Source organism: Campylobacter sp., assembly GCF_052170435.1.
Taxonomy (GTDB): domain Bacteria; phylum Campylobacterota; class Campylobacteria; order Campylobacterales; family Campylobacteraceae; genus Campylobacter_A.
On record NZ_JBQNAN010000012.1, the window covers coordinates 1 to 55,731 of the forward strand.

The 55,731-nt window shown below is 44.6% G+C and carries 64 protein-coding genes (1 of these 64 only partly in view); 37 read left to right on the forward strand and 27 right to left on the reverse strand.

Features of this window, described 5'->3' with window-relative positions:
* The 3 genes from ACTTJF_RS06070 to ACTTJF_RS06080 form a co-directional block, all read left to right on the forward strand.
* Nucleotides 1-1,381 (forward strand): site-specific DNA-methyltransferase (locus ACTTJF_RS06070; RefSeq protein WP_442551201.1); only part of this gene is annotated, 1,381 nt, incomplete at its 5' end.
* Entirely contained in the window at nt 1,378-3,600 is a 2,223-nt protein-coding gene (locus ACTTJF_RS06075) for a DEAD/DEAH box helicase family protein (protein WP_442551202.1), read from the forward strand. The genes ACTTJF_RS06070 and ACTTJF_RS06075, both read left to right, overlap by 4 nt.
* A 137-nt stretch (nt 3,601-3,737) precedes the next feature.
* Complete coding sequence (locus ACTTJF_RS06080) at nt 3,738-3,911, forward strand: hypothetical protein (protein WP_442551203.1); 174 nt, start codon at nt 3,738-3,740, stop codon at nt 3,909-3,911.
* A gap of 44 nt (nt 3,912-3,955) precedes the next feature.
* On the opposite strand, the gene ttdB is transcribed toward ACTTJF_RS06080, so the two are convergent.
* The 3 genes from ttdB to ACTTJF_RS06095 are packed head-to-tail and all read right to left on the reverse strand — an operon-like array spanning nt 3,956 to nt 5,914.
* Nucleotides 3,956-4,567 (reverse strand): L(+)-tartrate dehydratase subunit beta, encoded by a 612-nt coding sequence (ttdB, locus tag ACTTJF_RS06085; protein WP_442551204.1) that lies wholly within the window; start codon nt 4,565-4,567, stop codon nt 3,956-3,958.
* Entirely contained in the window at nt 4,564-5,463 is a 900-nt protein-coding gene (ttdA, locus tag ACTTJF_RS06090; protein ID WP_442551205.1) for a L(+)-tartrate dehydratase subunit alpha, read from the reverse strand. The genes ttdB and ttdA overlap by 4 nt, the downstream gene beginning before the upstream one ends.
* Nucleotides 5,456-5,914: a DUF2809 domain-containing protein gene (locus ACTTJF_RS06095; protein WP_442551206.1), complete on the reverse strand. Its 459-nt coding sequence runs from the start codon at nt 5,912-5,914 to the stop codon at nt 5,456-5,458. The genes ttdA and ACTTJF_RS06095 overlap by 8 nt, the downstream gene beginning before the upstream one ends.
* A gap of 265 nt (nt 5,915-6,179) precedes the next feature.
* Here ACTTJF_RS06095 and ACTTJF_RS06100 point away from each other — a divergent pair, with 265 nt between their 5' ends.
* Genes ACTTJF_RS06100 through ACTTJF_RS06115 form a run of 4 tightly spaced genes read left to right on the forward strand, consistent with a single transcriptional unit; the run spans nt 6,180 to nt 8,969 of the window.
* Nucleotides 6,180-7,238 carry a hypothetical protein gene (locus ACTTJF_RS06100; RefSeq protein WP_442551207.1) on the forward strand — a complete coding sequence of 353 codons (1,059 nt, stop codon included), beginning with the start codon at nt 6,180-6,182 and terminating at the stop codon, nt 7,236-7,238.
* On the forward strand, nt 7,216-7,584 hold the full coding sequence (locus ACTTJF_RS06105; RefSeq protein ID WP_297958915.1) for an ASCH domain-containing protein: 369 nt from the start codon (nt 7,216-7,218) through the stop codon (nt 7,582-7,584). Before ACTTJF_RS06100 ends, ACTTJF_RS06105 begins: the two co-directional genes overlap by 23 nt.
* 10 nt (nt 7,585-7,594) lie before the next feature.
* On the forward strand, nt 7,595-8,509 hold the full coding sequence (locus ACTTJF_RS06110; protein WP_442551208.1) for a hypothetical protein: 915 nt from the start codon (nt 7,595-7,597) through the stop codon (nt 8,507-8,509).
* Nucleotides 8,496-8,969: a hypothetical protein gene (locus tag ACTTJF_RS06115; RefSeq protein ID WP_442551209.1), complete on the forward strand. Its 474-nt coding sequence runs from the start codon at nt 8,496-8,498 to the stop codon at nt 8,967-8,969. Before ACTTJF_RS06110 ends, ACTTJF_RS06115 begins: the two co-directional genes overlap by 14 nt.
* 84 nt (nt 8,970-9,053) lie before the next feature.
* On the opposite strand, the gene ACTTJF_RS06120 is transcribed toward ACTTJF_RS06115, so the two are convergent.
* From ACTTJF_RS06120 to larA, 5 genes are all read right to left on the reverse strand, one after another.
* A complete protein-coding gene (locus ACTTJF_RS06120) occupies nt 9,054-9,287 on the reverse strand; it encodes a hypothetical protein (RefSeq protein ID WP_442551210.1) in 234 nt (77 codons plus the stop codon).
* Between the two features lie 93 nt (nt 9,288-9,380).
* Nucleotides 9,381-10,127: a nickel pincer cofactor biosynthesis protein LarB gene (larB, locus tag ACTTJF_RS06125; protein ID WP_442551246.1), complete on the reverse strand. Its 747-nt coding sequence runs from the start codon at nt 10,125-10,127 to the stop codon at nt 9,381-9,383.
* On the reverse strand, nt 10,114-10,896 hold the full coding sequence (larE, locus tag ACTTJF_RS06130) for an ATP-dependent sacrificial sulfur transferase LarE (protein ID WP_442551211.1): 783 nt from the start codon (nt 10,894-10,896) through the stop codon (nt 10,114-10,116). Before larE ends, larB begins: the two co-directional genes overlap by 14 nt.
* Entirely contained in the window at nt 10,868-12,115 is a 1,248-nt protein-coding gene (gene larC / locus ACTTJF_RS06135) for a nickel pincer cofactor biosynthesis protein LarC (protein WP_442551212.1), read from the reverse strand. The genes larE and larC overlap by 29 nt, the downstream gene beginning before the upstream one ends.
* Nucleotides 12,116-12,117: 2 nt before the next feature.
* A complete protein-coding gene (gene larA / locus ACTTJF_RS06140) occupies nt 12,118-13,368 on the reverse strand; it encodes a nickel-dependent lactate racemase (protein ID WP_442551213.1) in 1,251 nt (416 codons plus the stop codon).
* 213 nt (nt 13,369-13,581) lie between these two features.
* Here larA and ACTTJF_RS06145 point away from each other — a divergent pair, with 213 nt between their 5' ends.
* Nucleotides 13,582-15,261, forward strand: coding sequence for an anaerobic C4-dicarboxylate transporter (locus ACTTJF_RS06145; RefSeq protein ID WP_442551214.1), 1,680 nt, complete (start codon nt 13,582-13,584; stop codon nt 15,259-15,261).
* A gap of 758 nt (nt 15,262-16,019) precedes the next feature.
* On the opposite strand, the gene flhB is transcribed toward ACTTJF_RS06145, so the two are convergent.
* Nucleotides 16,020-17,096: a flagellar biosynthesis protein FlhB gene (gene flhB, locus ACTTJF_RS06150; protein WP_442551215.1), complete on the reverse strand. Its 1,077-nt coding sequence runs from the start codon at nt 17,094-17,096 to the stop codon at nt 16,020-16,022.
* 89 nt (nt 17,097-17,185) lie between these two features.
* Here flhB and ACTTJF_RS06155 point away from each other — a divergent pair, with 89 nt between their 5' ends.
* The 27 genes from ACTTJF_RS06155 to ACTTJF_RS06285 all read left to right on the forward strand — a co-directional run bounded on the left by ACTTJF_RS06155 (nt 17,186) and on the right by ACTTJF_RS06285 (nt 37,611).
* Entirely contained in the window at nt 17,186-17,314 is a 129-nt protein-coding gene (locus ACTTJF_RS06155; RefSeq protein ID WP_442551216.1) for a hypothetical protein, read from the forward strand.
* A gap of 111 nt (nt 17,315-17,425) precedes the next feature.
* Nucleotides 17,426-17,797: a hypothetical protein gene (locus ACTTJF_RS06160; protein ID WP_442551217.1), complete on the forward strand. Its 372-nt coding sequence runs from the start codon at nt 17,426-17,428 to the stop codon at nt 17,795-17,797.
* Between the two features lie 279 nt (nt 17,798-18,076).
* Complete coding sequence (locus ACTTJF_RS06165) at nt 18,077-18,742, forward strand: hypothetical protein (RefSeq protein ID WP_442551218.1); 666 nt, start codon at nt 18,077-18,079, stop codon at nt 18,740-18,742.
* Nucleotides 18,743-18,842: 100 nt separating this feature from the next.
* Complete coding sequence (gene rplU / locus ACTTJF_RS06170; protein WP_002947447.1) at nt 18,843-19,157, forward strand: 50S ribosomal protein L21; 315 nt, start codon at nt 18,843-18,845, stop codon at nt 19,155-19,157.
* 11 nt (nt 19,158-19,168) lie between these two features.
* Nucleotides 19,169-19,426: a 50S ribosomal protein L27 gene (gene rpmA, locus ACTTJF_RS06175; RefSeq protein ID WP_002943616.1), complete on the forward strand. Its 258-nt coding sequence runs from the start codon at nt 19,169-19,171 to the stop codon at nt 19,424-19,426.
* Between the two features lie 262 nt (nt 19,427-19,688).
* Nucleotides 19,689-20,744, forward strand: a complete 1,056-nt coding sequence (gene obgE, locus ACTTJF_RS06180) for a GTPase ObgE (RefSeq protein WP_442551219.1) — start codon at nt 19,689-19,691, stop codon at nt 20,742-20,744.
* A gap of 3 nt (nt 20,745-20,747) precedes the next feature.
* Nucleotides 20,748-21,683: a methionyl-tRNA formyltransferase gene (fmt, locus tag ACTTJF_RS06185; protein ID WP_442551220.1), complete on the forward strand. Its 936-nt coding sequence runs from the start codon at nt 20,748-20,750 to the stop codon at nt 21,681-21,683.
* Between the two features lie 91 nt (nt 21,684-21,774).
* A complete protein-coding gene (locus tag ACTTJF_RS06190; protein ID WP_442551221.1) occupies nt 21,775-22,410 on the forward strand; it encodes a biotin--[acetyl-CoA-carboxylase] ligase in 636 nt (211 codons plus the stop codon).
* Nucleotides 22,411-22,569: 159 nt separating this feature from the next.
* Complete coding sequence (locus tag ACTTJF_RS06195) at nt 22,570-23,352, forward strand: ParA family protein (RefSeq protein WP_122863273.1); 783 nt, start codon at nt 22,570-22,572, stop codon at nt 23,350-23,352.
* A gap of 3 nt (nt 23,353-23,355) precedes the next feature.
* Complete coding sequence (locus tag ACTTJF_RS06200; RefSeq protein WP_442551222.1) at nt 23,356-24,207, forward strand: ParB/RepB/Spo0J family partition protein; 852 nt, start codon at nt 23,356-23,358, stop codon at nt 24,205-24,207.
* Between the two features lie 98 nt (nt 24,208-24,305).
* The gene (locus ACTTJF_RS06205; protein ID WP_002952442.1) at nt 24,306-24,728 is read left to right on the forward strand and encodes a F0F1 ATP synthase subunit B family protein; all 423 of its coding nucleotides are present in this window, start codon (nt 24,306-24,308) and stop codon (nt 24,726-24,728) included.
* Nucleotide 24,729: 1 nt separating this feature from the next.
* Nucleotides 24,730-25,227 (forward strand): F0F1 ATP synthase subunit B, encoded by a 498-nt coding sequence (locus ACTTJF_RS06210; RefSeq protein WP_297941738.1) that lies wholly within the window; start codon nt 24,730-24,732, stop codon nt 25,225-25,227.
* Nucleotides 25,227-25,757 carry a F0F1 ATP synthase subunit delta gene (locus ACTTJF_RS06215; RefSeq protein WP_442551223.1) on the forward strand — a complete coding sequence of 177 codons (531 nt, stop codon included), beginning with the start codon at nt 25,227-25,229 and terminating at the stop codon, nt 25,755-25,757. The genes ACTTJF_RS06210 and ACTTJF_RS06215 overlap by 1 nt, the downstream gene beginning before the upstream one ends.
* Before the next feature lie 12 nt (nt 25,758-25,769).
* Complete coding sequence (gene atpA, locus ACTTJF_RS06220; RefSeq protein ID WP_002952438.1) at nt 25,770-27,287, forward strand: F0F1 ATP synthase subunit alpha; 1,518 nt, start codon at nt 25,770-25,772, stop codon at nt 27,285-27,287.
* Between the two features lie 9 nt (nt 27,288-27,296).
* Nucleotides 27,297-28,181: an ATP synthase F1 subunit gamma gene (atpG, locus tag ACTTJF_RS06225; protein ID WP_442551224.1), complete on the forward strand. Its 885-nt coding sequence runs from the start codon at nt 27,297-27,299 to the stop codon at nt 28,179-28,181.
* A 13-nt stretch (nt 28,182-28,194) separates the two neighbouring features.
* A complete protein-coding gene (gene atpD / locus ACTTJF_RS06230; RefSeq protein WP_002947477.1) occupies nt 28,195-29,592 on the forward strand; it encodes a F0F1 ATP synthase subunit beta in 1,398 nt (465 codons plus the stop codon).
* A 17-nt stretch (nt 29,593-29,609) separates the two neighbouring features.
* Entirely contained in the window at nt 29,610-29,999 is a 390-nt protein-coding gene (atpC, locus tag ACTTJF_RS06235) for an ATP synthase F1 subunit epsilon (RefSeq protein ID WP_002952434.1), read from the forward strand.
* A 116-nt stretch (nt 30,000-30,115) separates the two neighbouring features.
* On the forward strand, nt 30,116-30,580 hold the full coding sequence (locus tag ACTTJF_RS06240; RefSeq protein WP_442551247.1) for a MotA/TolQ/ExbB proton channel family protein: 465 nt from the start codon (nt 30,116-30,118) through the stop codon (nt 30,578-30,580).
* Nucleotides 30,577-30,969, forward strand: coding sequence for a biopolymer transporter ExbD (locus ACTTJF_RS06245; RefSeq protein ID WP_185897940.1), 393 nt, complete (start codon nt 30,577-30,579; stop codon nt 30,967-30,969). Before ACTTJF_RS06240 ends, ACTTJF_RS06245 begins: the two co-directional genes overlap by 4 nt.
* The gene (locus ACTTJF_RS06250) at nt 30,962-31,792 is read left to right on the forward strand and encodes a TonB C-terminal domain-containing protein (protein ID WP_442551225.1); all 831 of its coding nucleotides are present in this window, start codon (nt 30,962-30,964) and stop codon (nt 31,790-31,792) included. Before ACTTJF_RS06245 ends, ACTTJF_RS06250 begins: the two co-directional genes overlap by 8 nt.
* 21 nt (nt 31,793-31,813) lie before the next feature.
* Nucleotides 31,814-33,088 (forward strand): Tol-Pal system protein TolB, encoded by a 1,275-nt coding sequence (gene tolB / locus ACTTJF_RS06255; RefSeq protein ID WP_442551226.1) that lies wholly within the window; start codon nt 31,814-31,816, stop codon nt 33,086-33,088.
* A 53-nt stretch (nt 33,089-33,141) separates the two neighbouring features.
* On the forward strand, nt 33,142-33,660 hold the full coding sequence (locus ACTTJF_RS06260; protein WP_442551227.1) for an OmpA family protein: 519 nt from the start codon (nt 33,142-33,144) through the stop codon (nt 33,658-33,660).
* Between the two features lie 8 nt (nt 33,661-33,668).
* Nucleotides 33,669-34,565 (forward strand): tetratricopeptide repeat protein, encoded by an 897-nt coding sequence (locus ACTTJF_RS06265; protein ID WP_442551228.1) that lies wholly within the window; start codon nt 33,669-33,671, stop codon nt 34,563-34,565.
* A 59-nt stretch (nt 34,566-34,624) separates the two neighbouring features.
* Nucleotides 34,625-35,236: an FKBP-type peptidyl-prolyl cis-trans isomerase gene (locus tag ACTTJF_RS06270; protein WP_442551229.1), complete on the forward strand. Its 612-nt coding sequence runs from the start codon at nt 34,625-34,627 to the stop codon at nt 35,234-35,236.
* Nucleotides 35,237-35,246: 10 nt separating this feature from the next.
* Nucleotides 35,247-36,167, forward strand: a complete 921-nt coding sequence (fabD, locus tag ACTTJF_RS06275; RefSeq protein ID WP_442551230.1) for an ACP S-malonyltransferase — start codon at nt 35,247-35,249, stop codon at nt 36,165-36,167.
* Complete coding sequence (locus ACTTJF_RS06280; protein WP_442551231.1) at nt 36,164-36,847, forward strand: 5'-methylthioadenosine/adenosylhomocysteine nucleosidase; 684 nt, start codon at nt 36,164-36,166, stop codon at nt 36,845-36,847. Before fabD ends, ACTTJF_RS06280 begins: the two co-directional genes overlap by 4 nt.
* On the forward strand, nt 36,844-37,611 hold the full coding sequence (locus ACTTJF_RS06285) for a tRNA 2-thiocytidine biosynthesis TtcA family protein (protein WP_442551232.1): 768 nt from the start codon (nt 36,844-36,846) through the stop codon (nt 37,609-37,611). Before ACTTJF_RS06280 ends, ACTTJF_RS06285 begins: the two co-directional genes overlap by 4 nt.
* 100 nt (nt 37,612-37,711) lie before the next feature.
* On the opposite strand, the gene ACTTJF_RS06290 is transcribed toward ACTTJF_RS06285, so the two are convergent.
* From ACTTJF_RS06290 to ACTTJF_RS06370, 17 genes are all read right to left on the reverse strand, one after another.
* The gene (locus ACTTJF_RS06290; RefSeq protein ID WP_442551233.1) at nt 37,712-38,311 is read right to left on the reverse strand and encodes a hypothetical protein; all 600 of its coding nucleotides are present in this window, start codon (nt 38,309-38,311) and stop codon (nt 37,712-37,714) included.
* 113 nt (nt 38,312-38,424) lie between these two features.
* Nucleotides 38,425-38,859 (reverse strand): hypothetical protein, encoded by a 435-nt coding sequence (locus tag ACTTJF_RS06295; RefSeq protein WP_442551234.1) that lies wholly within the window; start codon nt 38,857-38,859, stop codon nt 38,425-38,427.
* A 190-nt stretch (nt 38,860-39,049) separates the two neighbouring features.
* Complete coding sequence (gene recO, locus ACTTJF_RS06300) at nt 39,050-39,664, reverse strand: recombination protein RecO (protein WP_442551235.1); 615 nt, start codon at nt 39,662-39,664, stop codon at nt 39,050-39,052.
* 2 nt (nt 39,665-39,666) lie between these two features.
* Nucleotides 39,667-40,584 (reverse strand): tRNA dihydrouridine synthase, encoded by a 918-nt coding sequence (locus tag ACTTJF_RS06305; RefSeq protein ID WP_442551236.1) that lies wholly within the window; start codon nt 40,582-40,584, stop codon nt 39,667-39,669.
* Nucleotides 40,581-41,618 (reverse strand): LapA family protein, encoded by a 1,038-nt coding sequence (locus tag ACTTJF_RS06310; RefSeq protein ID WP_442551237.1) that lies wholly within the window; start codon nt 41,616-41,618, stop codon nt 40,581-40,583. The genes ACTTJF_RS06305 and ACTTJF_RS06310 overlap by 4 nt, the downstream gene beginning before the upstream one ends.
* Nucleotides 41,619-41,627: 9 nt before the next feature.
* Nucleotides 41,628-41,981 (reverse strand): RNA polymerase-binding protein DksA, encoded by a 354-nt coding sequence (gene dksA, locus ACTTJF_RS06315; protein ID WP_122863290.1) that lies wholly within the window; start codon nt 41,979-41,981, stop codon nt 41,628-41,630.
* A 9-nt stretch (nt 41,982-41,990) separates the two neighbouring features.
* On the reverse strand, nt 41,991-42,446 hold the full coding sequence (locus tag ACTTJF_RS06320; protein ID WP_002947511.1) for a 23S rRNA (pseudouridine(1915)-N(3))-methyltransferase RlmH: 456 nt from the start codon (nt 42,444-42,446) through the stop codon (nt 41,991-41,993).
* 2 nt (nt 42,447-42,448) lie between these two features.
* A complete protein-coding gene (gene accD, locus ACTTJF_RS06325; RefSeq protein WP_122863291.1) occupies nt 42,449-43,342 on the reverse strand; it encodes an acetyl-CoA carboxylase, carboxyltransferase subunit beta in 894 nt (297 codons plus the stop codon).
* 307 nt (nt 43,343-43,649) lie between these two features.
* Nucleotides 43,650-44,078 (reverse strand): ribosome maturation factor RimP, encoded by a 429-nt coding sequence (gene rimP, locus ACTTJF_RS06330; RefSeq protein ID WP_314180379.1) that lies wholly within the window; start codon nt 44,076-44,078, stop codon nt 43,650-43,652.
* A complete protein-coding gene (gene rbfA, locus ACTTJF_RS06335) occupies nt 44,065-44,436 on the reverse strand; it encodes a 30S ribosome-binding factor RbfA (protein WP_002943703.1) in 372 nt (123 codons plus the stop codon). The genes rimP and rbfA overlap by 14 nt, the downstream gene beginning before the upstream one ends.
* The gene (infB, locus tag ACTTJF_RS06340) at nt 44,433-47,126 is read right to left on the reverse strand and encodes a translation initiation factor IF-2 (RefSeq protein WP_442551238.1); all 2,694 of its coding nucleotides are present in this window, start codon (nt 47,124-47,126) and stop codon (nt 44,433-44,435) included. The genes rbfA and infB overlap by 4 nt, the downstream gene beginning before the upstream one ends.
* Nucleotides 47,092-47,376 (reverse strand): DUF448 domain-containing protein, encoded by a 285-nt coding sequence (locus ACTTJF_RS06345; protein ID WP_002947517.1) that lies wholly within the window; start codon nt 47,374-47,376, stop codon nt 47,092-47,094. Before ACTTJF_RS06345 ends, infB begins: the two co-directional genes overlap by 35 nt.
* 25 nt (nt 47,377-47,401) lie before the next feature.
* Nucleotides 47,402-48,286, reverse strand: a complete 885-nt coding sequence (gene thrB, locus ACTTJF_RS06350; RefSeq protein WP_442551239.1) for a homoserine kinase — start codon at nt 48,284-48,286, stop codon at nt 47,402-47,404.
* Between the two features lie 8 nt (nt 48,287-48,294).
* Nucleotides 48,295-48,621, reverse strand: coding sequence for a glycoprotease (locus ACTTJF_RS06355; protein ID WP_442551240.1), 327 nt, complete (start codon nt 48,619-48,621; stop codon nt 48,295-48,297).
* Nucleotides 48,622-48,746: 125 nt separating this feature from the next.
* Nucleotides 48,747-49,631: a UDP-3-O-acyl-N-acetylglucosamine deacetylase gene (gene lpxC / locus ACTTJF_RS06360; RefSeq protein WP_314090355.1), complete on the reverse strand. Its 885-nt coding sequence runs from the start codon at nt 49,629-49,631 to the stop codon at nt 48,747-48,749.
* 63 nt (nt 49,632-49,694) lie between these two features.
* Nucleotides 49,695-51,062 (reverse strand): M23 family metallopeptidase, encoded by a 1,368-nt coding sequence (locus tag ACTTJF_RS06365; RefSeq protein WP_442551241.1) that lies wholly within the window; start codon nt 51,060-51,062, stop codon nt 49,695-49,697.
* A 73-nt stretch (nt 51,063-51,135) separates the two neighbouring features.
* On the reverse strand, nt 51,136-51,966 hold the full coding sequence (locus ACTTJF_RS06370) for a prephenate dehydrogenase (protein WP_442551242.1): 831 nt from the start codon (nt 51,964-51,966) through the stop codon (nt 51,136-51,138).
* 80 nt (nt 51,967-52,046) lie between these two features.
* On the opposite strand from ACTTJF_RS06370, the gene bamA reads away from it, so the two are divergent.
* A complete protein-coding gene (gene bamA, locus ACTTJF_RS06375; RefSeq protein WP_442551243.1) occupies nt 52,047-54,311 on the forward strand; it encodes an outer membrane protein assembly factor BamA in 2,265 nt (754 codons plus the stop codon).
* A 113-nt stretch (nt 54,312-54,424) separates the two neighbouring features.
* Here the strand turns inward: bamA and ACTTJF_RS06380 are convergent, their stop codons facing one another.
* Nucleotides 54,425-54,793, reverse strand: coding sequence for a DUF488 domain-containing protein (locus tag ACTTJF_RS06380; RefSeq protein ID WP_442551244.1), 369 nt, complete (start codon nt 54,791-54,793; stop codon nt 54,425-54,427).
* Between the two features lie 155 nt (nt 54,794-54,948).
* On the opposite strand from ACTTJF_RS06380, the gene ACTTJF_RS06385 reads away from it, so the two are divergent.
* The coding region annotated (locus ACTTJF_RS06385) for a cache domain-containing protein (protein ID WP_442551245.1) crosses the window boundary (this coding region is incomplete at its 3' end): on the forward strand, nt 54,949-55,731 show 783 of its 901 nt. 118 nt of the annotated region lie beyond the right edge of the window.

Consider the following 55,731-nt stretch of genomic DNA (forward strand, 5'->3'; position numbering starts at 1 on the left):
AGTCAGTCAGTCAGTCAGTCAGTCAGTCAGTCAGTCAGTCAGTCAGTCAGTCAGTCCCACGCAGCTTAAAGGCGGCTTAGTAAACAAATTTAATCGTAATGCCGAGATTAATCTCGCTCGCAATCTACCGCAAGATACCATAACCGATAATCTTTTAATAAAAGGCAATAACCTTTTGGCTTTACACTCTTTAAAAAAGGAATTTGCTGGGCGCGTAAAACTTATCTATATAGATCCACCTTATAACACTGGTAACGATAGCTTTAACTATAACGATAGTTTTAATCACTCCACTTGGCTTGTATTTATGAAAAATCGCCTTGAAATAGCAAGGGAACTTTTAAGAGAGGATGGCAGTATCTATGTAAATTTAGATTACAATGAAGTCCATTATTGTAAAGTGCTAATGGATGAAATTTTTGGTTTAGAAAATTTTCAAAGAGAGGTTATTTGGAGAATAGGTTGGCTGTCTGGATATAAAACAGGAGTAAGTAATTATGTTAGAAATCATGACTCTATTTTATTCTATTCAAAAAATAAAAATAAAATGTTCTTTAATAAAATATATATAGATAATTCAAATTTTAAGGAATTAATTAGTAAGAATAAACTTACGGACATATTATGTGATTACGATATGGATAAAAAGCAAATCAGCAATATTTATAATAAAATAAATTTTGATACTAGAATTAAAAGATATCCTATTGAAGATGTATGGAATGCAAACGAATATAACGATTTAAATAGTATTGCAATAGTTAGCTACTCTGGTGAATCTGTGTCTAAAATGCTAGGAACAGATGAAGTAAAAGGACAAAAGTCTGAAAAATTGATTCAAAGAATTATACAAAGTTCAACAAACGAAAAAGACATTGTTTTGGACTTTTTCGCTGGAAGTGGGACTACTGCGGCGGTTGCGATGAAAATGAATAGGCAATTTATCGCTATCGAGCAGATGGATTACATCGAAACGATAACAAAAGAGAGGCTTAAAAAGGTGATTGAGGGTGAACAAGGCGGCGTAAGCAGGGCTTTGGGTTGGCAAGGCGGCGGCGAATTTGTATATTTTGAGCTTAAAAAGCATAATGAGCTTTTTAAAGAAAAAATCGTTAAAGCAAAAAATAAAAGAGAAATACTAGAAATTTTTAAAGAGATCGATAAGAACGCATTTTTAAACTATAAAGTCGATATGAAAAAATTTAGCAAAAACATAAACGAGTTTGAGGCTTTAAGGCTAGAGGAGCAAAAGCGGATACTAGATGAGTTTTTAGACAAAAATCAACTTTACGTAAATTTAAGCTCTATTAATGATGCGGACTTTGAAATCTCGGATGACGAAAAAGAAGCGAGCACCAGCTTTTACGGAGAGAGAAAATGAAATTCCTGCATGAAATTTTAACTGGCGAGTTTGGAAAGCGTGGGATTGAAGCCGTAAATTTACCAAAAAGCGTGAGCGAAAATTTAAAATTTGCGATTAGAGAGTATCAAAAAGAGGCATTTAAGAGATTTATTCTTTTATATGAAAACGACTTTAACGGTAAGCCGCAGTTGCCTCTTCATACGATGTTTAATATGGCGACTGGAAGCGGTAAAACGCTTGTTATGGCTGGGCTTATACTTTATCTTTTTGAGAAAAAATATAAGAATTTTATATTTTTCGTAAATAGCGACAATATCATCAAAAAGACGAAAGAAAATTTCTTAAACGCAAATTCAAGCAAATATCTTTTTACCGAGAGGATTTTTATAAACAGTAAGGAAATTTTTATAAAAGAGTGCGAGAATTTTGAGGGTATACAAAACGAAAATGAGATAAACATCAAATTTTGCACAATCCAAAAGCTACACTCCGATCTGAATTCGCCAAAAGAAAATGCAGTTACATTTGAGGATTTAGCAGATAGAAATATTGTCTTGATCGCCGATGAAGCTCATCACCTAAGTGCTGATACAAAGAATAATGCTGAAATTTTAGAAGAGTTCCAAACACCAAGTTGGGAAAACACGGTCGCTAAAATTTTAAAGCTAAATTCCAAAAATATCTTGCTTGAATTTAGTGCAACTTTGGATTATGAAAGTGTAGAAATAGCTGAAAAATATAAAGATAAAGTACTTTATAAATATGATTTAAAGGCATTTAGAGAGCAGGGATATTCAAAGGAAATCGAGCTTTTTAAAAATGATATGAGCGATGAAAATAAGATGATGAGTGCTGTTATTTTTAATTTATATAGAGGTGTTTTGGCTGCAAATCATGATATAAATTTAAAGCCCGTAATTTTATTTAAGCCAAAAACCATAAAAGAATCAAATGAAAATGAAGAGAAATTTAGGCGGCTTGTAGACGAAGCGGACCTAAATTTTGTAGATAAATTTAGAAACGAAATCAAAGATGAAACGCTAGCTAAGGCTTTTAAATTTTTTGATGCCAATGGGATTTCAAGCGATAATCTAGCGCAAAGGATAAGACAAAATTTCAAACCACAAAACTGCCTAAACGTAAATAACGAAAGCGAGGTAAAGGAAAATCAGATTGTTTTAAACTCTCTTGAAGACGAGCAAAATCCAGTGCGAGCGATATTTGCCGTAAATAAGCTAAATGAGGGCTGGGACGTGCTAAACCTTTTTGATATTGTTAGGCTTTATGAAAGCAGAGACGGCAGAAACGGTAAGCCTGGTAAAACAACCATAAGCGAAGCTCAGCTAATCGGACGAGGGGCTAGGTATTTTCCGTTTAAACTAAATGGCGATGATGATAAATTTAAGCGAAAATTTGATAAGGATTTGGATAATGAGCTAAGAATTTTAGAGGAAATTTATTATCACACAAGCAATGATAGTAGGTATATAAGTGAGCTAAAGACGGCTTTAAGGGATTTTGGAATTTATGATGAAGATACAGTTCGCAAGGAGCTTAGGCTAAAGGATAGCTTTAAGGCGACTAGCTTTTATAAAAACGCTCTTGTGTGGCATAACGACAAAATTTTGATAGGATACGATAAGGCTAAATTTGAAGAGATACCAAACGAAATAGATTTTGCGCTTGGGTCAAATTTGGTCTTTAAGGAGGCTGTGTTTAATGATGAAAATTTAACTGCTAAATCACGCAAAATACTTAAAGAAAAGAAAATTCCACGGCATATTTTGAGGGTAGCGATGAGTGAGGATGAGTATTTTTACTTTGAAAATTTGCAAGCAAATTTTACCGATATAAAATCTACAAGCGAGTTTTTAAAACTTTTGGAGGATAAATTTAGCGTAAATTTTATAAGCGATACCGATGAGAGGGTTATTTCTAGCGATGAATATCTAGTTGCCGCAAAAAAGCTTTTAAGGCATATAAAAGATAATTTTGAAACAATTTCAAAATATAAGGCAAGTGAATATAAAAGTAAAAAATTTAATGAAATTTTTAAGGATAAAAGCCTAAATATCGCTAAAAATGATGAACGAACAGATGGGCAAGAAGGGGTTGTAAGCGATAAAGAATGGTATGCATTTAATGCAAATTACGGTACGAGTGAAGAGAAAGCTTTTGTGGAGTTTTTGCCAAGCATGAAAACGAAATTTCACAAAAATTTAGTGAAATTTATCTAGTTAGAAATGAGCGAGAGCTAAAAATTTATGATGAAAAAGGGCAGGCTTTTGAACCGGATTTTTTGCTATTTTGCAAGAGCCTTAGCGGAGAGGAGCTAAACTATCAAGTATTTATCGAGCCAAAAGGCGATGGCTTTATGGCAAACGATGCTTGGAAAGAGGAGTTTTTGGAGCAAATTTTTAGCAAAAAACTACTCCAAAGCAAGCAAGAGTATAGATATTTAATCACGGCGGTGCCTAAATTTTACAATCAAAATCTTGAAAAAGAATTCGGCTTAAAATTTAAAGAGGTTTTAGATTTAGACCAATAAATCTACCACAAAAGGCGTGATTTGCTTTGTGGTAGATTAACGCGTTACTTTATAAACCCGACCTGCGGTAAAATTTCAGCCAGCGCCGCGTCCTTTTTCTCGTTAAATTTGACCTTGTTCTGCTCAAAAAGATTATTTCCGTGCGCGTCTATGGAGACGATGAGTGGGCCAAACTCCTTCACGCGGCACTTCCACAAGGTCTCTGGCATCCCAAGCTCCGTCCAGTCGGCACTCTCGATCTCCTCGACCTGCGTCGCGGCAACCACCGCGCAGCCCGCAGGAAATACGCAGTGTATCGCGCCAAACTCCTTGCAGCCGCTCATCGTGCCCTCGCCCATGCCGCCTTTGCCCACAATGAGGCGCACGCCCGTTTTAGCGATAAATTCGCGCTCGAATTTCTCCATCCGCATACTAGTCGTCGGCCCCACCGAGACCATCTCAAAGCTTTTTTCGCCCGTTTTTCTGATGATCGGCCCCGCGTGCAGGATTGCGCCGCCTCTGATATCAAGCGGCAGCTCGCGACCCTCCTGCACGACGCGTCTGTGCGGCACGTCGCGGCAGGTGACGATGTGCCCCGTAAGGTAGATCACGTCGCCGATCTTGATATCCGCTAGATCCTCTGCGCCGATCGGCGTGGTTAAAATTTTCTTACTCATAGCGCGAACTCCTTGTGCGATTTTACGGCAAAGCTTAGCTGCTCGTCCCAGACGATATGGCCTTTGCGGTGCGACCAGCAGCCCACGTTTACGGCGACGGCGATGACGCTTGGGTGGCGGGCGCAGTTTTGTATATGCACGCCCATCACCGAGCTCGCGCCGCTCATGCCTTGTGGGCCGAGGCCGATTTTATTGATGCCCTCTTCGAGTAGCTTTTCGGTTAGCGCGGCTCGGTCATTTGGATTGTGCGAGCCAAGCGGCCTCATAAGTGCTTTTTTGGATAGCAATGACGCCACGTCGATCGAGGTGCCCACGCCCACGCCCACTAGCAGCGGCGGACAGGCGTTTATGCCGTAGCTCGTCATGATGTCCATGACGAATTTCACCACGCCCTCGTAGCCCATGCCGGGCATCAGCACGGTCGCCTTGCCGGGCAGACTACAGCCGCCGCCCGCCATATAGGTGTGGATCTCGCACTCGCCGCTATCCGGCACGATCTCCCAAAATACGCTCGGCGTGCCCTTGCCGACGTTTTTGCCGGTGTTGTACTCATCAAACGTCTCGACACTGTTGTGGCGCAGCGGAGCCTCGCGCGTCGCTCGCAGTACGGCCTCTCGCAGTAGCCCCTCAAGCTCGCCTATGAGCGGGAAATTTGCGCCGCAGCGTACGAAAAACTGGATCACGCCCGTATCCTGACAGGACGGACGATCTAGTTCCTTGGCTAGGCGCTGGTTTTCAAACATCGTTTTGTAGATCTCCTTCGCCAGCGGCTGCGTCTCGCGCTCACTAAGCTCGCTCAGCTTCGCCGTCACGTCGTCAGGCAGCACCTTGCCCGTGTAGCCGACGAATTTCGCCATGACCTCGGTCATCTTTTGCACGGCTTTTTCTTTATCCATCGCTTCTCCTTTTTTCAAATTTTTCATACGTGCCCGCCAAAGTGCAGCCCGCAGCGTAGCAGAGCAGGTCGGCAAGATCAAACGTCCCGCCGATCATTACTTTTAAAATTTTATTTTCTATGCCTAAAATTTGCACGACGCCCAGATGCTGCGCGAGCTCCAAAGCCACGGCAAACGCGAAAATTTTAAGCGGTAAATTTAAAGGCGGCACGTTAAAAGCAGCCCGTGCCAAAGCGTAAAGCAAGATAACCGCCAAAACGTCGCCCGCGTAGTGTCGCACGAAGCCGCCCTTTACGCAGATCGCTATGTAAATTTCAACCGCCAAAATCAAAACCGCCGCGGCTAAAAACGCTAGCCTCGTTCTCGCGCTTTGCCTTGTTTGCGGTTTTTGCGCGAGCTTTTTAGCGTACTTCGGTATAGCCTTTTGCTCGTTTAAATTTTCCTCTCGCAACGCTTTCCTTTTAAATTTAGCCGTTAAATTTAGCTGTAAAACTACGTTTCAAATCAAAGTGGATTTACGCTTAAAATCAAAGTGGGCTAAAGCATCACATTTTTCACTTTGATTTGAAACGTAAATTTTTTAATCTTTCAATTATCGTTTTAAATTCAAAAAAATACCTTTAAAGACCCTTGCCGATATTGTGACGATGGCTTTAAAAGAATAAAATTAGATAATCTTTGATACAATTGCTTAGAAAATTTTAAGAGTTATTAAAATGTCAAATATCCAAGAGAAATATATACATAAAATTAACACATCTGATTCCTTTTTTGACTCTTTAAGGCAAGACTATGAAGGTTTTGATACATGGATAGCGAAAAAAGCAGACGCCGGCGAAAAAGCATATATACTCTTTGATGATACCAAGATAGTGGCTTTTTTGTATCTAAAAATAGAAAGCCCAATAGATAATACGGATATAAATCCGGCACTTGACATAAATGTGACATGGCTAAAGATAGGAACTCTTAAAATAGATGCGCATGGGACAAAGCTTGGAGAGCGTATTATAAAGAAGATTTTTGATTTTGCCGTAGCAAACAACATTTATAATATCTATGTAACGTCTTTTGAAAAACAAGCACCTTTAATAAAATTATTAAAAAGATATGGGTTTGTCCAGCATGGCAAAAAAATCAATGAGCTAGTATTAACAAAAAATATACCTACTCATGTGCGGGCGCTAAAAAATGATATACTGCTGGACTATCCGGCTATTAATGCGACAAGCGACAAATATCTTTTAAGTATATACCCGAAATATCATACTGGTATGTTCTCGGACTCTATGCTAAACACAGAAAGCTACGATATACTAAAAGACATGTCTGAATCAAATAGTATTCATAAGGTGTATATAACGAAAATGAAAGGCGTTGAGCAACTCAAGAGAGGCGACTGCTTGCTCATTTATAGAACAAAAGATAAAAATGCCCAAAGCGCGAACTACTCATCGGTCGTGACCTCTTTGTGCGTTGTAGAAGAATATAAAGATTTATCCAGTTTTAGTGACTTGGATGATTTCATCAAGTACTGCAAGCCTCATAATATATTTACTGATGATGAATTAGAGAATATATTTATCAAAAAAAGTTACACAAAAATAATAAAAATGGCATACAATATATCATTTAAAAGACGTGTTATTTTAAAGAAGATTAGAGAAATTATAGGTCGCGAAGAAGCCTACTGGGGTTTTGTGAAGCTTACAGATGAGGCTTTTTTTGCAATTTTAAAAGAAGGTTTAGTAAATGACAGCATTATTATCCATTAAGCCGGAATTCGCTGAGGCTATTTTTGATGGTACGAAAAAATTTGAGTTTAGAAAGGTAAAATTTAAAAAAAACGTTAATAAGATTAAAGTATATGCCACAAAGCCAGTTGGAAAAATTATAGGAGAATTTATAGTTGATAATATTTTGGAGGCAAGCCCAGAAGAACTATGGAGTAAAACAAGCATGGATGCCGGTATAGATAAAGAAAGATATCTAAAATACTTTAATGGCAAGAGTACCGGTTTTGCCATTAAGATTAAATCCGCAAATAAATATAAAGAGGCAATTTGTCCTTATTTGCAATACCCAAATTTTGTGGCACCACAATCGTTTATGTATATTTAGGAATGTAAAAATGAAAATAAACCCATATTGCACACAAGCTATATTTATAGATGCAGACTCTGGTATTATTGATAAAATAGACGCAATACTGCATTTAAATATATTTTTGCCAAACGATAGAGAGTATTCGTATATAGAAATGGGCATATTGGTTTCTAGGAAAGAGTACAACAATCTTGATAGAAATTTTAATATAGAAATCACGTTTCCATTTTACATACTTAAGGATGAATTTATAGACATAAAAGACAAGCTTTGTGATAGCAAGACATTAAATATGATTTTTAACGAAGAGACTCATTTGGATAAAAATAAATTAAATTTTAGACTAAGAGAATATAAGCTTGGAGATATAAAACTTTGTAATACCACTATAAATAGCGATTCTAGTATAACAATGAGTGTAGAAGAAAAACAGAAAAACAGCTATTTTAGATTTAGGATTAAGAATATTAGAGACAAGATAACAGATACCGTTCTTTCAGATACAAAAGTTAATCCGTTTATAAAAATGATAAAAACAATTGGAATTTCAATAAATTTAGATAGGCAATTTACTAAACAATCAGACAAAAGGATAAAATTTAAAGAAATTAATACTTTCGTTATACTTGACTCTACAACTGAATTGATTGAAAAAAGCAGACCTATAAAAAGCTTTAGGGTTTTAGAAGATAATCTATGGAATCAATATATAGGAAGTGATGCAAATCAAAAAATGACAGTCTATCAATTTAAAGATAAAATATTAGACGACGGTACGATAGACAATTATCAGCTTTTCTTAAAAAGCCTTCATCATAAAAGCTCAAAATTCGAAAAATACAAATTCTTATCATTCGTAATATTTGTGGCCATAATATCTAATGCTATTTACAATGCTATTTGCGACTTATTAAAACGGTTTTTTAATGTTACCTTTTGACAATACAATCGACCTAACACTGCATCATGCCCAGCTGATAAAGGCAGAGATACAGAATAAATATACATTATATAACTATATCAAAGATGCAAAAAAATACTATCCAAGTTTTGATATTTGGTATTTTACAAATGTGCTGCCGTCATTAAAAGACGGAACAAAAAAAATTATAACTTCCTGCGATGATAATAATCTAAGGGGTCTTGCTATACTAAAATATAACGAAAAAAAATTATGCCACTTATCTGTTATGCCCCCTTATAAAAATAAAGGCTACGGCATAAAGCTTTTTAAGCAAAGCTTTATAGAATTAGAAACAGAAAAGCCTTTCCTGACAGTGTCCGAAGAAAAATTAATAGAATTTAAAAAAGTATTTGATTACTTTGGATTTGAACTTACAGACATTATAGATGGGTATTACCGAAAAGGCAAAAAAGAGTATTTTTATAATCAGATATAATCCTACCCCTCAAACTCCAGATCAATCATATAGCTTGTAGTGTTTAGATTATGCGATACGCTTTTAATACTAAATTTTACATTTTCAAGTCCGGTTACGCCTGTTATTTTTAGTTTTCCGCCGGCTCTTAGCTCTTCTACCAGTGGCGGTAAGCGAGCCGTTTATTCCGCCGCGTTGTAGTTCGTTTAGCTTGGCTTCGCCCTTTTTAAAGGCTTCATTGTCTGATTTTGGCTCGGGGATATTTAGCTTATAGGTTTGCTCTCCGCCGCCGATCTTCGATTGTTTATCTTTGCCGTCTTTGCTATCGTGCCACTGCATTATTACGGCTTGGTAGCTGTTGCGGTTTGCTTCTGTGATCGATAGGCTCTCGCGCTCAAATTTAGCCGTTAAATTTGCCTCGCGGGCGTAAATTCAGAGATGATTTATCAGGCTCGCGTTATATGCGGCGCCGAATCCGTTGTCGATATTTACGACGCTCACGCCGTTTGCGCAGCTATTTAGCATCGCTAGCAGAGCCGCCAGTCCGCCAAAGCTCGCGCCGTATCCCACGCTGGTGGGTACCGCGATCACCGGTACGCTCACAAGACCCGCCAGCACGCTAGCTAGCGCGCCCTCCATGCCGGCTACCGCGATCACGACCTTTGCGCCGCGTATCTGCTCTAAATTTGCGATCAGTCTATGTAGCCCAGCCACGCCCGCATCGCTAAATTTGCGCACGTCGTTGCCTAAAAATCGCGCCGTTTCGTACGCCTCCTCCACTACCGCGCCGTCGGCAGTGCCGGCGGAGACTATCGCGATGTAGCTTTGCGTGAGCACGGACTCTTTAAATTTGACGCTGATGACGCGGCCGCGAGCGTTAAACTCCGCCTGCGGCAGCGCCTCGCGAACCCGATTAAAAACCCGCTCGTTGGTGCGCGTAATCAGGATATTTTGCCCTCTCGCGCCGATCGCTTCTGCGATACGTAAAATTTCATCATCCGTCTTGCCCTCGCCGTAGATCACCTCGCCCGCGCCGTTTCGCAGAGCGCGCTGAGTGTCGATCTTGGCGCAGCCAACGTCCTCGTAAGGGTAGTTTTTCAGGTATTTTAGCGCCTCTTGCTCGCTCATACGGCCGCTTTTTATCCCCGCGAAAAGCTCTAAAATTTCATCCTCTCTCATGCAAAACATCCTCCCTAAGCCCCTTTAGATCGAGCGTCACCTCCGCTGCGCCAAGCGTCACGAGCTGCCTAACGACGCTTTTAAATTTCGCGTCGTTTAGGAAGTCCCGCATGCTAGAAAAGGGCATTTGCAACTTTATATTTTTGCGGTCGCACCGCGCGCGGACGTTTGCGTAGCCGCTTGCGATGAGTAGATTTTCCGCGGCTTCGATCAAATTTAGCTCGTTCTCATCGATCTCGCGCCCGTGCGGTAGACGCGTTAGTAAGCACGCGTAACCGGGCTTTTCGGCGGTGGGTAAGCCCAGCTCGCGCGATAGCTCGCGGATCTCTGATTTGGTTAAATTTATCAGCGGCGAGAGCACGCCTAGCTCCTCTTTTGCTTTGAGCCCGGGGCGGTGTTCGCCCAGATCGTCTCGGTTCGTGCCGTCTGCGACGCGGCTAAAGCCAAGCTCGCGGGCGCGCTCTATCAGGCGCGAAAAGACCGCCTTTTTGCACAGATAGCAGCGATTTTCGGGGTTGTTTTTGATCCCCTCCGCGACGCCTAGCTCTAAAATTTCGTGGCGGATGCCGTAGGCGTGGGCAAATTCCACGGCTTCGGCGATCTCGCGCGAGGACATGTAGGGCGATCTTATCGTTATGCCGATCGCTCGCGCACCCAGCGCGTCGTGCGCCGCGCGTAGCAGTAGCGAACTGTCCGCGCCGCCGCTAAATGCGACTGCTAGCTCGCCTAGCCCGCGCAGATCAGCCTTTAGTTTTTCTAGTTTCGTCATAGATTTTCAGCGCCTCTTTCCGCACCTGCTCGATCGTCGTGCCGTGCGCGAGCGCCGCGGCCTTGCACTCCTCAAATTCGGGCTTTGCCTTTTGCGTTTGATCGCTGCCAGAAATCTTAAGCTCTATCTCGCCAAATTTCGTCTGCACCCGCGCAAATTCGCGCTTTAGCTCGGTTTTAGCAACCTCTACCTCGCGAACGCCGATCGCGGTGGTGTGCGTAAATATCAGATCCTTTAAATTTTGCGCGTCCTGCTTGCGGCACAGCGCGTTTAGCTCAAAGCCCGCGCGCCCCTTTTTCATAAAAATAGAGCGGCTAAATACGTCCAGCGCGCCGTTTTCGCGTAAAATTTCGCACGCAAGCGCAAAGCTCTCGGCGTCCATATCGTCGATGTTGGTGGAGATCAGAATTTGCTTGCAAAGCTCGCCGTAGCACGAGCACGCGGCTAAATTTGCCTCGCCGCTTTCATTGTTCAAATTTTCATCCGCATCGCAAATCATCGCGCGAAGCACGTTCGCAAAGTCCGCGGCGTCCTTGCCACCTGCGCCGTAGCCGATCTTTTCTATTTTAAAGCTCGCGCCGTCCGTAAATTCGTCCGCGCAGGCCTTTAAAATCGCCGCGCCCGTGGGCGTAGTCATCTCGAAATTTGCGCGTCCGAGACTTACGGGCACGCCTTTTAAAATTTCGCAAACGGCGGGTGCAGGTACGCTAAGCGTGCCGTGGTCGCAGATCGCTACGCCGCCTCCAAGCTCAATTTTGGAGCTAACAACTCGAGAAATTCCAAATTTTTCAAATAGATATTCAAAGCAGATCGCCGCGCCCGCGACGTCCGCGATGCTATCTATCGCCCCGAGCTCGTGAAAATGCACCCGCTCTACGTCCGTGCCATGGACTTTGGCCTCAGCCTGCGCGATCGTGCGAAATATCGCGCCCGCTCTTTGTTTGCAGCTCTGGCTTAAATTTGAACTCTCTAAAATTTGCCTGATGTCCACGTAGCTTCTGGCGTGAGGCTGCGATTTTAGGGGCACTACGTCGATTTTGGTCGCTGCGATGCCGTTTTTTAGCACGCTTTTGCGCACGAGCTTAAATTCGCCGGCTAAATTTAACTTCTCAAGCTCGGCGCAAAGATAGTCAAAATCCACTCCGAGCCCGACAAGAGCGGCCAAGTTCATATCGCCGCTAATGCCCACGTTAGCGTCGTAATATAAAATTTTAGCCAAACTTACGCCTTAGGCACCGTCATCGAGCCAAACGGCAGGATGATGATTTTTGCGTCTGCTCCTTTTTGCGCGAGCGCGTCATCCACGGCTTTTTGGATGTCGTGGTATGGTTTTAGATGCACGGCTCGCATCTCATCGTCGCTTAAGTCGCTCACCGCCCAGGTCTGCGCCCAGAGCGAGATTTCAGCCATCTTAGCGGCCTTGTGATAGCCTAGCTTAAAGCCCGCGCTGATCTTTTCGAGCACCTTTTTAGGCGTGTCGGCGGATGCCATCAGGTCAAAAAACGGCTTTGGTCCGATGCCGGTGCGGCACTTTGCGACCATTATTAAAATTCCGTCCTGAGCAAGCGCTAGTTTGCCGTTATCTAGAGCCTTTTGTGCTTGGTAGAGATCGACGTCCATCGGATATGGCGCGACTGAGATCACGATATCTGCCTTGCGCGGGATATTTACGCAAAATACCTCGTCGGCCTTTTTGACGCAGTCGTAAAAGCTGTCGTTGAGGTCGCCGGCGCTCGCGTAATACACGCCGTGCTCGCTGTCAAGCACCGTCTGGATCGAAAAAACGTCGATATGCGCTAGCACTTTCATCGCGTCGATCATATCCTCGTGCACGGGGTTGCCCTCTAGGCGTAGAGCTTGCGCATCGGCGCTAAGAGCTAGTTTGTGGTTTTGCGTGATGCTCTCGTATGACGCCGTGCCCGGCAAAAAGGCCTTTCTGCCGCCCGTGTAGCCCGCGAAGTAGTGCGGCTCGACCGAGCCTATGACGATCACTTTTTTTGCTTCTGCTACGATTTTGTTTAGATACATCTGCGTGCCATTTTTTGACTCACCTAGAAATACCATCTCGTCGTGCTTGGAGTCGTGATCGTGAACTTCGTTTTTGGCTCTGATCTCCGCGTAAATTTCTTTGCCGAAGATCATCTCGTATTCATCAAGCGTGCCCTCTCTGTGGCAGCCCGTGGCGATGATAAAAATTTTATTTTTATCGCGGATTTTCGGGTAAATTTGCTTTAAAATTTTTGCCGTCGGCGTAGGTCTCGTGCCGTCGTTTACGATAACGACGATCTTTTCGTCGCCCATGATAAACTCGTCAAAGCTTTTCTGATTTATCGGATTTGCTAGAGCCTTTGCGATGAGCGCCGTTTCGTCAAATTTAGCCACGGGGTTTGGATCGAAAACGCCGAGCAAATTTTTCTCGTTTATCTCTAGATTTAGATGATCGTCTTTGCCGTATGCGATAGGGATTTGCATATTTACTCCTTAAGCAGATTTATTAATTTTTCGTCTTAGGATTATATATCAAATTTTCTTTTAAAAGCATTTGGATCGGTCAAATTTGACTAGCGGCGCGTCAAATTTGGTTAAATATATGATTAACGCTTACAAATGTATTTTTAATTTTTTTATTAGTATTTAATTTTAATATTTATATAATCGCGCCATAATTTCCTAAAAGGAGAAAAAATGGAATTCCTAACCAGTTTGAGTGAAAGCACGCAGTTCACTCTCCAACTAATAGTCGTACTCGGATGTCTGTTCTACGGCGCTAAAAAAGGCGGTATGGCGCTTGGCGTACTAGGCGGCATCGGCCTTGTTATCTTGGTATTTGCATTCGGTATGAAGCCGGGCAAGCCCGCTATCGACGTTATCCTCACGATCCTAGCCGTCGTCGTAGCAAGCGCTACTTTGCAAGCTGCGGGCGGTCTTGACGTTATGCTTCAAATCGCGGAAAAAGCGCTAAGAAAAAATCCTAAATTCGTCTGTATCCTAGCCCCTCTTTGCGGCTGGACGCTAACGGTTTTATGCGGCACCGGACACACGGTTTATACGTTACTTCCGATCATTTACGACGTATCTATCAAAAGCGGCATCCGTCCGGAAAGACCGCTAGCCGCTACCACGATCTCGTCTCAGCTAGCTATCATCGCTAGCCCGGTTTCGGTTGCTGGCGTATCTATGGTCGCCGTTTTGCTAGGCACCGGTACCGTTCATATCGACGGCTTTACTAGCTACGTAGATCTACTAAAAGTCACTATCCCGTCTACGTTTATCGGTATGCTTATCATCGGTACTTACTCGATCTTTAGAGGTAAAGACCTAGATAAAGACCCTGACTTCCAAGAGAGGATCAAAGACCCTGAGCAAAGAAAATACATCTACGGCTCAGACGAATCTCACTCTCTAATCGGCGTAAAACTCCCTGCTAAACAGTGGAACGTTATGTGGATATTCCTAGCTACCATCGCTATCGTGGCGGTTCTAGGCTACTATAAACAACTCCGCCCTAGCTGGACTAGCAACGTCCCTGGCAAATCTATCGAAATCGTAGTAGATAAAAAAGTAGTTAAAAACATCACCGTAAAAGACGGTCAAGTAGTCTCTACCGTAGATAGTAGTAAAGTCGTCTCAAACGTAAAAGACAACAAAGTAAAAGACGCTACTAAATTTACGAACGTAGAAGTCCTAGATAAAGACAAAAAAGTAACTCAAACCATCGTACTTCAAGACGGCAACGTAGTTATCACCAAAGAGGGTAAGACCGAAACCGTCGCAAACGCTAGCATCGTAGTAAAAGATACTATGAAAAAGACCGCCCCTCTAGGCATGGTCGATACGATCCAAATTTTCATGCTTTTAGCCGCGTCCATCATGATGATCTACTCAGGTATCAAGGCTGCTAAGATCGCTCAAAACGAGATCTTCCACAGCGGTATGGTTGCGCTAGTAGCGATCTACGGCATCAGCTGGATGGCAGATACTATGTTCCACTCGCACATCGAGATGCTAAAAGGCTCTCTAGGAGAGGTGATGAAGGCCTATCCTTGGATGTATATCGTCGTAGGTATGCTGATTTCTAAGTTCCTAAACTCTCAAGCAGCAGCCGCCGCGACGTTCGTACCGCTTGCTGTTCAGATCGGCGTGGATCCTGGCATCATCGTCGCGTTTGCTACGGCTTGCTACGGATACTTCATCCTTCCTACATATCCGAGCGACCTTGCCGCTATCCAGTTTGACCGCTCAGGTACGACAAAGATCGGTAAATACGTCATCAACCACAGCTTCATCATCCCTGGCCTTATCGGCGTGTTTAGCTCGTGCGCAGTGGGTTGGGTGCTAGCTAACCTTTACGGATTTATTAAATAATCTTGCCTTGCGAGACTTGCTTCGGCTTGTCTCGCGAGCGCTTTTGAGAGAGATTTGAAATTTTAAGTCTGCGGCAGACTACTTGTCTAGCCTTGACTTAAAATTTCTGCACAACTCTCAAAATCATCTCACGATACTTCGCCTTGACTTTTTATAGTCAAATTTCAAATTTACAAATTTTACTTGCCGAGACCTGCATATTGAAAACTCAAATTTAAAATTTGCGGCGCGATAGCGCCAAATTTAAACCTGCACGCAGTGCATCAACATCTCACGTGCAGTGGGGTTGGAGAGGGTGTGGGAGAGGAAGGGGCGACGCTTCGTAAGTAGAACCCCTTCCTCTCCCAAAGAAAAGAAAAACAGAGTGATTCATTAAAAAGCTCGTTTGTTTAGCTTCACTGCGTTCGCTACCGTCGCTTCGCTTGAGGCCGCTTTGCTCGTTACGAGACGGCAACAAGTTGCCCCTACGAAGAAAAGCGTCGTAGGGGGAGGGGATTAAAAAAAAGGGGGGGGGGTGGGGAGCGACTTCGCCATTCAAGCCCCCACCCCCTTTACAACAAAGTAAAAAACAACCTTAGATGGTTGTTTTTTACTCAAAGAACTTAATTTACAATGCTAAATTTGATAAAACCAAATTTAGCGCCTTAAAGATGCGGGTCTCGGCAGGTAAAATTCTAAAATTTATCCAAATTTGAGCGGCACAAATTTGATCCCAAATTTAACTTCAAATTTTACAGCCAAAAACGCAAATTTAAATTTCACTTCAGCCTATCGCCGAATTTTTGTTTGTCGCTCATATAGACGAAACTTAGCACCTCGGCGACGGCGCGAAAGAGTTCTGCCGGGATCATATCGTTCACCTCGCACATCTTGTATAGCTCGCGCGCTAGCGGCGGGTTTTCTACTATTTTGACGTTGTTTTGCACTCCGATTTGCTTGATGCGAAGCGCTAGAAAATCCACGCCCTTAGCGAGGATCACGGGCGCTTTTTCCTTTGTTTTATCGTAGCGAAGAGCGATGGCGTAGTGGGTCGGGTTGGTGATGATGACATCTGCTTGCGGGATATTTTGCATCATCCTGTTGCGCGTGGCTCGCATTTGTAGCTGGCGGATGCGACCTTTTACCTGCGGGTCGCCCTCCATCTGCTTGTACTCGTCCTTGATCTCCTGCTTGCTCATTCTTAGGTCGCGAAAATACTGAAAACGCACGATCAGCACGTCAAGAAGCCCGATGATAAACATCACGATGAGCATCACGGCGGCTAAAATCAGCATCTTTTCTTTTAGCCATGCCAGCTGCGCCGCCATCGAGAAAAACAGCGTGTGGGGCAGCTCTTTGATGAAGCTAAAAAACATCAAAAACCCGACCGTAAAAACCGCCGTGACCTTGAGCACCATTTTGATGCCGTCTATCAGCTTTTTGAGCGAAAAGAGATTTTTGAGCCCTTTTAGCGGGTTGATTTTGTTTAAATTTGGCTCCAAAGGCTTAGTGGTAAATATAAATCCAAACTGCATGAGGTTAGCGACGACGCCCGCGATCGCGATGCAAACGGCGATAGGCAGGATGATGAGCAGCGTGCGAAATATCGTCGTGATCGCGACGCTAAAGAGTAGCTTGCGCGTAAATTCCTGCCCGATGAGGCTTTGATAGTAGTTATACAGCGTGAAAAACTGATCGCCGATGAAGCCAAGAAGCGCCACAACGACGAAGATCGCGACCGCGAGCGTGACGAAGCCGGCTAAATCTTGGCTTTTGGGGACGTTGCCGTCCTTGCGCGCGTCTTCGATCTTTTTGGAGGTGGGTTCTTCGGTTTTTTCTTGGTCTTCGCCTGCCATCTCTATCCTGAATTTGCTTAAATTTGGGCGATTATACCTAAAACGAGGTTAAATTTTACGCTACAATTGCCTAAATTTAAAGGAGGAAAATGCAAAAGCTTGACGATCACGTAAGCGAGTGGTTTGGACAGATGAGGGCGCGTAATGAGGCTGCTGCGGATCACTTTAAAAGCCGTAAAATCCCCTACGACGAGTCAAATTTGATAGAAGTTTTGTAAAGCTCGCAGGATAAATTTGACCTTATTTGGGCTGCCGTTGCCCTGCGCGAGCTAGGCACGCCGCGCGCGATACCTGCTCTAAAAGGCGCCGTCAAATTTAAAAGCCTAGACGTGCAAGGTAATGCGGCTCTAACGATCGCGTTTTTAGCAGACGGCGGCGAGAACGGCTTTTTGGCGAGTTTACTTTCTGGCAAAGAGTACCGCGCTAAATTTTACGCGATGACAGGGGTTTTGTATAAAGAGGACGCGGCGCACTCGGCTTTGCCTTTTGTTTTGGAGTATTCGGCCGGGGTGACTAAAGGCGGTAAGGCGCTTGCTAAAACGCCTTGCGAAGGGCTAGACTGGCTATATCTAGCTAGATACGGCTCGCATTTGCCGCAGGCGCAAGAAATTTTTGATAAAATAAATAAAAACAGGAAGCATATAGATGAAAGTATCTTCACGGCCCTTGCAGGAGAATTCCCGCGAATTTTAACGATCTGAAAAACCGCAAAAAAGCGAAACCGAACTGCTTTTGGACGAGTGCGGCGAGGTTTTGGCCAAACTAAAAAAGAAAAAGTTAAGCGAGCGCGAGTTTTTTGTGCGAGTTGATAAAACTGATGGCTTTTTCGATACCGCAAATTCCTTATGAAATTTGGCTCGAAAAATGTATAGAAAGCGGCGACGTAGGGGGCTTTAAACGACCTTGTTTTTCAGTATACTAGAAACGAGCTACTGCCCGGCTGCGAGAGCGGATACGATCAGTGCGAGAGACTGATACATATGTTTCTTGCACTAGCGTGCGGCGATATGAGTGGCGCGAAAAACGTAATGACGCACTCTATGCCGCCTAGTACGAACGGATATAGATTTTTGTGCGTGATGAGCGATCTGGTTTCGGCGCTGCTATGGGACGATAAAAAATCGCTTGAGCCCGCACTCAAAAAAGCGCGTAGATTTGCGGACTCCAAAAAGCCGATAAACGAAAGAGAAGCGGTAAAATTTATCATAGCGCTACACGAAAAAGACGCGGCCGCGATGAGCGAGAGTTTGAGTAATTTTTGCGTAAAAGTCACCAGAACCGCCGCGCCGCAATTTGAAAAGAGGATTAGCTTTTTTGCGCACGGACTTTACGCTTTGGCGCATTATCTTTTGCCTTTTGAGATTTTTGAGCGCATTTGCTTGCCGAAAGCTAAAAATTTCAATGAAAATTACGCAAAAAGGCTTTTGAGCGGCAAGCCGACTCAACCCAAATTATATTTTAGCTTTCCGCCAGAATTTGAAGTTTTTAATCAAATTTTAAACGCTTTGCCGGCTAAAACCGTGCTTCATCAGCCTTTTGACGGGCCTTCGCCGAGCGATCAAATACGCTTATTAGGTCACGATACGATGGTTGAAAATTTGGCGGATGAAATTTTAAAAGCTAGGACATTAAACCAAAATTTATAAATTTTTGGGTATCATCCGTCTCTTACAACCAACAAAGCTCCCCAAGTCTTTTGAAATCCAAAAGCGCTTTTTGGTCTTACCAAATTTAGAAAGGTAGAGTATGTCAAAATACGCTATATTTAAGCACGGCGGCAAGCAGTATCGCGTCAGCGAAGGCGAATATCTTAAGCTTGACCATTTCAGTGCTGAAGCAAAATCATCAGTCGAGATTACGGACGTTTTGTGCGTAAACGACGGTGAAGTAAAGGTAGGCGCGCCGTTCGTAAAGGGTGCGAAAGTCGTTCTTGAAGTCGTAAACGAGGGCAAGGATAAAAAAGTCGTTATTTACAAAAAACGCAGACGCAAAGACTCAAAACTAAAACGCGGTTTTAGAAGACAGTTTACGCGCGTAAAAGTCGTAAGTATCGCAGCTTAAGGAGATAAGAAATGGCACACAAAAAAGGTCAAGGCTCAACCCAGAATAACCGAGATTCCATCGGACGACGCTTAGGCGTTAAAAAATTCGGCGGCGAATTCGTTCGCGCGGGCAACATCATCATCCGCCAGCGCGGTACCGCTACTCACGCGGGCAGCAACGTCGGCCTAGGCAAAGATCACACGATTTTCGCGCTAATCGACGGTTTCGTTAAATTCGAAAGACTAGATAAAAATAGAAAAAAAGTTTCAGTTTATCCTGCTGCGTAATCCTTGGGGCGAAAGCCCCTTTTTCTTTTAAAAATATCCAAAATTCTATAATAAAAAATAATCTTCGCGTTGTCAGTTAAATTTTAAAATTTGACAAATTACTAAAATTTGTCTTGCGTTATTTGCATAAATAACGGCGCTTGGCAAATCGTTTGAACTTTTCGGCAAATCAAATTTTAATCAATAAACCGATATAATCCGAAAATTTCGCAAAATAACGAACTAAAAATAATAGAATAAAATTTAAAAACTAAGGCAAAAAATGTTTATAGATAGCGTAAATTTAACTCTAAGCTCGGGTCACGGCGGAGCTGGCTCAGTGAGCTTTCGCCGCGAAAAACACGTGATTTTAGGCGGACCGGACGGTGGCGACGGTGGCGACGGCGGCGACGTGTATTTCGTCGCCGACAACAACACTCACACTCTAGCGGCGTATAAAGGCAAAAAAGCCATGCGCGCGCAAAACGGCGAGGCGGGCACGGGACGCAGAATGCACGGCAAAAGAGGCGAGCACCTCGAGCTCATCGTGCCTCCCGGCACCGCGGTGCTAGATGCCCAGACGGGCGAGTTGCTCTGCGACTTAACTAGCGAGGGGCAGCGCGAGCTGTTTTTAAAAGGCGGCAAAGGCGGGCTTGGCAACGTGCACTTTAAAAGCTCGATCAACCAAGCTCCAGAATACGCGCAAAAAGGCCTAGAGGGCGAGACGCGCGAGGTCAGATTGGAGCTAAAACTCATCGCCGACGTTGGGCTCGTAGGCTTTCCAAACGTGGGCAAAAGCACGCTGATCTCGACCGTCTCAAACGCCAAACCGCAGATCGCAAACTACGAGTTTACCACGCTCACGCCAAAGCTCGGCCTCGTCGAGGTAGACGAATACAGCGGCTTTGTCATGGCCGATATCCCGGGTATCATCGAGGGCGCAAGCGAAGGGCGCGGGCTTGGCGTGCAGTTTTTAAAGCATGTCGAACGCACGAAAATTTTGCTTTTTATGCTCGATCTTGCGAACTACCGCAGCCTTGAGGAGCAGTTTGACGCGCTGAGGGCCGAGACGGCGAAATTTTCCGGAGAGCTTGCAAAAAGAGACTACGCGATCGCTCTAACTCGCGCGGACGCGGCCGAAAATTTGCAGGAAAAATTTGACGCGTTTTTGTCGCATTTGGGGCTTTCGGGCACGGCGGGTGAGATGAAATTTAAACAAGATATTTATGAGCTTGACGCCGCCAAGCCGTTTTTTGTAACGCCGATCTCCTCGGCGACGGGACAAAATATAAACGAGCTAAAATTTAACTTGCTTGAGCTATTGAAAAAGGAGCTCTAAGCTATGAGTAAAAACAAATCTAACATAGTTTTTATGGGTACGCCCGAATACGCGGCTAAAATTTTGCGCGCGCTTGCGGAAGCGAAATTTGAGATTGCGGCCGTATTTACGCAGCCTGATAAACCCGTCGGCAGGAAACAAATTTTAACTCCGAGCGAGGTGAAAACTTACGCGCAGCAGCACCTGCCCGCAGTGCCGATTTTTCAGCCTGCGACACTCAAAGACGAAGCGGTCGCGGCACAGATAAAAGAGCTAAAGCCTGATTTTATCGTGGTTGCCGCATACGGTAAAATTTTGCCGCAGGCCGTACTTGATATCGCGCCTTGCATAAACCTACACGCTTCGATCCTGCCCAAATACCGCGGCGCAAGTCCGATCCAAAGCGCGATTTTGGCTGGCGAGAAGCAGACGGGTGTGACGGCGATGCTCATGGACGCTGGGCTTGACACTGGTGATATGCTTGATTTTGCCTACACGCCTTGCGAGGATAAAACGGCGGCACAGCTGTTTGACGAACTGGGTGATCTAGCGGGTGAGCTGATAGTGCGAGTGCTGCGAAATTTTACAAATTTGACGCCGCTTAAGCAAGAGGGCGCGCAGGCTACGCACTGCAAAAAAATAAGCAAAGCTGACGGGCTTTTTGGCTTTGAGGAAAGCGCACGGCAAATTTATAATAAATTCCGCGCGCTAACGCCCTGGCCGGGGATCTATCTAGCTAGCGGACTTAAAATTTTGGAACTAGAGCTTTTGCACGAATCCCGTGGGTATAAATTTGAACGCGCGGGCGAAATTCTGCACGTTGATAAGCTCGGCTTTTGCGTTTCTTGCGGCGAGAGCGCGGTTAAGATCATAAAGGTGCAAGAGCCCGGCAAAAAGCCCGTGGACGCTAGTGCGTATCTAAACGGCAAGCGCCTTGGCGTCGGCGATATAGTGTCGTAAATTTGAGCCGAGCGAAGCTTGCCTTGTAAATTTAACGATACGAATGCGCTCGCAGCGTAAAATTAATCAGCAAATTTAAAAGGAATAAAATTTGAGAATAGAGTTCGCAGATAGCGTCCCCTCTACGCAAAAAGTTTTAGTCGAGGGGCTACGAAACGGCGAAATACAGCCTCCTTTTGCGCTAGTGGCAAAGGAGCAGACGCAGGGTATCGGCAGCAGAAACAATACGTGGAGCGGGCTGGAGGGCAATCTATTTTTTTCATTTTGCATGAGCGAGACGGCGCTACCCGGCGATCTAAAAGGCGAGTCGGCGTCGATTTACTTTTCGGTGATAATGCGCGAAGTGCTCGCGGCTCGCGGCTCGAAAGTCTGGCTAAAATGGCCGAACGACTTTTACGTCGGCGATAAAAAAATCGGCGGAACCTTGACGACGAGAGTCGGCGAAATTTACGTTTGCGGCATGGGTATAAATCTAAAAAACGCGCCCGAAAATGCCGGAATTTTAGATATAGACGTGAGTCCTAGCGTTGCGGTCGGAGAGTTTTGCAAGAGGCTGCAAACGGCTCCGTCTTGGGCGGAAATTTTTAAAAAATTTGAGAGCGAATTTGAAAAATCAAGAGAATTTATCACGCACTTTGAGGGCGAAGAAGTGGCGCTCAAAGACGCAAAACTCCTATCTGACGGCTCTTTGGACATAGGCGGACGAAGAGTTTTTTCGCTCAGATAAATTTGCTTAAATTTAACGTAAAATTTAATATTTTTATGAAATATCGGTGGGGACGAGCCGCGAAATTCTTTCAGAAATTTTAAAGCCGAAACTAAACTTGGACAAAGTAAGTTTTCTGTAGAATTAATCAGTTAAAAAACAAAAATTTGGAAAATTCTCATGTGTGAAATTATAACTATCGCAAACCAGAAAGGTGGCGTCGGAAAGACTACCACGGCGGTAAATTTGGCCGCATCGCTAGCGGTAGCCGAAAAAAAAGTCCTACTCATCGACATCGATCCGCAAGCAAATGCGACGACAGGAATGGGCTTTAGCAGAAACGACTACGAGTACAACATCTATCACGTCCTCACCGGTCGTAAAAAACTCTCTCAAATAGTGCTAAAAACCGAGATACCGACGCTTTTTCTAGCGCCTTCAAACATCGGTCTCGTGGGTATAGAGCAAGAACTAAGCGAGCAGAGCAAAGACTGCCAAAAGATACTAAAAAGCAAGATCGAAGAGGTCGAGGGGCAGTATGATTTTATCATCATCGATAGTCCTCCGGCGCTAGGCAGTATCACCGTAAACGCCCTAAGTGCTAGCGATAGCGTGATAATCCCGATCCAGTGTGAATTTTACGCATTAGAGGGGCTTGCACAAATTTTAAATACGGTCAAAATCATCAAAAAAACCATAAACCCAAAGCTAAATATCAAGGGCTTTTTGCCGACTATGTACAGCTCACAAAATAACCTAGCCAAGGAAACCGTGGCAAATTTAAAGCAGCATTTTGAAAATAAGCTGTTTAAAACCAAGGACGGCGACGGCGACTTCGTCATAGTGCCGAGAAACGTAAAACTCGCCGAAAGCCCAAGCTTTGGAAAGCCTGTGATACTATATGACATAAAATCGCCCGGCTCGCAAGCATATCAAAATTTAGCGTATTCGATTTTAGGCTAAAAGATGGCGAAGAGAAGTTTGGGGCGCGGACTGGGCGCCATACTAGAAGACGTCGAGCTTGCATACAAGGCCGAGCTAAACGAGGGCAACAGCGATATAGTAAAGGATATCGATCTAGACCTGATCGTCGAAAATCCATATCAGCCGCGTAAAAATTTCGACGAGACTGCGCTAAGGGAGCTTAGCGAAAGTATCAAAAGACACGGACTCATCCAGCCGATCATCGTCATAGAAAAAGACGGCGGATATATGCTAATCGCGGGCGAGAGGAGATTTCGCGCGACTAAACTGCTTGGCGAAAGCAAGATAAAGGCTATAGTCGCTGACATCGAGAGTCAAAGCCTTCGCGAACTAGCACTCATAGAAAATATCCAAAGAGAAGACCTAAATCCGATCGAGCTTGCCAATTCCTACAAAGAGCTTATAGACGAATACAAAATCACGCAGGACGGGCTAGCAAACATCATCCATAAAAGCAGGGTTCAGATAACAAATACCATGCGGCTTTTGAGCCTTAGCGCCGTGACGCAGGAGTACATAAAAGAGGGCAAACTAACGCAAGGGCACGCCAAAGTCATCGTGGGTCTTGAGCCAAACGATGAAAAAACGGCGGTCGATACTATCATCGGGCAGCGCCTTAGTGTGCGCGAGACGGAAAATTTGGTCAAAAATCTAAAAAATAAATTACCGCCTAAAGCAGCACTTAAGTTAGACGAAAGATATCTAGAAAGACTAACAAATTTAAAAGAGATTCTTTCTAAATTTGACATGCCGGTTAAGATAAAAGGCAAAAAAATCACTATCGAATTTGATGACATAGCAGATATCGATAGGCTAATAAACAAGATAAAATAAAAATATTTCTTTAAATTTAGCTTGTTTTATCCTTTTTTTTTGTAAAATAAGCACGGTTTTATTATGCTTAAGAAAATATTAAACTTTAAGGAGATTTGATGTTGGAAATTAATTTGCCGCTAGTCGTCCTAACGGCAGTTATTTTTCTAGGGCTTATCGCCGTTTTAAATTCCATCCTTTACAAGCCTCTACTTAAATTTATAGACGCTAGAAACGATGCGATAAAAAACGACGAAGAGAGCGCTAGCAAAAATACGAGCGATCTTGGCGTGTACGAAGCGCAGATAGAACAGCTCATAGCTGCTGCAAGAAACGAAGCTGGCAAGATCAAGCAGGAAGCTATCAATGCCGCAAAAGATGCGGCCGCTAAGATAGTCAGCGAAAAGCGCGGAGTTTTGGAGGCCGATTATGACGCATTTATCCAAAATTTAAACTCTCAGAAGAGCGATTTTAGAGCTGATTTGCAGCAAAAATTGCCTGAACTTCAAGCTGCTTTAAAAGCAAAACTCGCAAGGATTTAATATGAAAAGCAAAATTTTACTTTTATTATGTCCTTTTGTTTTGATGGCGGACGGCGGATACGACATCGTACCTAGGACGATAAACTTTATCGTTTTTGCTGCGATTTTGTATTATTTCATAGCAAACCCTATCAAGAACGCCTACAAGGGAAGAATCGCCGGTATCGCGGCAAGACTTGATAATATCGAGCAAAAACTAAAAGACTCAAAAGCCAAAAAAGACGACGCTCTAAGGCGCGTAGAAGAGGCTAAAGCAAATGCAGCCAGTCTAGTAGAAACGGCTAGAAAAGAGGCTGTTTTGATATCTGAGCGTATCAAAGAAGAAACCAGACAAGAGGTCGCAAATTTAGAAAAAAGCTTCCAAGACCAAAAAGAATTTGAAAAAAGACGCATGGTTAAGTCCGTCGTGGGCGAAATTTTAAATGAAATTTTTGCAAGCGACAGCGTGAAAATGGATCAAAGCGAGCTTATCAATATCATGCTTAAAAGGGTCGGCTAATGAAAGAACTTATCGCAAAAAAATACGTAAAAGCCCTAGTTAGCGACCTTAGCAAAGATGAGTTTAATAACTTTACCGCTAAGCTACAAGAGATCGCAAACGCATTTGCAAATGAAAAATTTCAAAATATCATCGTTTCGCCAAATTTAAAAAACAGCCAAAAAGCGGATTTCGTCCTGTCTTTAGTCGGTGAGGCGGATCAGAAATTTGTAAATTTCATAAAACTGCTCGGCGAAAATAAAAGACTTGATATTTTGCCTAATATCGTTTCGGAGCTTTTAGCGCAAAAGTCAAAAATGGATAATGTTTTTTACGGCAAAATTTACGGCGGCTCGCAGATCAGCCAGGCTCAAATTTCAGAGCTTGAAAGCAGCTTTTCTAAGAGATTTAACGCAAAAATCATTTTAGAGCCGGTAAAAAGCGACTACAACGGTATCAAGATCAAACTAGACGATTTGGGCGTGGAGGCTAGCTTTTCGGTAGATAGGCTAAAAGCCCAAATGAGCGAATACATATTAAAAGCAATATAAAGGAGAAAAAGCGTGAGTGCAAAAATAAAAGCAGATGAAATCAGCGCCATCATCAAGGAAAGGATTGAAAATTTCAGCCTTAACGTCGATGTAAACGAGACGGGCAAGGTTATATCCGTAGCCGACGGCGTTGCTAACGTTTACGGCCTAAAAAACGTTATGGCCGGCGAGATGGTCGAGTTTGAGAACGGCGAAAAAGGCATGGCTCTAAACCTAGAGGAAAGCAGCGTCGGTATCGTTATCTTGGGTAAAACGGACGGTATCAAAGAGGGTTCGAGCGTAAAACGCCTAGCTAAGCTTTTACGCGTTCCTGTGGGCGATGCGCTAATAGGTCGCGTCGTAAACTCGCTCGGCGAGCCGATAGACGCCAAAGGCCCGATCGAAGCTAGTGAGACTAGATTCGTCGAGGAAAAAGCAAAAGGAATCATGGCTAGAAAGAGTGTTCACGAGCCGCTTCAAACAGGTATCAAAGCTATCGATGCGCTAGTGCCGATCGGCCGCGGACAACGCGAGCTCATCATCGGCGACCGCCAAACTGGTAAAACTACCGTCGCGATAGATACCATCATCAACCAAAAAGGTCAAGACGTTATTTGTATCTACGTAGCGATCGGACAAAAACAATCAACTGTCGCTCAAGTCGTTAAAAAACTCGAAGAGTACGGTGCTATGGAGTACACTATCGTGGTAAATGCCGGCGCTTCCGACGCTGCTGCGCTTCAATACCTAGCTCCTTATGCGGGCGTAACAATGGGCGAATACTTTAGAGATAACTCTCGCCACGCCCTAATCATCTATGACGATCTTTCAAAACACGCCGTCGCATACCGCGAAATGAGCTTGATTCTTCGCAGACCGCCGGGCCGCGAAGCTTATCCTGGCGACGTTTTTTATCTACACTCTCGCTTGCTAGAGCGCGCATCTAAGCTAAACGATAAACTAGGCGCAGGATCTCTAACGGCTCTTCCTATTATCGAGACTCAAGCTGGCGACGTTTCGGCGTATATTCCGACGAACGTTATTTCTATCACCGACGGTCAAATTTTCCTTGAATCCGATCTATTTAACTCAGGTATCCGCCCTGCGATCAACGTCGGTCTTTCGGTTTCTCGCGTCGGTGGTGCAGCTCAGATAAAAGCAACCAAGCAAGTTTCGGGAACATTAAGACTTGACCTTGCGCAATACCGCGAGCTTCAAGCGTTTGCACAGTTTGCGAGCGACCTTGACGAAAGCTCTAGAAAACAGCTTGAGCGCGGTCAAAGGATGGTCGAGGTATTAAAACAGCCTCCTTACAGCCCGCTTGCCGTTGAGAAACAAGTCGTTATCATCTTTGCCGGTACGAAAGGCTATCTAGACGATATTCCGACCGTAGCCGTTACAAAATTTGAAGCTGAGCTTTATCCTTATATCGAGGCGAAGTATCCTGAAATTTTCGAGCAAATTCGAACCAAAAAAGCACTTGACAAAGAGATCGAGGAGCTTTTGCATAAGGCGCTAAAAGACTTTAAAGCGACGTTTGCCGCTAACTAAGGCTAGAATATGTCAAATTTAAAAGATATAAAACGAAAGATCAAGAGCGTCCAAAATACCCAAAAGACGACGCGCGCGATGAAGCTGGTATCTACGGCTAAACTTCGCAAGGCCGAAGAGGCAGCTCGTCACTCTAGGGTTTATGCGCTCAAGATCAACGAAGTTTTATCTGAAATCGCCTATAAGATCAATCAATATCGCTCCGTAAACGCCGAGAGTAAATTTTTCGACGTTAAGGAGAATATCGAGAAGGTCGATATTATATTTGTTACCGCAGACAAGGGGCTTTGCGGCGGTTTTAATATTCAGACTATTAAAACCGTTAGAAATATGATTAACGAATTTAAGGCAAAAAAAGTAAAGATAAGACTTCGCGCGGTAGGTAAAAAAGGTATAGAATTTTTTAGCTTCCAGGGTATAAATTTGCTTGAAAAATACATCGGCGTGAGTTCGTCCCCAACCTATGAGAAAGCTCAAAACATCATAAAAGACGCGATAGACGACTTTATAAGCGGCACAACGGATAAGGTTATTTTGGTGCATAACGGCTACAATAACATGATCTCTCAGCAAATTCGCATAAACGACATCGTGCCGGTCGAGCCGCCGAAACTCGTCGAAGTCGAGACGAATTCTTTGATGGAATTTGAGCCGAGCGACGACGGTAAAATTTTAAACGAACTACTTACGAAGTATTTCGAGTATAGTATGTATTATGCTTTAGTAGATAGCCTTGCGGCTGAGCACAGCGCTAGAATGCAGGCGATGGATAATGCGACCAACAACGCTAAAGAGCGCGTCGCGCAGCTAAAACTATCGTATAACAAGGCTCGCCAAGAGTCTATCACCACTGAGCTTATCGAGATCATCAGTGGCGTCGAATCAATGAAATAATTAAGGAGTATGGATGAAAGGTATCATTTCTCAGGTAATGGGTCCGGTAGTCGACGTCGATTTCACGGATTACTTACCCAAGATCAACGAAGCCGTCGAAGTAAATTTCGAGGTTGAGGGCAAGCAAAATAGACTTGTGCTAGAGGTTGCCGCGCACCTTGGCGATAACCGCGTAAGAACTATCGCTATGGACATGAGTGAAGGCTTAACTAGAGGCCTTGAGGCTACGGCCCTTGGTGCACCTATTAGTGTCCCGGTCGGCGAAAAAGTTTTGGGAAGAATTTTTAACGTTGTCGGCGATCTAATTGACGAGGGCGAGGGTGTAGAATTTGACAAAAAATGGTCTATCCACCGCGATCCTCCACCGTTTGAAGAGCAAAGTACGAAGAGTGAAATTTTTGAAACAGGCATCAAAGTAGTTGATCTTTTGGCTCCTTACGCAAAGGGTGGTAAAGTCGGACTATTCGGCGGTGCCGGCGTCGGTAAGACGGTTATTATCATGGAGCTTATCCACAACGTCGCATTTAAACACAGCGGTTACTCCGTATTTGCTGGCGTCGGCGAGCGAACGCGCGAAGGAAACGACCTTTATCACGAGATGAAAGAAAGTAACGTTTTGGATAAAGTCGCCTTGTGCTACGGCCAGATGAACGAGCCGCCGGGAGCAAGAAACCGTATTGCTCTAACTGGTCTAACAATGGCTGAGTATTTCCGCGACGAGATGGGACTTGACGTTTTGATGTTTATTGATAACATCTTCCGTTTCTCTCAGTCTGGCGCAGAGATGTCAGCACTTCTTGGACGTATCCCGTCTGCCGTTGGTTATCAGCCGACTTTGGCGAGCGAAATGGGTAAATTTCAAGAGAGAATTACGTCAACTAAAAAAGGCTCAATCACATCGGTTCAGGCTGTTTACGTTCCTGCGGACGACCTTACCGACCCGGCTCCTGCGACCGTTTTTGCGCACCTTGACGCGACTACCGTTCTAAACAGAGCTATTGCAGAAAAAGGAATTTATCCCGCGGTTGACCCGCTTGATTCGACATCAAGAATGCTCGATCCTCAAATTTTAGGCGGCGAGCACTATAAGGTAGCTCGCGGCGTACAGGCGGTTTTACAAAAATATAAAGACCTTCAAGACATTATCGCGATCCTTGGTATGGACGAGCTTAGCGAAGAAGATAAAGTTACTGTTGACCGCGCTAGAAAGATTGAGAGATTTTTATCTCAGCCGTTCTTTGTTGCCGAGGTATTTACGGGAAGCCCTGGTAAATACGTCAGTCTTGAGGAAAATATCGCTGGCTTTAAGGGAATTTTGGAAGGCAAATATGATGATTTGCCGGAAAACGCATTTTATATGGTAGGAAACATCGACGAGGCGATAGCAAAAGCTGAAAAACTTAAAGCCTAAATTTAAAGGAAAAAGTAATGAATAAATTACATTTAGAAATCGTTACGCCTGAGGGTTTAGTGTTTTCAAACGATATTAAAAGCGTAGTTTTGCCGGGTAGCGAAGGCGAGTTCGGGGTTTTACCCGGACACGCCTCGCTTATCTCGCTTTTAAAAGCCGGCGTTATAGATATCGAGAGCGAAGATAAAAGTCATGATGCCGTCGCGATCAACTGGGGATATGCCGAGATAAACGAAGGTAAGGCTACGATCCTTGCCGACGGTGCCGTTCATGTGTCTGGAAATTCCGAGAGTGAGATAGCAAATTCATTGCAAAAAGCAAAGGATTTGATCGCTAGCATGAGCAGCGAGAACAACGCTATGGCAGCTGCCGTAGCAAAACTAGATAGTATGGCTCGGACAAGATAGTGGCTGGGCTTGATATTTTTTTGAACTACTTATCAAGAAGTAGTTTTATTACCATATTTGTACTTAGTTGGCTCTCTTTTTATTTCATAATAAGCCTTACCATACTTTTATCTCGTATGGCAGGGCTTAGCTCTTGGCAAAAAAAAGAGCAAAATGCGCTTGAGTCGCTATTAATGGGCGGCTCTAAACATACTCTAAACGACTCCGTTTTAAAAAGATTCGTAAGCGGCTCCGTATCTAAAGAAAAGCTTTCAGTTGCCGTTAGTATTTCAGAGAGGAATGCCACTAGCGGCATTACTTGGCTTAGCATTATCGCTTCCACTTCGCCTTTTATTGGACTTTTTGGTACGGTTGTTTCCATCTTGGAGACATTTTCTCAGCTCGGTCAAGGCGGAGGAAATGCGTCGCTAGGTGTTATCGCTCCAGCTATCAGCGAGGCTCTTGTGGCTACGGGAGCAGGTATATTCGTAGCGATTCCAGCTTATACGTTTAGCTTGCTTATCAAACGAAAAGCTTATGAACTCATGGGCGTCATCAGGCGCGAAGTCGATATCCTCGTAACGCTTAAAGAAGATCAATGATAAATCTCGATGAAACTCCGGAGCTAAATATAACTCCGCTCGTGGATATCATGCTTGTTTTGCTAGCGATTCTTATGGTTACGACGCCTACTATCGTTTACGAGGAGCAAATTTTGCTACCGGACGGCTCAAAAACCAAAACATCCTCGGCTCAAAGGAAAGACTTGACCGTCATAGTGGATGCTGCAAAAAAGGTTAGGATCGATCAAAGCACTATGGATCTACGTGAGCTTCCTGACAACATCGTGCTTATCGGCGCGAAATACGATAAAAACTCGCCCGTTTATATTAAGGCCGACAAAAGCCTAATATACGACGATGTGATGTTTGTTCTAAAGAGCGTAAAAAACGCAGGCTTTACAAAGGTAGCGCTCCAGACTAATGGATAAATTTGATCTCAAATTTAACACTTCCGGCTATTTCCTACTATCGGCTTTTCTTTACCTTTGTATCATAAGCGGTATTTTTATTAAGCTTACTTACTTTAAAGAAGAGCCCAAAAAATACACCGATACAAAAGATGCTTTTATGGATATCATGATAGTTGAGCGCGAGCCTGACATCACCGTAAAAGCACCCGAGCCTAAAAAAGAGGTCGTAAAAGAAGAAAAATCTCAACCTGTAAAAAAAGAGGAAGAGGTTAAAAAAGAAGAGCCTAAACCGGACACCACAAACAAGCCGCCCGAGCCAGATCCCGCACCGCCAGAACCTGAAGAAAAGAAGGTTGAAGAGCCAAATTTAAAGGATCTATTCGGCAGTATCGATACCTCTAAGCTAAAAGAGGACAAGGTTGCTAAGAAAAAAGAACAGCCAAAAGAGCAAAGTCGCAAAAAACCTGAAAAAGTCCAGATAACAAGCCAGCAAAAAAAGGCTAGCGACGTGATAAATGCGCTTACCTTAGATCAGGTTGCTAAAACTCCAAAGTCGCAAATGACTGGCGAATACAATGAGTATATTGGGCAAATAACTAGAATTTTGGCTAGTAAGTGGAATCAATATAAGGCTGGTTCAAATGATAAGGCTGTTGTTTTGATTTCTATAGACCAAAATGGAAATTTCAGCTATGATATAAAAAGCTTATCTGGCAATAGTGAGTTTAATGATAAGGTAAGAAATTTTTTACAGGATATGACATTTGAAAAATTTCCTATTCCAAATGAGGGGATATTTTCCCATAAGTTTGATCTAGTGGATAAATTAGAAATACAATAAAAAATTTAAGAAGGAAAGTGTATGAAAAAAATCATCATATTGCTTAGTTTCGTTATAGGTTTGTTTGCTACTGATGCAACAATATCTATCGTTAACAAAGGCTTAGCCCTACCAAAAATCGTGCTTCAAGACGCTACAACAGCCGTCGGCGATCAGGCTTTTAAAAGCAAATTTCATAAAATCATGTTAGGCGACTTGAAGGTTAGCTCTGATTTTGAGGTTGTGGACGAATATATCGCCAGTAGCTATGAAGGCGATTCAAATACGAACGTGATGAGCGAAAAGGGCGCACAGCTTATATTTAGATACGCACTTGAGGGCTCTGCAAACTCGCCTCTAACCCTCAGGGTTAAGCTAATTAATGCAAAAACGGCAACCACTCAGTACGAGAAAATTTACAATATGAACGACGGGGCAAAGTATCCATTTATCGCACACAAAGCGATAGTTGAGCTCATTAACGAGCTAAAAATGCCGCCTGTAAACTGGATGGAGAAATTTATTATCTTTGCCAAAGGAACCGGTTCAAAGCAAAGCGAGATCGTTATAGCCGACTACACTTTGACCTACCAAAAAGTACTTGTTCGCGGCGGTTTGAATATATTTCCTAAATGGGTAGGAGCTGATCAGAGCGCGTTTTACTACTCTGATTACAGCGGTAGAAACTTAGTTCTTTATAGATACGATGTTGCGAGCGGCCAAAAAACTAAAATTTTAGATAGTAAGGGCGGTATGCTTATAGCCTCCGACGTTAGCCAAAACGGAGATAAAATTTTGCTAACTATGGCTCCGCAAGATCAGCCTGATATCTATATATACGATCTAAATTCAAAAAGACTATCTCAGGTAACCAACTATAGCGGTATAGACGTCAACGGCAACTTCGTTGACGGCGACAGACGCGTAGTTTTTGTTTCCGATAGACTTGGCTATCCTAATGTTTTCGCGCAAAATGTAGATGGAAGCGGTTTTGAGCAGTTGGTCTATCACGGCAAAAACAACAACTCCGTCAGCACCTATCAGAACTATATAGTGTACTCTAGTAGAGAAGACGGTAAGAGTAGCTTTGGAACAAGAGATTTTAACATTTATATGATATCTACGCAGACTGACTACATTAGGCAACTAACCGCAAGCGGTAAAAATTTATACCCTAGATTTTCTAGCGACGGGCAAAGCGTAGTGTTTATAAAAGAGCTTGGAGGACAGAGTTCACTTGGTATAATTCGCGTAAACGAGAACAAAAGTTTCCAATTTCCGTTAAAAATTGGTAAAATTCAGTCTATTGATTGGTAATATTTAGTAAATTTTATGATATAATCACGTTAAATTTCTATAAAAGGATGAAAATGAAAAAAGTAGTTTTAACTTCTGCTGCTATTGCGGCTTTATTGTTGAGCGGTTGTAGCTCTAAAAACCCTGAAGTTGATATGAGCGCTGACGCCAATCAAAATATGGGTGGTATGAGCTCAAGCGATAACATGATGAGCGATAGCGAGAGATTGCAACAATTAATCTCAAGCATCGAAGGTCAAGTTCAAACTGTATACTTCGACTTTGACAAATTTAACATCAAAGGCGACATGCAGTCTGCTATCAACACAAACGCAGGTCTATTTAATCAATCAGAAGCTCAAGCTCTTTCTGTAAAAGTAGAGGGCAACTGCGACGAGTGGGGTACAGATGAGTACAACTATGCACTTGGTCTAAAAAGAGCAAAAGCTGCTAAAGACGCTCTTGTAAAACAAGGCGTTGCAGCTGACAGAATCACGGTTGTAAGCTACGGCGAAAGCAATCCTGTTTGCACAGACAAAACAAAAGCTTGCGACGCTCAAAACAGACGTGCTGAATTTAAAGTTCTTCCATAATTAAATTTATGACGAATTTAAAAACTTTCGTGGCTCTTTTTATAGGAGCCACTCTCTCTTATTCCGCTTCCAATGAAATTTCGGTATTTGATGCTGGAAATTTAGATAGCTCTAGTCCCTACGGTTTAACTGATAATGAAAAAACATTTCTAAAAAACAAACAAAACGTAGAAAATCTAAGTAGAAATATGGGTGACGTCGAGTCAAATTTAAATGCCATGCAAGAGCGCCTAGAAGGCTTGCAAAGCGTGCTAGACGGACTAAACTCGAGAATGTCTAGGATAGAAAAAAGACTAAACGATCTTGAAGGAAACGACGGAAATTCTACCGCAAAAAGCGATTTCGACGAGCTTAAAAAATACGTAGAAGAAAGCCGAAAAATACAAGAGGCCAACAACGCTAAAATCACCAAAGCCCTTAAGGATATGGGCGCCTTGATAGATAAGAGCAACGCTGCGCCCGCTACCACAAAAAAAAACGATGAAGACAAGCCGGTAGCTAGCAGTAGCCCGGCCGCTGAGCCGCAAACTCCAAAGACTGATTTTACTAAACAAAAAAATCAAGATGTGGCAAGCGAAGCTAAAAAGCTATTTGACGCAGGCAAGCTCGACGATGCAAAGGCTAGATACGAGTATCTTTTAAGTAAAGATCATAAGCCTGCTATGGCAAATTTTTATCTCGGCGAGATAGCGTATCAGCAAAAAGCTTACAACAACGCTATAAAATACTATCAGCAGAGCATCCAGCTGTACGACAAGGCCGACTATACCCCAAAGCTTCTTTATCACACCGCCATCAGCTTTGATAAGATAAAAGACACGGCGAGTGCGAATAAATTTTACAAAGCACTAAAACTAGGCTATCCAGACAGCAAAGAAGCCAAAGCCGCACCTACTCGAAACTAAAACTATATTTAATAAATTTAACGATATAATCACGTTATTTTCATAAATAGGAGAAAAACGTGAAAGAACAAGTTATAGCTATGTTTTATGAGCTAAAAGACGCAAAAACGGGCGAAATTTTAGAGTCCAATATGCAAGTAGGGCAGGAGATTTCCTTTTTAACGGGCCGCGGACATATCATCGAGAAACTAGAAGAAGAGGTCGCTAAACTAGAAAAAGGCGAAACGAAGGTTATCGTTATTCCGGCTGCGCAGGCTTGCGGCGAGTACGACTCTAGCGCCGTTCAGATGCTACCTAAAGAGCAATTTGCTGGCATCGAGCTAAAAGAGGGCATGGAGCTTTTCGGTCAAGGCGAGCACGGCGAGAGCGTACGCGTGATAGTAAAATCTATCGGCGAGGACGACGTAACGGTTGATTTTAATCACCCTTATGCAGGCAAAGATTTGGAGTTTAAGGTTCAAATTTTCGACAAACGCGACGCTATGCCGGATGAGATAGCTACGGGCATGGTAGCCGGCGCTCATACATGCGGATGCGGCGGACACGATCACGACCATCATCACGGCGAGGGCGGTTGCTGCGGCGGCCACGGCCATCATGAGCACAAAGAGGGCGGTTGCTGCGGCGGGCAAGGTCATCACCACGATGACGGCGGATGCGGCTGCCACTAAGAGGACCTAGATGAGAGCGGCGTTTATATTCCCGGGACAAGGCTCGCAAAGCATCGGCATGGGTAAGGAAATTTACGAAAATTTCCGCCCGGCTGCCGAGCTTTTACAAAATGCAAGCGATAGCCTAAAAATCGACTTTTCAAATCTACTTTTCAACGAAAACGACCTTATAAACAGGAGCGAATTTACCCAGCCGGCCATCGTTTTAAACTCGCTTATGTGCTATCTCGCGCTAAAGCAAAGCGTAAATTTAAAGCCTAAATTTGCGCTTGGCCACTCTTTGGGCGAGTTTAGCGCGCTTGCGGTTAGCGGCGCGTTTGATTTTGCGGGTGCGCTTAGGATCGTAAATTTACGCGGTAAATTTATGCAAGAGGACTGCGCGGACAAAGACGTGACGATGAGCGTTATTTTGGGTCTTAGCGACGAGACGGTAGAGCAAATTTGCAAAAACGCTCAGGCGGACGGCCATCAAATTTACGCCGCGAATTACAACTGCGACGGTCAGATCGTGATCGCGGGACTAAAAGAGGATATCGCCAAATTTGAGTCAGCGTTTAAAGAAGCGGGCGCTAAGCGCGTACTGCCTCTAAATATGTCCGTCATCAGCCACTGCCCGCTTTTAAAGAGCGCTAGCGAGAAGCTAACGGCGCAGCTAGAGCCAGCGTTGGCCGCTAAATTTGACCCGGTCGTTTCAAACGCGTCGGCGAAGCCTTACGGCACGAAAGACGAAGCGCTAAATTTGTTAAAAGCCCAGCTAGTTAGCCCTGTTTTATACAAACAAAGCATCAAAAGCATCGAAAACGAGGTCGATATATTCGTGGAGTTCGGCGGTAGCGTGCTAAAAGGCATCAACAAAAAAATCACCGAGAAGCCGACCTTTAGCGTCACCGATCTTGGCAGTCTTGAAGAGCTTTTAAAGGAGCTTAAATGATAGCGATCTTGGGCGCGATGCGCGAGGAGGTCGCTCCTCTGCTCGAGCGCATCAAGGATTACAAAGAGGTTAAGCACGCAAATAACGTATTTTACCTCGCAAATTTCGGCGGCAAGGAACTCGTGATCGCCTACTCTAAGATCGGCAAGGTAAACGCCGCTCTAACCGCAAGCGCGATGATCGAGAAATTCGGCGCCGACAAGCTACTTTTTACCGGCGTCGCAGGCGCGCTAAATCTAAATTTAAAAATCGGCGATATGCTTTACGCGACTAGCCTCGTGCAGCACGATGTCGATATCACGGCGTTTGGACACCCGCACGGCTACGTGCCTGAGACCAGCATATTTATCAAAAGCGACGACGCTCTAAATGCGTTAGCCTCTAGCGTCGCGGCTGAAAAAGGCATCACGCTAAAAGGCGGCATCATCGCAACTGGCGATCAGTTTATCTGCGACAACGCGAAAAAAGAGTGGCTAAAAGCGACCTTCAAAGCCGATGCGGCCGAGATGGAGGGCGCCAGCGTGGCGCTAGTTTGCGAGAGTCTTGGCGTGCCGTTTTTCGTGCTTCGCGCCATCAGCGACGAGGCAGGCGGCAGTGCGGAGTTTGACTTCGATAAATTTTTACAAGACTCGGCAAACGTGAGCGCGCAGTTCATGCTCGCGATGATCGAGCGGCTATGATAGAGCTTAGCAAGCGGCTGCTGCGCCAGGTTGGGCAGACCAACGCCAGATATCGCATGGTGCGCGGCGGGGATAAAATTTTGCTCGGTCTTAGCGGCGGCAAGGACAGCCTCGCGCTCGCGCACGTGCTAAAACACATGCAAAACGTCACGCCAGAAAAATTTGAGTTTAAGGCCGTGACGCTAAGCTACGGCATGGGCGAGGATTACGCATACCTCACGCGCCACTGCGCCGAGCACGGCATCGAGCACGACGTGATCGACAGCTCGATATTCGAGATATCCAAGGACAAGATCCGCAAAAACTCCAGCTTTTGTAGCTTTTTCTCGCGCATGAGGCGCGGCTATCTCTACACCTACGCGCTTGAGTACGGCTTTAACAAGCTCGCCATCGCCCACCACCTCGACGACGCGGTCGAGAGCTTTTTTATGAATTTTACTTATAACGGTGCGCTACGAACGCTTGCCCCAAAATACGTTGCGGCAAACGGTATCGAGGTTATCAGGCCGTTTATATTCGTGCGCGAAAGGCAGCTACGCGAAAATGCCGTGCGAAACGGGCTTACGGTTATCGGCGACGAGGCGTGTCCGGCGATGCGATTTGATATCAAGATGCCTCACGCCAGAGCCGAAACCAAGGAGCTTTTGGCAAATTTAGAAAAGCAAAATCCAAAGCTTTTCGTCTCGCTAAAGGCTGCTTTTGAAAACATCCACAGCGATACGTTTTTCGCCGCTCAGGCGCAAAATTTGACCGACGAGGAGTGAGCACTCGTCAAATTTAGTTTAAATTTGACCGCCTTTTCGGTCAAATTTGACTTTTGCCGGTCGGCTATCTCCTTGCTCCTCCTGCGCATAAGAGGATACGTTATCGTCGCTCTGCGGCATCTTTGCTCCTTTGTTTTTGTATTAGTTTATTAGATATTAATTTTTCTTTGTCTTGACTACTTATGTCGGCGCCAATATAAATCACCTTATCCGTATCTCCTATGCGTATTATTGCATCCATCTTTTTTTGTTCGTTTGCCCACGACATAAATGTTCGTACGTCTTGAAAGGTTCCATCAGGCTCGGTGCAATATTTTTCTAAATTTTTTATTGGCATATCTACATAAAACGGCCTTTTTTTGTTTATATTTTCTCCGTCTATCCATCTTATTTTATACCATATATAAGTATCATGGCATTTTTTATACGCCTCTTTCAGCTCCTCGCTCGTAGGTTGCCCAGAAACATTGTTGTCTAGTAGCAAATTTAGCATAGGTTCGTAGTTTGGCATATATTCCATATCTTTAAAATAGTTGCCATTCTCGTCAAAATACCCCATACTAAATAGTATTTGTAGCATCTCGGTAAAGTTGCCAAAGGTAATATAATCAAAAGGCAATATCCAGCCTTTTGAGCCTTCGTTTTTCTGACCGTATTTTACTTCGTACTCTACAAATATATTATCTCCGTCGATAGTCAAGCTTTTTATCCTATCGTTTTGGGGCGCTTTTAAATATCTTTGAATTTTTTCTTTATTGCTAAATTTAACCCCGCTATCAAGCAAGAGCTTAACGGTCTTTGTAGAGTTGTTTTCTATGCCAGGGGCGAGAGTTTGTAGCTATCTCGCGCATGAGCGTCCGCGCCCATCTCCATGAGTCTTTTTGCCGTGGTTTCGTCGCCATAAAAGCTAGCGTGCATCAGGGGCGTCGTGTTTGCCTTCATCTTTGCGTCGGCGCCAAGCCCGTTTCTTGTCATAAAATTTAAAATCTTATCCGTATCTTTTAGCCTCAGCAAATTTCTTAAAGCGTTAAGGGTGGCGTTGTGCTCCTCGTATTCGTCTATATCCCAGTATCTAAAAGCAAAATCGTCTATCTCCTCTTGCGTTACGTATTTAGCTAGCTCGGAGTTCGGGTCTATCTTGGTGTCCGGCGTGACGGTAAAATGAGTGGGGCGAGATAGCTTTTCGTAAATAAAATTTACGAAAACGACGAATAAAAGGGCGGCAAAGCCGAGTGCGAATCTTTTCAAATTTATCCCTTAAATCAAATTTGCGAAATATTAGCCAAAAGCCGGTAAAGAGGCGGTAAATTTGATGAAATTCGAGCCGATAAATTTGGATATCGGGAGTAGGGCGCGGCGAGATCGGTCTGAATAAAATTTAAGAGGATTAAATTTGAAAGCAAATTTGGGCGAGTCAAATTTGAAACGGTAAATTTGATCAAAGCCCCTGAAGTAAAACCGAGTAGAGTGCGTCTATCTCGTCATCATCAAGTAGCAGCGTAGAGCGCTCGCTAAAGAGCATTTTTATCTTTTCTATCTCAAAGCCCTTTTGCGCGGCGCAGTGCTCGTGAGCGGGCAAGAAGCTCCTGGCTAGCGCAACTCTATCCTCCGCGGGCTCGTCGCAGATAAAGCAAAAAAGCTCGTCGTGCAGCCTGCCCTCGGCCTCTAAAATGCGCACGTAGCTCTCGATGAGTAGGCGTTTGGGAGCGCCTCTGTCAAAGCGTGAGGCACAAAGCTCAAGCTCGCGAAAATACACCTCGTCTATCTGCTCGACGTCTCGCAGGTGCGCGTATAGTAGGCGCATAAACTGCTGCCACACGAGCAGTCGCTCGCGCGAGAGCAGCCAGCGGTAGCCTAGGTGCAGGACGCTGCGCAGGTGCGGGAGGAAGTTCTCGCCGCCTTCGAGCTCGAAGTCGATCTTGTAGCCTTGCAGGACGTTTGAGTGGCGCGCGCCGTAGAAGCGGTAGGATTTGACTAGCAGCGAGGGTGTGAGGATGTAGACGAGCAGGTCCTCGTCGCGCACCTTTTGCGTGTGCAGGATGTAGCCTTGCATGGTTAGAAAAATGTTTGGATTTTTTGGCGCAGGATGTCAGGCTCGGCGATGTGATTTATCTCGTCGCGAAAGGCGCTGGCGCCGTCTATGCCTTTGGAGTAGCGGTGTAGGTGCTTGCGAAAGATCGCCGCTCCGTGCTCGCCGTAGTGCTCGATCATCGCGTCAAAATGCGCCAAGATGATCGCCTTTTTCGTCGCCGCGTCGATGCTGCCGCCTGTCTTTATCTCGTGAAAAACCCACGGCTTGCCGATGCAGGCGCGTCCTATCATGAGCGCGTCGGCGTTGGTTAAATTTAGCGCCTGGGCCGCATTTTCGGGTGAGATATCGCCGTTTGCGATGACGGGGATGGTTACGGCCTCTTTAGCTCGGCCGATCGCGGCGTAATCTACCGCCGCCGTATAACCGCCCGCTCTCGTGCGTCCGTGAAATGCGATGTAGTCAGCTCCGGCGTCCTGCGCGGCGATGGCTAAAATTTCGGGTATTTTTTCATCAAAGCCCAGGCGCAGTTTGACGCTAGTCATTTGCTTATTTGAGGTTTTTTTGATGGTTTCTACGATGCGTTTTAGATTCGAGATATCTTTTAACAGTGCCGAGCCTGCGGACTGTTTGACGACCTTTGACACTGGGCAACCGCAGTTTAGATCGATACCGTCGATACCCTCGATACCGTTTAAAATCTCAACCGCTTTTTTGACGATGTCCGCGTCGCTGCCCGCGATCTGCACGATATATGGCGTTTCAAGAGGCGATTTTTTGAGCATCTCAAGCGTTTTACTACCCTCGTAAACTAGGGCGTTTGCGCTTATCATCTCGCTTACAGTCACGTCGCAGCCAAACTGCTTGACCACGCTTCTAAGCGGCAGATCCGAAAAGCCAGCAAGCGGAGCTAGAAAAAGCGGCTTTTTTGAAAAATCTATCAACAATGCGCGTGCTTGAAAAATAGATCGGTCGGAATGTTTTTGCCGCTTTGTCTGAGGTAGAGCAGGGTGCGAAAATTTTGATATTCGCCGGCTTCAAGGCCTGCTAAGACCTCCTGCGCGCGCTCGAGCATCTCAAACTCAAACAGCAGATAGACGTAGGCTTCCTGCGCCTCTTGGCGTTCGTTTTTGAGGCGCTCGAATATGCCGATAATAGCGTCCGGAGCGATTTTGCTTTTTAGCGTCGCGGCGCTGATACCAAAGCTGTCTTTTGAAATTTTATCTGAATTTAACAGCTCCAAAATCTCGTCGTTGCTTAAATTTATCTCGTCTTTAGCAAAGCGGGCGATCAGCGTCATGGTCTCGTTTTCGTCTAGCTCGGGAGCAAATTTTTTGATATCGGCAAGCGAGCCTATATTTATTAGTTTTTGCCTTGCTTTGCGAGCGATTTCGCCTTGATCGTCAGTCGATTTTTTAAGCGTTTCCAGATAGTATCCGTCCAAATTTGCTATTTTGTTTAGCTCGTTTTTGATAAAGAGCGGATTATCTTTAGGTAGCTTAAATTTCTTTAGATCTGCGACTTCGCCGTTTTTTACGGTACGCATTACGCCTAGGGCATTTTGTAGCTCTTCACTCTCGATGTTCGCATCTTTATATCTATCCCAGGGCGAGAGGATTCTAGCTATCTGGGACGGGATTTTATAAAAGTTCGTTTTAAAGTCTTTGTTCGTATCTAGGCCTAGCAAAATTTCCTTACTGAGGTCTCTATAGAATTTCTCGTCGTGCGAAATTTTGCGTTTAAAGGCGTAAAATTTAAACCCGTGATAGGCCATATGAAGCACGCAAAATATCGTCAAAATCGCAGGCGGCAGTATCATCCACACGGCAACAGGTAAATTTAACGTATACTCGACGTCGCTACCGAAAATGGCAAATTTAAGATGAAGCTCGTAAGAACCGTCGTTGAAAAGATAAACGATCGCGCCGACTACGACCAGGTAAAGCACGGCGCAAGCTATAAAACGTTTGATTTGCATGGCGTACCCCTATTTTGCGGTTTTTTCCACTATCTCACGGCAGGTGATGCAGTATTTTGCGTGCGGTTTGACGCGCAGACGCGCCAGGCCGATCTCCTCCTCGCACATCTCGCAGATGCCGTATGTTTTGTCGGCGATCTTTCGCAGCGAGACGTCGATCTCGGCTAGTTCTTGTCTTTGTTGAGCGCTGATTGATTGCTCGATGAGCTGATCGGCGTTTACGGAGGCGATATCAAACTCGTCGCTGACGCCGCTTTGGCGTAGTCCTGCCATCTCGTTTGACGAGTCTAAAATATTTTTAGTTATCTGTGCTTTTCGCTCCAGTAAAAGTGCCTTAAACTGCTCCAAGTCGCTTTTGCGCATTTTGTTCCTTTATTTGTGATATGGGTGGTTCGCGTTTATGCAAAGAGCTCTGAAAATCTGCTCGTGAAGCATAAGTTTTGCTATCTTGTGCGCCATCGTCATGCGGCTTAGGCTGACGACTGCGTCCGTTTTTTGTTTAAAATTTTGACTAAGCCCGTAAGCTCCGCCGATAAAAAACGAAATTTGAGCCTTGTCCGAGATGAGTTTGGCAAACTCCTCGCTGTTAAATTCCCGACCCGCTTCGTCAAGCGCCACGCAAAAGCCGTTTAAATTTGGCTCATAAACCTCGTCGTAAGCTTTTAGTGCCTCGTCTCGCCCCTTGCTTTGGGCTTTGGCGATCTTGTCGTTAAAGATAACGACATCTGAAATTTTGGCGAATTTCGACGACATCTTCGCGTACTCTTTGATCTCGTTTTCAAAATTTTCACGTTTTGACTTTTGGATGCAAAACACGGAAATTTCCAAATTTATTCCTCGTCGTCCAAATTTTGAGCGCTAGGCTGCTTGGCGGCGTAGGCCGGGTTGTTTGAGAGCAGTCTTATCATATCGCTTAAAAATTGCTTATGCTCTTTGCGCTCGACTATGGCGTCTATTAGGCCGTGCTCTAGCAAAAACTCCGATCTTTGAAAGCCCTCGGGAAGATCGGCTCCGATAGTTTGCTTGATAACGCGCTGTCCGGCAAATCCGATGAGAGCGCCCGGCTCTGCGATGATGACGTCGCCCAGCCACGCAAAAGACGCGCTCACGCCGCCCATCGTAGGATCGGTTAAGACCGATATATAGGGCACCTTAGCCTCGTCAAGTAGCTTTAGCGCGGCAGAGGTCTTTGACATCTGCATCAGCGAAAACGTACTCTCCTGCATCCTTGCTCCGCCCGAAGCCGAAACGATGATGAGAGGCTGCTTTTTATCGAGCGATCTTTTTACGGCGCGCACGATCTTTTCGCCCTCGACCGAGCCTAAAGACCCGCCCATAAAGCTAAAATCAAAAACCGCCAGCTGTACGTTCATACCGTCGATCTTGGCCTCGCCGCAGATCACGGCCGAGCTTCTGCCTGTTTTTTCCTCGTTTTCGCTTATGCGTTTTTTGTAGGATTTTTTATCGACGAATTTGATCGGATCGACGGGCTTTAGCTTGGTGTCAAGCTCGACGAAACTGCCTTCGTCGCAGATCATCGCTATCCTTTTGTCGGCGGCTAATCTCATGTGAAAACCGCACTTTGGACAGACGTTAAAATTTGCCTCGACTTCTTTGTAATACATCAGCGAGTGACAGCTGTCGCATTTGACCCAGTGCGCCGGAGCCTCGCTAGGAGCGGATTGTTGCTTTCTTGTTTTGGAAAAAATATCTAAAAAGCTCATGGTTCCTACTTTTTAAAAAATTTAGGGATTATAGCCAAAGTTAGCTTATGTTTTGCTAGTCGGGTATTAAATTTACGCCGCGCGCTTTGGGGAGTAGGCGAGTAGAATCGCTAAAATTTACGCCGCTCTTTTTTGTGGTTTTTGGCGAAATTTTAAATTTACACGGAGGCGGTTTGTAAATTTGAGGTTAAATTTGACTGCGGTGTGTTTTAACTTTGCGATATAAATTTAAAGAGCTCAAATTTGTAAAATTTAACCCGAAATTTGACGGGATATTAGCTTAAATTTGAGCCTTTAAATTTGCGGCTTACCACTCGATATAGGTTTTTGCCTTTTTTATATTCGCGATTTTTATTTTTAAAATTTGACCTTCGCTCTCAAACGAGATCTCATCGTCATCGGCGGATATGATTTTGCCTTTTAGCTTTTTATTTTCGCCGTCTACTTCGGCCGAGATTTTAGCTAGTTCGCCGACGCTTGAGATAAAATGGCTCGGTTTTTCTAGCTTTCGCTCAAGTCCGGGCGAGCTAACCTCTAGCACGTAGTCTCCGCTAAGCGGCGGCTCGACGTCAAATATCGGCGAGAGTAGGCGCGAAACCTTTTCGCAGTCGTCTAAATTTACGCCGCCGGGCTTTGCGATATAGATCCTATAGATCGCTCTGCCGTTTTCGTTCGCGACCTCGACGTCGTAGAGCTGCACGCCGCACTGCGAGATCAGATTTTCAAGATTTTGCATTTTTGTTTAGATCCTCTGAGATTTTTTCAAACAAATCGTCCATATGGTTTTGGTACTCGAGCCTGTCGTCGAATTTGAAGTGAAAATTGGGCGCCCTATACCAGCCCTCAGCCGCCATGCAGTGGTTTTGCAGGTGCTTTGATACGCGCTTTAGGCGGTCTAGTATATAGGCCTGCTCGCGCTCGTCGAACATCATTTTATCAAGGTATACGAACGCGTCGTATCTGCCCTTTTTACACTCGACGTCGGTTACGCAAAGCCCGCGCAAAAGCTCGTCCTCAAGCGTAGATAGAGCCTCAGGCAGCAGTTCTTTTAATACGCTTTGCGTGCGCAGGCGTTTTATCTCCGAGGGGTTCATAGGCTAGCTTGCTCCTCTACTTCTTTAAAGCTCTCTATGTAGTCGCCCTCTCTGATGTCGTTGTAGCCGTCTATACCCACGCCGCACTCAAAGCCGCGAGCAACCTCTCTCACGTCGTCTTTGAAGCGTTTTAGCGAGCTCACCGTGCCCTCGTGTACGACCACGCCGTTTCTGATCAGGCGGATTTTCGCACCGCGGTTTATCGTGCCTTCGGTCACCATGCAGCCTGCGATCGCGCCTACTTTAGGGACGTTGATGACTTGGCGTACTTGTGCTTGACCGAGCTGCTCCTCGTGGATGACAGGCGACATTAGACCGCTTAGGATCGCCTTGACGTCGTCGATCAGGTTATAGATGACGTTATAGGTTTTGATCTCGACGCCGCTTTCTTTGGCTTTTTCTTTCACTTCGCCCGTCGGCCTTATGTTAAAGCCTAAAATCACGGAGTTTTCGCTCGCTCTGGCTAACTCCACGTCGCTTTGGGTAATGCCGCCCACGCCTGAGTGGATGATATTTACTTTTATCTCGTCGTTGCGAAGTTTTTCTAGGCTTGCCTTGATGGCTTCTAGCGAGCCGCCCACATCGGCTTTTACGATGACAGGGAGCGATTTTAGCTCGCCCTCGGCGATCTTTTCGCTAAGCTCTTCCAGGCTTACTTTTGTTGTTTTGCTAAGCTCTTTTTGGCGTAGGTATTCAGCCTTTTTCTGTGCGTACTCGCGAGCTTCTTTGTCGGTTTTGACGCTTATTAGCGTTTCGCCGGCTTCAGGAATTTCGCTAAGGCCCATTATCACGCCGCATTCGCCCGGTTTTATCTCTTTTAAAATTTTGCCCTGATCGTCGGTTATGCTTCTTATCTTACCGTACGCAACGCCTGCGACCACGATATCGCCGACTCTTAGGGTGCCGTTTTCTACGATAACCGTAGCTACCGGACCGCGGCCTTTTTGCTGCGAACTTTCTATTATTGCCGCTTTCGCGTTAGCCTTTGCGTTTGCTTTCAGTTCTAAAATTTCAGCCTGCAAGAGTACGATCTCAAGTAGATCGTCTATACCCATACCCATCTTTGCCGAGATCGGTACGAACTCGTACGTGCCGCCCCAGTCGGTAGATAGGATATCTAGCTCGGCTAGCTCGCTTTTTACTTTGTCTGGGTTTGCTGCCTCTTTATCCATCTTGTTTATCGCGATGATGATCGGTACGCCGGCGGCTTTTGCGTGGCTCACGGCTTCTTTGGTTTGCGGTTTTACGCCGTCGTCGGCTGCGACCACGATGATAACGATATCGGTGATCTTAGCTCCTCTAGCGCGCATAGCCGTGAAAGCCTCGTGGCCCGGAGTGTCGATAAAGGTAATGTTTTTGCCGTTTTTGTTTACCATATAGGCGCCAACGTGTTGCGTGATGCCGCCGGCTTCGCCCGCTGCTACGCGCGAGCTTCTGATATAGTCTAGTAGCGAGGTTTTGCCGTGGTCGACGTGACCCATGATGGTGATAACGGGAGCACGGACAGTCAAATTTGAATCATCTAGCTGCTCCTCTTCTTCGTCGTAGGCCTTAACGTAGTCAAACGCTTCTTGCGTATCGACGATATTTACCTCGATACCGAACTCATCGGCCAAAATTTCTATCGCATCCTCGTCTAGGAAATCGTTTTTGGTCGTCATCATACCGAGCATAAAGAGCTTGCCGATGACTTCGCTCGGTTGCTTGTTTATTTTATCGGCAAATTCGTATAGGCGGATCTCTTTTGGTATCTCGACGTAGGTTACCGATTCGCCGTTATGGTCGGCTCGTTGAGATTTTTTATGTTTTTTGCGAGGCCTGCGCGCAGTGCCTTGCTCTAGAAACGAACTTACCGAGGTATTTAATACCGGCTTGTAGCCAGTATTTGTCGGTTGTTTTGTTTTTTGAGGCTCCGGAGTTTGCGTTCGCACTGAAAAATCAGGCAATATAACTACGTCTTCATCGTCTATTACGATGTCGGCCATGTCGCGGTCGCCGAGCAGATCCATCTTGGTGGCACCGTCTTTTTTAGTTGCGATGACCGGTTTTTTCTCTTTTTTCTTTTTGCGCTCGATTTTTTCATCGCTAAATTTAAACATACTTTCCAAATTTAGCGCCGGCGCAGACTCTTTTCTCTCGCTTGCTCTAGGTGCGGGCTGCTCGTCTTTTTTCTTTTTTACGATGACTAGACCGCGTCTTTTTTGTAGGCTAACGTCGGCTAGGCTCTCTTTTGGCTGGACCGGCTCGGCGGCAGGCTGGACCTTTGGTTCCTCTTTTGGCGCTACTTGCATTCTTGGCTCCGGCGCTTTTTCTGCCGGTTTTTGAGTGACTGTTTTTTGTTCTTTTTCGGATTTTTCGTCGTTTTTTGTTTCTATTTTTTCTTTCGGCAAAGGCTTTTCTTCTTTTGCGGCGCTTGATTTTTTGACCTCTTTAGGTTTACTTTCTTTTTCCTCTTTGCTCTCTTTAGTTTCCGCCTTTTTGACGGTCGGTTTTTTCTTTTCCGGTTTTTTCTTGAGAGCTTCGGGGATCTCGCCGGTTTGGATGTAGGTGTATAGCGCCTCCGCTTCTTCAGGACTAACGCCGCTCGAGTGCGTTTTGACCTTTAGCCCAAGCTCAATAGCCTTTTCTAAAACCTCTTTGCTATTGTAGCCGAGCTCATTTGCTATCTCTGAAATTCGAACAGTCCCCATTTAAGAGTATCTCCTTTAAATTTTGCCCGTTTTGTAGCGTCGCTATAAAGCTGCCTGCGACTCTTCCGAGCGATTTTCTTAAAATTTTCTCGTCTTTTTTTAGACATTCCTCGCAAAGATAAAAGCTGCGTCCGTTTCCGTTTCCGAAAAATAGCGAAGAATTTATCAGTCTGTATCTACGCAAAATTTGCTGTTCAAAGCGCTTTTTGCAGACCACGCACGTCCTGATAGGGATAAATTTTTGAGCCATTATTATAACTTCTTTTAGCTTTTTTTTAGCTTTGTAGGATTTTTATCCCGTCGTTGTCGAAATTAAAAATTTCAACTCGAAAGCTCTTAAATTTATCTTGCAGTTTTTGTTTTAAATTTACCGCATCGCCCGCGTAAACGATATTTAAAAAGCTCGATCCGCTACCTGAAAGCGTGCTTAAAAGCGCGCTGTTTTCGTAGGCTATCTTGCGCACTTCAAAGAGCTCGGGTAGGCTTTGCATGCGGATTTGCTCGTGCATGACGTCTTTTGCCGCCGTCCTTAAAAGTTCGTAATTTTCGCTAAAAAAGCAAGCCGTGAGAAATGCGGCGTGAGAGAGGTTGCTAACGCACTCGCTCATAGTGAAATTTTTAGGCAGCTTGGCGCGAGATTCGTTCGTGCTCATCGGCTTATCCGGGATCACGACGACGGCTTTGATATCGGCGCTTAAAGGTTTTTTTAGAGATTTTACCTTGCCGTTTTCAACGACGGAGCTAACAAAACCACCAAGCGTCGCCGGAGCGATGTTGTCGGGGTGGTTTTCGTAAACTAGAGCTTGGTTTAAAATAGCATTTTTATCCGCCTTAAATCCCGCTGCCGCGTAGGCTGCCGCGATGGCGGAAGTGATGACCGCAGAGGAGCTTCCAAGTCCGCGGGAAAACGGGATTTGATTGGTAAAAATCATGCGAAAAGTATCTTTTTTGCCCGTTAGTTTGGCGTAAATTTCATTGAAAATAGATAAAAAAATGTTGTTTTTTTTAAGAAGCGCGTTGTCTTTGCCTTCGCCCAAAATGCTCACGGAGGCGAAGTTTGCCCTCGTTATCTCGACTGTGTTGTGTAGCTCTAAGGCAAGTCCTAGGGCGTCAAAACCGGGGCCAATGTTTGCGCTCGTGGCGGGAACTAAAATTTGCAAAAAATCTCCTAAACGGCTTGTATAACGTAATTTGGTAGAGTATCTAAATTTAGATTTAAAACGGCTAAATTTTGCGGTAAGCCAAATTCGCCCGCTTGCGCTTTTTGTAGTTTGACGCCTTCGGGCGTATCTACGAAACTTAAGTTTTTATTTGCCCGTATCGGTGCGCCGCCGTTTAGCTCAAAACCGCTAACCGCATAAAATTCGCACTCTTTTACGATGCTAATCGTCTTTAGAACGACATAGGCGACTTTTGCGCCCATAAAGCTTCCAGGGCCATTTGCGTAGATAATTTTTCGTAGATTAAATTTGCCGCCGTTTAAGATCTCGTCCATTATTTTTACGAGAGAGACGTCGGATTTTTCTTCGCTAGAAATTTGCTCTATAAGCTCGCCGTTTTCGTCATAAATGCCGACGATTAGCGGCGAGCTAAGAGCGATAACTAAAATTTGGATATTTTTTATGCAAATACCTTTTGGTACTCGCGCGCGAAATCGCCTTTTAGCGTGACGATTTCGTAGTTTTTATCGTCGCTTAGGATAGCCAGCGTTAGCTCGTGGTTTAGCTCGTGGCTACCCGCAAAGCTCGTATAATCAGCCATCAAAGGCGCGCCCATCAGGCTTAGATCGCCGATAGCGTCTAAAATTTTATGACGAACGAATTCGTTTTCAAAGCGCAGGCCTTCAGGATTTAAAATTTTATTATCGTCGATAACTACGGCGTTATCTAGGCTACCGCCGAGGGCTAAATTTTGCGCCCTTAGCATCTGCACGTCTTTTAAAAATCCAAACGTCCTTGCACGCGCGATCTCTTCGATGTAGGCTTGTTTGCTAAACTCGAATACGTAATTTTGCTCGCCGATTATCGGGTGGGCAAATTTGATAGTAAAGTCGAATTTCGGGTTATTCGACGGCGTTACTCTGGCGAATTTTCCGTTTTTGTTTACTTCTACTGGGCGCTTGATTACGATTACTTTTTTATCCGCGTCTAGCTCAGCCGTGCCCGCTTCATCCAGCATCATGCAGTAGCTTATCGCCGAGCCGTCCATTACCGGCACTTCGTTGGCATCTAGGACTATGCGGATATTGTCAATGCCGTAGCCGTTTATCGCGCTAAGGAGATGCTCGATCGTCGAGATGTAGCCCTCTTTCCCGCCGATTACGGTTGCCATTTGAGTATTTATCACGTTTTTTGGCTCCGCTTTAAAGCTCACTCCGAGGTCTTTTCTGTAAAATATTATTCCCGAATTTGCCCCGAGCGGCTCAAGCGTGATTTTTATCGGTTCGCCCTTGTGAAGCCCGATACCTACGCCTTCTACGGCTGATTTTATAGTTGTTTGTTTCAAAATTTCGCCCTTATTTTTCTTATTCTTGCCATTATACAACAAATTTACAACAAAATGGCAAATTTATTCGACCATTTTTTTAGCCGCGTTCAAAACTCCGGTTACGTTATCTTTCATCCAGCCGTTATCCATCCACTCCTCCGGACGCACTTCTATGCCTTGAACTAGCATGCCAAAGTGCAAGTGATCACCCATCGCTAGACCCGTAACGCCCGTGTTTGCGATGACGTCGCCCGCCTTGACCGAGTCGCCTGCTTTGACGTTTAGCGAACTGCAGTGTCCATAGAGCGAAAATAGCCCGAATCCGTGGTTTATCAGGATGTTGCGCCCATAGATGCCGTTATCTGCGGCAAATTCGACCGTGCCGTCGTTATTAGCGACGATGTCGGCTTTTTGCGTCGAGGCTAGGTCGATACCCATGTGCCAACTTTCGCTGACGTCTTTATCCTCAAATGTATAATATCTGTGGTCGCCAAAGCTCGCTACCGCTTTGCCGTTTTTTAGCGGGTAAAATTTATTTACGCTAAAATTTTCCGCAGCGTCTATCTCGACTTTTGCGGCGATTTGCGAGATTATTTTCTCATTTGCCTCGCGGAGATTTTCATTGACGAACTTCATCTTTTCCAGATTGCTCATAGCGTCGTAGTTTTTGGCGTATTGCTGCGCTAGTTCCGGGATTTTTTCGTTTAAAAATCTACTTTGACCGTCTAGTTTTATCTTTGAGGTGCGGTATTTTTTGTCTTGGTAGAAAAATCTTATCTTGCTTTTGGTTATATTTCCCGCCGCGTCAAGCGCCACGACGTCGGCGCTAAACGAGCCTTGCTGCGCCGGCCAAGCCACTAAAGAAGCGTAGTAGCCGTCTTTTACGAATTTGCTCGGTATAAATTTCTTGCCGTAGTTCGTCTCGATATAGACCTCTTTTAGCATCTCGTCAGTCGCCTTAAACACGACCGTCGCGCTACCGCCTTTAGTGATGGCGTAGGAGTGATTTAGGATGTTTACGTCGGGTTTTTTGTTATCGACGGTGATTTTGACCTCTTTTTTTTGCGTGTTGCCGAGGAAAAATCCCCATTTGCTAGTATCTGTGGCCTCGATTACGATGTTATAGATATCTTTTTGCGCGCCAAATCCCGTTTTAGGAAAGGTTAAATTTAAATCGACGATTTCAGACGGCGCTTCAAATTTTTGAGTTAGCAAATTTACGCTGCCTTTTTCGTCTACGAGTGAAATTTTGACTGATTTTACGCCGCCTTCGTCGGTGATTTTGATCGGTAGAGGCGAGGTTAGGTTCCAGTAAATTTGATCTGAGATGGCTATGCTCGGTGCTTCGCGTTCAAACGTTTTTGATGTAAATAAAAAAGCTATCGCCGCAACTAAAAGCAAAATAATAACGCCGAAAAATATCAAATTCGGATTGTCGCGTCTTCTCATAAAAATCTCCTAAATCTTAAAGAGACCGATTTTACTAAAAAGCGATAAATTTAAGGTAAATTTGCCTCTGAATTTATAAAATTTCGCGTATTTTTCTAGCTTCGCCCATCCATTCTCGCAGCTCGTCCCACTGCTCGTTTTTGATTAAATTTTCGCATTCGTCCAGCTCTTTTTTGAAAAGGTCTATCGAATTTATCAAATTTTGTTTGTTTTGTTTAAAGATATCCGTCCACATCACGGGCGAGCTTTTGGCGATCCTGATCATGCCGTTAAATCCCGTGCCGCTTAGCGCGATGATATTTTTTTTGTTTTCCTTTTTTAGCACGCTGCTAGCTAGCGAAAAGCTGATAGCGTGGGGTAGGTGAGAGATGACGCTGGCGTGATGATCGTGCTCTGCTGCGCTCATGAAGATAATCTTCATACCCAGGTGCGAAAAGAGCTCGACCGAGCGCTTGACGTGCATCTCGCCGCTTTCTTTAAAGTCGCAGATAGCTACGACGGCATCTTTAAAAAGCCCCGAAAAAGCTGCGGTCGGACCGGAGTACTCGGTGCCCGCCATCGGGTGAGCTGGGATGAAATTTTGCCTGATGCTCTCGGGCACGGCTTCGATTATTTTTTGCTTGGTGCTACCTAGATCTACGATGGTCGTGTTTTCGCCGATACCTTCAAATTCTTTGACGATTTTTATGATGCCTTCGACTGGGATGGCTAGAAATATCATATCGCACTTTTGCTTCATCTGCTCAAGCGTCAAAATTTCATGCACGAGACCGAGCTTGATCGCCTGCTCTTCGTGCTCTTTGCTTAGATCCATGCCGCTAACGCAGCTGATTAGTTTTTCGTTTTTTAGGCTAAGACCTAGCGAGCCGCCGATGAGTCCTAGGCCTACGATACCGATTTTCATAAATTCGCCTTTTAAATTTATATTGTTTAAAAATAAAATGTGCTATTATACAGCCTTATCATCACTTTTAGGTTAAATAAATGAAAAAAAGCGTTTTTCTACTACTTCTGGGTGCTGTTTTGGCAAATGCCCAGCAGATAACTTCCATAAATTTTAAAGGTCTCGTCCGTCTGTCTCCCGAAACGGCAAAGGAGATAATGGGGTTAAAAGTCGGCGACGAGCTAAGCGGCGATAGTACGGATAGGGCGATCGCAAAGCTCTTTAGGCAGGGTTATTTTGACGATATCTATATCGAAAACGAGGGCGGCGACGTGACCGTAACGGTAAAAGAAAAGCCTAGCATCGCTCGTATCGATATCAAGGGCGTAGTGACCAACGATAAAACCGCTATCGACGGGCTAATCAATATCAAACAAGGAAACATGTACGACGAGCTGGCCATCGAGCGTGCAAAAGAGCGTATCAGGCAGTATTATGAGTCAAAAGGATACTTCGACACTATCGTAGACGTAACCAAAGAGCCGGTAGCGGGCAATGAAAGCAGCCTTTTTGTCACGATGAACATAAACCGCGGCGAGAATATCATAATAGAAAACGTAAATTTAGTCGGCGCAAAGCTTTTTGACTACGGCGACATCGAGCCTGTGGTGGCTAATAAAGAGCGCGAATTTATGGGCTGGATGTGGGGCAGAAACGACGGTAAGGTCAAACTTTTTGAGCTACCAAACGATCCTGCGAGAATCCAAGACAAATACTACCAAAAAGGCTACCTAGACGCTACCGTCTCAAACCCGTATCTAAACGCTTATATGGATAACTACACCGCAGACCTCACCTACTACGTGACCGAGGGCGAGCAGTATAGGGTATCTAGCGTAGATATCGAGGCGCCTGAGTTTTTAGAGCTTGATAAAGAGAAAATTTTAAAAGACTTTAGGCTAGAGGGCGGCGACGTGATGAACTCTGCTCGCCTAAGGCAAGACATGAAAAAGCTCGACGATATGGTAGCGGATAAGGGCTATGCATTTGTAAGGATAAATCCAAAAACCGAGAAAAACGTCGAGGATAAGACCGTAAGTATCGTCTACGAGGTCGTGCCGGACGAAAAAGTATATATAAGAAACGTGCAAATTTCAGGTAACGATAGAACCGTAGATAGAGTCGTCAGGCGTGAGCTATACCTCACGGAGGGAAATTTATATAGCAGAACCGACCTGCAAGATAGCAAGGACGCGCTAAAGAGAACGAGCTACTTTGACGAGGTCGAGATCGAAGAGCAACGCGTCGGAGAAAATCAAGTCGATCTACTCGTAAAAGTAAAAGAGGCCTCCACCGGCTCGATCAGCGGCGGTATCGGCTACGGTAGCTCGGACGGATTACTGCTTAACGCGAGCTTATCCGATACGAACGTGTTTGGTAGCGGTATGAAAGGCGTCATAAGCGTCGATAGAAGCGACAACGAGCTCTCAGGCCAGATAGGCCTAACTAACCCGCGTCTTTTCGACTCCGAGTACAGCCTGGGCGGCACGCTATACGCTAACGACTACGACTGGAATAACTACGACGAGAAATCATACGGTCTAAATTTGGTACTAGGTAGAAAGCTAACTAGAAATTTAAGCGCGTCTTTAGGCTATGTTATCGAGCAAAGCCGTATCAGCGGACTTAGCGACGTGCTAAAAAGCGTCGGCTATAAAGACGGCAAAAGTATCAAAAGCTCCCTCATCCCGTCTATCACGTATAACAGCACGGATGATTATTATCTACCTCGTACCGGTATCATCGCAAGCACTAGCCTAGAGTTTGCGGGCGTGGGCGGTGACGAGAAATTTTTAAAGAGCAGAACGAATTTCAACTGGTATCAAGGCATCAGAGAGTGGGTGGACTACGACCTTATTTTCAGATTTAAATCAAGCTTTGGTAAAATTTGGGATCGCGGATACATACCGATCAACGAAAAGCTATACCTGGGCGGCATCAGAAATTTACGCGGATTTGAGAGCAGGACGGTTTCGCCAAAGGTCAAAGCCCTAAACGGCCAATGGTACGAGACGGGTGGCACTATCTCGTTTAATAGCTCGGCCGAGCTTAGCTTCCCGATCATAGAGCGCGTAAAAATGCGCGGCGTGATGTTTGTTGACTACGGCGTCATAGAGGGCAAGCACGTACAAAGAAGGGCCGGATACGAGTATATTGACGGACGTATCAGTAGATATAGCGCCGGCGTGGGTATCGAGTGGGTGACGCCGATGGGACCGCTTCAGCTTATCTTTGCTAAACCGCTTAACAAGCAGGATAGCGACGATACCAGCACGTTTGAATTTACCATCGGACAACGCTTCTAATTATACTAATGCGGCGTTTTAGTTTGCAAGACGCCGCTCTATCTTTTTAAATTTATCGCCGTAAAATTGCCGCTTTTGACTTAAATTTGAAAGTTGTGCCGCCAAAGTAAAATTTAATCCCTCTCTTTAAGCGCTTCCAAAATCACCGTAACGTGGCTTAAATTTATATCCTTCGTCGCCGTTAGCAGCGCGATTTTGCCGTGGATTTTTTCTAACGATTTTAGCTTTTTTAGTCCCATCGCCGCTTCCTCGTTTGCAAGCTCGCTTTTAAATTTGAGCCTAAATTCGCTAAATCTCCTCTCTCTATCTTCATGAAACCACGCTCTAAGATCGTTTGAAGGCGTGACCGATTTTAACCACAAAAACGAGCTAAATATCTCCTTTTTTACGCCGCGAGGATATAGCCTATCGACGAATACGCCGTAAAAATCGCTGCTTTCGTTATCTTTGATAAAATCGTAAATTCTAAAAGCCTTAAACATAAAATACCTTTTTTTGCAAATTTGACCTAAATTTTACTCCAAAAAACAAATTTATCGGTAGCGCAAGAGATAAAATTTAAAGATTAAGCACCGTTTTACTATTGTAAGCTATAATTAACGTTTATTTTGAATTTAAATTTGTAAAGGAAGCGTTTATGTTTAGGTCAATCACGAACAAGATAGCCGTGATGCTCATCGTCGCGCTGATTGTTTCGTTTACCGCTATTTCGGCGGTTAGTTATTATACGGCCGAGAATAAGGTCGTTCAGCTCGTTAGCCAAAATCAGGCTCAAATTTTAAAAGACGTCGACGCGGTCACGGATTCGTTTTTTAAAGACTATACCGATATAGTAAAAAAGCTCGGAACCAGCATACAAAAAGCACAATATAGCGAAGAAGAGCTGTTAAAAACATTGGTACTAGAAAAAGATAGGTCAAATTCGGTGGTGGGCGATATTTATTTCGGTAGAGAAGTCGACGGAAGTCATTTTCAATCATCAAATAACAAGTTAACTCCTGAAAAGGATAATTACGACCCTCGTAAACGCGGCTGGTATATGGATACGAAAGCGGCAAATAGGGCTATTTATACCGAGCCTTATATCGATGCTATGAGTCAAAGCCTAGTTATGACCTTTGCCGTGCCGGTAAACGAGGGCGGTAAATTTGCGGGCGTAGCGGCGATAGACCTAAAAATAGACGCTCTAAGCAAGAAAATTTTAGATATGGGTAAGACCGAATACGGCTATGTTTATCTGATGAATAAAGACGGCGTCATGCTAATGCACTCAAACCCTGATAATATCGGTAAAGCAGTCGAGTCTACGCTGTATCTATCAAAACAATACGCGGAAAAGAAATTTGACGAAAACGGCCTGATCCCATACGTCAACTACAAAGGCGAGAGCGTAACGGCCAAGCTCATACCTATCAACGAA

Excerpts from the sequence above, each read along its gene's own strand:
- dksA (WP_122863290.1), bottom strand. The coding sequence starts at position 41,981 with ATGCGCAAAAGCGACTTGGAGCAGTTTAAGGCACTTTTACTGGAGCGA.
- rplU (WP_002947447.1), top strand. The coding sequence starts at position 18,843 with ATGTCAAAATACGCTATATTTAAGCACGGCGGCAAGCAGTATCGCGTC.
- ACTTJF_RS06310 (WP_442551237.1), bottom strand. The coding sequence starts at position 41,618 with ATGCAAATCAAACGTTTTATAGCTTGCGCCGTGCTTTACCTGGTCGTA.
- accD (WP_122863291.1), bottom strand. The coding sequence starts at position 43,342 with ATGAGCTTTTTAGATATTTTTTCCAAAACAAGAAAGCAACAATCCGCT.
- ACTTJF_RS06155 (WP_442551216.1), top strand. The coding sequence starts at position 17,186 with ATGCAAAAGCTTGACGATCACGTAAGCGAGTGGTTTGGACAGATGAGG.
- ACTTJF_RS06240 (WP_442551247.1), top strand. The coding sequence starts at position 30,116 with ATGGCAGGGCTTAGCTCTTGGCAAAAAAAAGAGCAAAATGCGCTTGAG.
- ACTTJF_RS06245 (WP_185897940.1), top strand. The coding sequence starts at position 30,577 with ATGATAAATCTCGATGAAACTCCGGAGCTAAATATAACTCCGCTCGTG.
- ttdB (WP_442551204.1), bottom strand. The coding sequence starts at position 4,567 with ATGAGTAAGAAAATTTTAACCACGCCGATCGGCGCAGAGGATCTAGCG.
- ACTTJF_RS06345 (WP_002947517.1), bottom strand. The coding sequence starts at position 47,376 with ATGGCTCAAAAATTTATCCCTATCAGGACGTGCGTGGTCTGCAAAAAG.
- ACTTJF_RS06365 (WP_442551241.1), bottom strand. The coding sequence starts at position 51,062 with ATGAGAAGACGCGACAATCCGAATTTGATATTTTTCGGCGTTATTATT.
- ACTTJF_RS06205 (WP_002952442.1), top strand. The coding sequence starts at position 24,306 with ATGTTGGAAATTAATTTGCCGCTAGTCGTCCTAACGGCAGTTATTTTT.
- ACTTJF_RS06260 (WP_442551227.1), top strand. The coding sequence starts at position 33,142 with ATGAAAAAAGTAGTTTTAACTTCTGCTGCTATTGCGGCTTTATTGTTG.
- ACTTJF_RS06215 (WP_442551223.1), top strand. The coding sequence starts at position 25,227 with ATGAAAGAACTTATCGCAAAAAAATACGTAAAAGCCCTAGTTAGCGAC.
- ACTTJF_RS06280 (WP_442551231.1), top strand. The coding sequence starts at position 36,164 with ATGATAGCGATCTTGGGCGCGATGCGCGAGGAGGTCGCTCCTCTGCTC.
- larE (WP_442551211.1), bottom strand. The coding sequence starts at position 10,896 with ATGACGAAACTAGAAAAACTAAAGGCTGATCTGCGCGGGCTAGGCGAG.
- fmt (WP_442551220.1), top strand. The coding sequence starts at position 20,748 with ATGAGTAAAAACAAATCTAACATAGTTTTTATGGGTACGCCCGAATAC.
- infB (WP_442551238.1), bottom strand. The coding sequence starts at position 47,126 with ATGGGGACTGTTCGAATTTCAGAGATAGCAAATGAGCTCGGCTACAAT.
- atpD (WP_002947477.1), top strand. The coding sequence starts at position 28,195 with ATGAAAGGTATCATTTCTCAGGTAATGGGTCCGGTAGTCGACGTCGAT.
- atpG (WP_442551224.1), top strand. The coding sequence starts at position 27,297 with ATGTCAAATTTAAAAGATATAAAACGAAAGATCAAGAGCGTCCAAAAT.
- ACTTJF_RS06265 (WP_442551228.1), top strand. The coding sequence starts at position 33,669 with ATGACGAATTTAAAAACTTTCGTGGCTCTTTTTATAGGAGCCACTCTC.
- larA (WP_442551213.1), bottom strand. The coding sequence starts at position 13,368 with ATGCAAATCCCTATCGCATACGGCAAAGACGATCATCTAAATCTAGAG.
- ACTTJF_RS06105 (WP_297958915.1), top strand. The coding sequence starts at position 7,216 with ATGACAGCATTATTATCCATTAAGCCGGAATTCGCTGAGGCTATTTTT.
- rbfA (WP_002943703.1), bottom strand. The coding sequence starts at position 44,436 with ATGAACCCCTCGGAGATAAAACGCCTGCGCACGCAAAGCGTATTAAAA.
- ACTTJF_RS06110 (WP_442551208.1), top strand. The coding sequence starts at position 7,595 with ATGAAAATAAACCCATATTGCACACAAGCTATATTTATAGATGCAGAC.
- ACTTJF_RS06075 (WP_442551202.1), top strand. The coding sequence starts at position 1,378 with ATGAAATTCCTGCATGAAATTTTAACTGGCGAGTTTGGAAAGCGTGGG.
- ACTTJF_RS06285 (WP_442551232.1), top strand. The coding sequence starts at position 36,844 with ATGATAGAGCTTAGCAAGCGGCTGCTGCGCCAGGTTGGGCAGACCAAC.
- ACTTJF_RS06115 (WP_442551209.1), top strand. The coding sequence starts at position 8,496 with ATGTTACCTTTTGACAATACAATCGACCTAACACTGCATCATGCCCAG.
- rpmA (WP_002943616.1), top strand. The coding sequence starts at position 19,169 with ATGGCACACAAAAAAGGTCAAGGCTCAACCCAGAATAACCGAGATTCC.
- obgE (WP_442551219.1), top strand. The coding sequence starts at position 19,689 with ATGTTTATAGATAGCGTAAATTTAACTCTAAGCTCGGGTCACGGCGGA.
- tolB (WP_442551226.1), top strand. The coding sequence starts at position 31,814 with ATGAAAAAAATCATCATATTGCTTAGTTTCGTTATAGGTTTGTTTGCT.
- atpC (WP_002952434.1), top strand. The coding sequence starts at position 29,610 with ATGAATAAATTACATTTAGAAATCGTTACGCCTGAGGGTTTAGTGTTT.
- ACTTJF_RS06080 (WP_442551203.1), top strand. The coding sequence starts at position 3,738 with ATGGCAAACGATGCTTGGAAAGAGGAGTTTTTGGAGCAAATTTTTAGC.
- rimP (WP_314180379.1), bottom strand. The coding sequence starts at position 44,078 with ATGCAAAATCTTGAAAATCTGATCTCGCAGTGCGGCGTGCAGCTCTAC.
- ACTTJF_RS06165 (WP_442551218.1), top strand. The coding sequence starts at position 18,077 with ATGTTTCTTGCACTAGCGTGCGGCGATATGAGTGGCGCGAAAAACGTA.
- ACTTJF_RS06100 (WP_442551207.1), top strand. The coding sequence starts at position 6,180 with ATGTCAAATATCCAAGAGAAATATATACATAAAATTAACACATCTGAT.
- recO (WP_442551235.1), bottom strand. The coding sequence starts at position 39,664 with ATGCAAGGCTACATCCTGCACACGCAAAAGGTGCGCGACGAGGACCTG.
- bamA (WP_442551243.1), top strand. The coding sequence starts at position 52,047 with ATGAAAAAAAGCGTTTTTCTACTACTTCTGGGTGCTGTTTTGGCAAAT.
- ACTTJF_RS06355 (WP_442551240.1), bottom strand. The coding sequence starts at position 48,621 with ATGGACGAGATCTTAAACGGCGGCAAATTTAATCTACGAAAAATTATC.
- ACTTJF_RS06195 (WP_122863273.1), top strand. The coding sequence starts at position 22,570 with ATGTGTGAAATTATAACTATCGCAAACCAGAAAGGTGGCGTCGGAAAG.
- ACTTJF_RS06120 (WP_442551210.1), bottom strand. The coding sequence starts at position 9,287 with ATGCAGTGGCACGATAGCAAAGACGGCAAAGATAAACAATCGAAGATC.
- ACTTJF_RS06210 (WP_297941738.1), top strand. The coding sequence starts at position 24,730 with ATGAAAAGCAAAATTTTACTTTTATTATGTCCTTTTGTTTTGATGGCG.
- ACTTJF_RS06250 (WP_442551225.1), top strand. The coding sequence starts at position 30,962 with ATGGATAAATTTGATCTCAAATTTAACACTTCCGGCTATTTCCTACTA.
- ACTTJF_RS06370 (WP_442551242.1), bottom strand. The coding sequence starts at position 51,966 with ATGAAAATCGGTATCGTAGGCCTAGGACTCATCGGCGGCTCGCTAGGT.
- ttdA (WP_442551205.1), bottom strand. The coding sequence starts at position 5,463 with ATGGATAAAGAAAAAGCCGTGCAAAAGATGACCGAGGTCATGGCGAAA.
- fabD (WP_442551230.1), top strand. The coding sequence starts at position 35,247 with ATGAGAGCGGCGTTTATATTCCCGGGACAAGGCTCGCAAAGCATCGGC.
- ACTTJF_RS06145 (WP_442551214.1), top strand. The coding sequence starts at position 13,582 with ATGGAATTCCTAACCAGTTTGAGTGAAAGCACGCAGTTCACTCTCCAA.
- ACTTJF_RS06380 (WP_442551244.1), bottom strand. The coding sequence starts at position 54,793 with ATGTTTAAGGCTTTTAGAATTTACGATTTTATCAAAGATAACGAAAGC.
- larB (WP_442551246.1), bottom strand. The coding sequence starts at position 10,127 with ATGAGAGAGGATGAAATTTTAGAGCTTTTCGCGGGGATAAAAAGCGGC.
- flhB (WP_442551215.1), bottom strand. The coding sequence starts at position 17,096 with ATGGCAGGCGAAGACCAAGAAAAAACCGAAGAACCCACCTCCAAAAAG.
- ACTTJF_RS06200 (WP_442551222.1), top strand. The coding sequence starts at position 23,356 with ATGGCGAAGAGAAGTTTGGGGCGCGGACTGGGCGCCATACTAGAAGAC.